This window comes from Flavobacterium sp., assembly GCF_027484205.1.
GTDB lineage: Bacteria > Bacteroidota > Bacteroidia > Flavobacteriales > Flavobacteriaceae > Flavobacterium.
The window spans coordinates 115,343-173,013 of sequence record NZ_JAIXUB010000009.1 but is presented as its reverse complement, the minus strand read 5'-3'; the positions used below and the strand labels follow the sequence as shown (position 1 = coordinate 173,013).

General features: G+C 30.9%; 53 protein-coding genes (2 of these 53 running past the window's edge). 38 read left to right on the top strand and 15 right to left on the bottom strand.

The window, feature by feature from the left end; genetic code table 11:
- The 5 genes from Q0049_RS03380 to fbp all read right to left on the bottom strand — a co-directional run.
- Nucleotides 1-881: the 5' portion of a HAMP domain-containing sensor histidine kinase gene (locus Q0049_RS03380; protein ID WP_298116574.1), read on the bottom strand. Its footprint begins 211 nt before the window's first position; 881 of the gene's 1,092 nt are visible here — the first part of the coding sequence; the start codon lies at nucleotides 879-881; its stop codon lies beyond the left edge, outside the window.
- On the bottom strand, nucleotides 874-1,368 hold the full coding sequence (locus Q0049_RS03375; protein ID WP_298116572.1) for a Rab family GTPase: 495 nt from the start codon (nucleotides 1,366-1,368) through the stop codon (nucleotides 874-876). Before Q0049_RS03375 ends, Q0049_RS03380 begins: the two co-directional genes overlap by 8 nt.
- Nucleotides 1,361-2,152 (bottom strand): cell envelope biogenesis protein OmpA, encoded by a 792-nt coding sequence (locus Q0049_RS03370; protein ID WP_298116571.1) that lies wholly within the window; start codon nucleotides 2,150-2,152, stop codon nucleotides 1,361-1,363. The genes Q0049_RS03375 and Q0049_RS03370 overlap by 8 nt, the downstream gene beginning before the upstream one ends.
- A 9-nt stretch (nucleotides 2,153-2,161) precedes the next feature.
- Nucleotides 2,162-2,524 carry a fructose 1,6-bisphosphatase gene (locus tag Q0049_RS03365; protein WP_298116569.1) on the bottom strand — a complete coding sequence of 121 codons (363 nt, stop codon included), beginning with the start codon at nucleotides 2,522-2,524 and terminating at the stop codon, nucleotides 2,162-2,164.
- Nucleotides 2,525-2,622: 98 nt separating this feature from the next.
- Nucleotides 2,623-3,633: a class 1 fructose-bisphosphatase gene (gene fbp, locus Q0049_RS03360; RefSeq protein ID WP_298116566.1), complete on the bottom strand. Its 1,011-nt coding sequence runs from the start codon at nucleotides 3,631-3,633 to the stop codon at nucleotides 2,623-2,625.
- A gap of 135 nt (nucleotides 3,634-3,768) precedes the next feature.
- On the opposite strand from fbp, the gene Q0049_RS03355 reads away from it, so the two are divergent.
- The 13 genes from Q0049_RS03355 (at nucleotide 3,769) to Q0049_RS03295 (ending at nucleotide 20,975) form a co-directional block, all read left to right on the top strand.
- Entirely contained in the window at nucleotides 3,769-4,629 is an 861-nt protein-coding gene (locus tag Q0049_RS03355) for a M48 family metalloprotease (RefSeq protein ID WP_298116564.1), read from the top strand.
- 238 nt (nucleotides 4,630-4,867) lie between these two features.
- Nucleotides 4,868-5,341: a GNAT family N-acetyltransferase gene (locus tag Q0049_RS03350; protein WP_298116562.1), complete on the top strand. Its 474-nt coding sequence runs from the start codon at nucleotides 4,868-4,870 to the stop codon at nucleotides 5,339-5,341.
- 89 nt (nucleotides 5,342-5,430) lie between these two features.
- Nucleotides 5,431-6,684: an aspartate kinase gene (locus Q0049_RS03345; protein WP_298116560.1), complete on the top strand. Its 1,254-nt coding sequence runs from the start codon at nucleotides 5,431-5,433 to the stop codon at nucleotides 6,682-6,684.
- Nucleotides 6,685-6,725: 41 nt separating this feature from the next.
- Nucleotides 6,726-6,935 carry an addiction module protein gene (locus Q0049_RS03340; RefSeq protein WP_298116558.1) on the top strand — a complete coding sequence of 70 codons (210 nt, stop codon included), beginning with the start codon at nucleotides 6,726-6,728 and terminating at the stop codon, nucleotides 6,933-6,935.
- Entirely contained in the window at nucleotides 6,932-7,231 is a 300-nt protein-coding gene (locus Q0049_RS03335; RefSeq protein WP_298116556.1) for a type II toxin-antitoxin system RelE/ParE family toxin, read from the top strand. Before Q0049_RS03340 ends, Q0049_RS03335 begins: the two co-directional genes overlap by 4 nt.
- Before the next feature lie 63 nt (nucleotides 7,232-7,294).
- Entirely contained in the window at nucleotides 7,295-10,696 is a 3,402-nt protein-coding gene (locus Q0049_RS03330) for a hypothetical protein (protein WP_298116554.1), read from the top strand.
- Between the two features lie 100 nt (nucleotides 10,697-10,796).
- Nucleotides 10,797-11,453, top strand: coding sequence for a hypothetical protein (locus tag Q0049_RS03325; RefSeq protein WP_298116552.1), 657 nt, complete (start codon nucleotides 10,797-10,799; stop codon nucleotides 11,451-11,453).
- A 340-nt stretch (nucleotides 11,454-11,793) separates the two neighbouring features.
- The gene (locus Q0049_RS03320) at nucleotides 11,794-12,771 is read left to right on the top strand and encodes a ribonucleotide-diphosphate reductase subunit beta (protein ID WP_298116550.1); all 978 of its coding nucleotides are present in this window, start codon (nucleotides 11,794-11,796) and stop codon (nucleotides 12,769-12,771) included.
- Nucleotides 12,772-12,969: 198 nt separating this feature from the next.
- A complete protein-coding gene (locus tag Q0049_RS03315) occupies nucleotides 12,970-15,420 on the top strand; it encodes a ribonucleoside-diphosphate reductase subunit alpha (RefSeq protein ID WP_298116548.1) in 2,451 nt (816 codons plus the stop codon).
- A gap of 97 nt (nucleotides 15,421-15,517) precedes the next feature.
- The gene (locus Q0049_RS03310; protein ID WP_298116546.1) at nucleotides 15,518-15,739 is read left to right on the top strand and encodes a hypothetical protein; all 222 of its coding nucleotides are present in this window, start codon (nucleotides 15,518-15,520) and stop codon (nucleotides 15,737-15,739) included.
- 5 nt (nucleotides 15,740-15,744) lie between these two features.
- Nucleotides 15,745-16,194, top strand: coding sequence for a GNAT family N-acetyltransferase (locus tag Q0049_RS03305; RefSeq protein WP_298116544.1), 450 nt, complete (start codon nucleotides 15,745-15,747; stop codon nucleotides 16,192-16,194).
- Nucleotides 16,195-16,283: 89 nt separating this feature from the next.
- Nucleotides 16,284-17,639 (top strand): deoxyguanosinetriphosphate triphosphohydrolase, encoded by a 1,356-nt coding sequence (locus Q0049_RS03300; protein ID WP_298116618.1) that lies wholly within the window; start codon nucleotides 16,284-16,286, stop codon nucleotides 17,637-17,639.
- Nucleotides 17,640-17,705: 66 nt separating this feature from the next.
- The gene (locus Q0049_RS03295) at nucleotides 17,706-20,975 is read left to right on the top strand and encodes a PA domain-containing protein (RefSeq protein WP_298116542.1); all 3,270 of its coding nucleotides are present in this window, start codon (nucleotides 17,706-17,708) and stop codon (nucleotides 20,973-20,975) included.
- Between the two features lie 82 nt (nucleotides 20,976-21,057).
- Here the strand turns inward: Q0049_RS03295 and Q0049_RS03290 are convergent, their stop codons facing one another.
- Entirely contained in the window at nucleotides 21,058-22,050 is a 993-nt protein-coding gene (locus Q0049_RS03290) for a TlpA disulfide reductase family protein (protein ID WP_298116540.1), read from the bottom strand.
- Nucleotides 22,051-22,223: 173 nt separating this feature from the next.
- Here Q0049_RS03290 and aspS point away from each other — a divergent pair, with 173 nt between their 5' ends.
- From aspS to thiL, 17 genes are all read left to right on the top strand, one after another.
- A complete protein-coding gene (gene aspS / locus Q0049_RS03285; RefSeq protein WP_298116539.1) occupies nucleotides 22,224-23,975 on the top strand; it encodes an aspartate--tRNA ligase in 1,752 nt (583 codons plus the stop codon).
- Nucleotides 23,976-24,194: 219 nt separating this feature from the next.
- Nucleotides 24,195-24,395, top strand: coding sequence for a cold-shock protein (locus Q0049_RS03280; protein WP_298116537.1), 201 nt, complete (start codon nucleotides 24,195-24,197; stop codon nucleotides 24,393-24,395).
- A gap of 204 nt (nucleotides 24,396-24,599) precedes the next feature.
- The gene (locus tag Q0049_RS03275) at nucleotides 24,600-24,965 is read left to right on the top strand and encodes an NADH-quinone oxidoreductase subunit A (protein WP_298116616.1); all 366 of its coding nucleotides are present in this window, start codon (nucleotides 24,600-24,602) and stop codon (nucleotides 24,963-24,965) included.
- Between the two features lie 58 nt (nucleotides 24,966-25,023).
- Nucleotides 25,024-25,569 (top strand): NADH-quinone oxidoreductase subunit B, encoded by a 546-nt coding sequence (locus Q0049_RS03270; RefSeq protein ID WP_298116535.1) that lies wholly within the window; start codon nucleotides 25,024-25,026, stop codon nucleotides 25,567-25,569.
- Between the two features lies 1 nt (nucleotide 25,570).
- Nucleotides 25,571-26,086 (top strand): NADH-quinone oxidoreductase subunit C, encoded by a 516-nt coding sequence (locus tag Q0049_RS03265; RefSeq protein WP_298116520.1) that lies wholly within the window; start codon nucleotides 25,571-25,573, stop codon nucleotides 26,084-26,086.
- Between the two features lie 137 nt (nucleotides 26,087-26,223).
- Nucleotides 26,224-27,459 (top strand): NADH dehydrogenase (quinone) subunit D, encoded by a 1,236-nt coding sequence (nuoD, locus tag Q0049_RS03260; protein WP_298116518.1) that lies wholly within the window; start codon nucleotides 26,224-26,226, stop codon nucleotides 27,457-27,459.
- Nucleotides 27,460-27,538: 79 nt separating this feature from the next.
- Complete coding sequence (locus Q0049_RS03255) at nucleotides 27,539-28,069, top strand: NAD(P)H-dependent oxidoreductase subunit E (protein ID WP_298116516.1); 531 nt, start codon at nucleotides 27,539-27,541, stop codon at nucleotides 28,067-28,069.
- A gap of 4 nt (nucleotides 28,070-28,073) precedes the next feature.
- On the top strand, nucleotides 28,074-29,441 hold the full coding sequence (nuoF, locus tag Q0049_RS03250; protein WP_298116514.1) for an NADH-quinone oxidoreductase subunit NuoF: 1,368 nt from the start codon (nucleotides 28,074-28,076) through the stop codon (nucleotides 29,439-29,441).
- A 37-nt stretch (nucleotides 29,442-29,478) separates the two neighbouring features.
- Nucleotides 29,479-30,507: a 2Fe-2S iron-sulfur cluster-binding protein gene (locus Q0049_RS03245; protein ID WP_298116511.1), complete on the top strand. Its 1,029-nt coding sequence runs from the start codon at nucleotides 29,479-29,481 to the stop codon at nucleotides 30,505-30,507.
- Nucleotides 30,508-30,509: 2 nt separating this feature from the next.
- Nucleotides 30,510-31,541 (top strand): NADH-quinone oxidoreductase subunit NuoH, encoded by a 1,032-nt coding sequence (gene nuoH / locus Q0049_RS03240; RefSeq protein WP_298116509.1) that lies wholly within the window; start codon nucleotides 30,510-30,512, stop codon nucleotides 31,539-31,541.
- An 11-nt stretch (nucleotides 31,542-31,552) separates the two neighbouring features.
- Nucleotides 31,553-32,098: an NADH-quinone oxidoreductase subunit I gene (locus Q0049_RS03235; protein ID WP_298116507.1), complete on the top strand. Its 546-nt coding sequence runs from the start codon at nucleotides 31,553-31,555 to the stop codon at nucleotides 32,096-32,098.
- Between the two features lie 2 nt (nucleotides 32,099-32,100).
- Entirely contained in the window at nucleotides 32,101-32,607 is a 507-nt protein-coding gene (locus Q0049_RS03230) for an NADH-quinone oxidoreductase subunit J (RefSeq protein WP_298116505.1), read from the top strand.
- Nucleotide 32,608: 1 nt separating this feature from the next.
- Nucleotides 32,609-32,929 carry an NADH-quinone oxidoreductase subunit NuoK gene (nuoK, locus tag Q0049_RS03225; protein WP_298116503.1) on the top strand — a complete coding sequence of 107 codons (321 nt, stop codon included), beginning with the start codon at nucleotides 32,609-32,611 and terminating at the stop codon, nucleotides 32,927-32,929.
- Nucleotides 32,930-32,935: 6 nt separating this feature from the next.
- Nucleotides 32,936-34,822 carry an NADH-quinone oxidoreductase subunit L gene (gene nuoL / locus Q0049_RS03220; RefSeq protein ID WP_298116501.1) on the top strand — a complete coding sequence of 629 codons (1,887 nt, stop codon included), beginning with the start codon at nucleotides 32,936-32,938 and terminating at the stop codon, nucleotides 34,820-34,822.
- On the top strand, nucleotides 34,822-36,258 hold the full coding sequence (locus Q0049_RS03215) for a NuoM family protein (RefSeq protein ID WP_298116499.1): 1,437 nt from the start codon (nucleotides 34,822-34,824) through the stop codon (nucleotides 36,256-36,258). Before nuoL ends, Q0049_RS03215 begins: the two co-directional genes overlap by 1 nt.
- A gap of 14 nt (nucleotides 36,259-36,272) precedes the next feature.
- A complete protein-coding gene (locus Q0049_RS03210) occupies nucleotides 36,273-37,652 on the top strand; it encodes an NADH-quinone oxidoreductase subunit N (RefSeq protein WP_298116497.1) in 1,380 nt (459 codons plus the stop codon).
- A 119-nt stretch (nucleotides 37,653-37,771) separates the two neighbouring features.
- Nucleotides 37,772-38,818: a thiamine-phosphate kinase gene (gene thiL, locus Q0049_RS03205; protein WP_298116496.1), complete on the top strand. Its 1,047-nt coding sequence runs from the start codon at nucleotides 37,772-37,774 to the stop codon at nucleotides 38,816-38,818.
- Nucleotides 38,819-38,872: 54 nt separating this feature from the next.
- On the opposite strand, the gene Q0049_RS03200 is transcribed toward thiL, so the two are convergent.
- From Q0049_RS03200 to Q0049_RS03185, 4 genes are all read right to left on the bottom strand, one after another.
- Nucleotides 38,873-39,547: a response regulator gene (locus Q0049_RS03200; RefSeq protein ID WP_298116494.1), complete on the bottom strand. Its 675-nt coding sequence runs from the start codon at nucleotides 39,545-39,547 to the stop codon at nucleotides 38,873-38,875.
- 5 nt (nucleotides 39,548-39,552) lie between these two features.
- Nucleotides 39,553-41,589: a tetratricopeptide repeat-containing sensor histidine kinase gene (locus tag Q0049_RS03195; protein WP_298116492.1), complete on the bottom strand. Its 2,037-nt coding sequence runs from the start codon at nucleotides 41,587-41,589 to the stop codon at nucleotides 39,553-39,555.
- An 86-nt stretch (nucleotides 41,590-41,675) separates the two neighbouring features.
- Nucleotides 41,676-41,936 (bottom strand): hypothetical protein, encoded by a 261-nt coding sequence (locus Q0049_RS03190; protein ID WP_298116490.1) that lies wholly within the window; start codon nucleotides 41,934-41,936, stop codon nucleotides 41,676-41,678.
- 348 nt (nucleotides 41,937-42,284) lie between these two features.
- Nucleotides 42,285-43,322, bottom strand: a complete 1,038-nt coding sequence (locus Q0049_RS03185; protein WP_298116488.1) for a LytTR family DNA-binding domain-containing protein — start codon at nucleotides 43,320-43,322, stop codon at nucleotides 42,285-42,287.
- Between the two features lie 691 nt (nucleotides 43,323-44,013).
- On the opposite strand from Q0049_RS03185, the gene Q0049_RS03180 reads away from it, so the two are divergent.
- Together Q0049_RS03180 and Q0049_RS03175 are read left to right on the top strand one after the other, a co-directional pair.
- Nucleotides 44,014-44,331, top strand: coding sequence for a helix-turn-helix transcriptional regulator (locus tag Q0049_RS03180; protein WP_298116486.1), 318 nt, complete (start codon nucleotides 44,014-44,016; stop codon nucleotides 44,329-44,331).
- A gap of 61 nt (nucleotides 44,332-44,392) precedes the next feature.
- Nucleotides 44,393-44,947: a DUF3575 domain-containing protein gene (locus Q0049_RS03175; RefSeq protein WP_298116484.1), complete on the top strand. Its 555-nt coding sequence runs from the start codon at nucleotides 44,393-44,395 to the stop codon at nucleotides 44,945-44,947.
- Between the two features lie 69 nt (nucleotides 44,948-45,016).
- On the opposite strand, the gene Q0049_RS03170 is transcribed toward Q0049_RS03175, so the two are convergent.
- A complete protein-coding gene (locus tag Q0049_RS03170) occupies nucleotides 45,017-46,561 on the bottom strand; it encodes a glycine--tRNA ligase (RefSeq protein ID WP_298116482.1) in 1,545 nt (514 codons plus the stop codon).
- 96 nt (nucleotides 46,562-46,657) lie between these two features.
- Here Q0049_RS03170 and Q0049_RS03165 point away from each other — a divergent pair, with 96 nt between their 5' ends.
- Both Q0049_RS03165 and Q0049_RS03160 read left to right on the top strand, forming a co-directional pair.
- Nucleotides 46,658-47,341, top strand: a complete 684-nt coding sequence (locus Q0049_RS03165) for a ComF family protein (RefSeq protein ID WP_298116480.1) — start codon at nucleotides 46,658-46,660, stop codon at nucleotides 47,339-47,341.
- A 77-nt stretch (nucleotides 47,342-47,418) separates the two neighbouring features.
- Nucleotides 47,419-49,017, top strand: a complete 1,599-nt coding sequence (locus tag Q0049_RS03160) for an Ig-like domain-containing protein (protein WP_298116478.1) — start codon at nucleotides 47,419-47,421, stop codon at nucleotides 49,015-49,017.
- A gap of 8 nt (nucleotides 49,018-49,025) precedes the next feature.
- On the opposite strand, the gene Q0049_RS03155 is transcribed toward Q0049_RS03160, so the two are convergent.
- Together Q0049_RS03155 and Q0049_RS03150 are read right to left on the bottom strand one after the other, a co-directional pair.
- Nucleotides 49,026-49,787: an amidohydrolase gene (locus tag Q0049_RS03155; protein WP_298116476.1), complete on the bottom strand. Its 762-nt coding sequence runs from the start codon at nucleotides 49,785-49,787 to the stop codon at nucleotides 49,026-49,028.
- A 58-nt stretch (nucleotides 49,788-49,845) separates the two neighbouring features.
- Nucleotides 49,846-52,722, bottom strand: a complete 2,877-nt coding sequence (locus tag Q0049_RS03150; RefSeq protein ID WP_298116474.1) for a GH92 family glycosyl hydrolase — start codon at nucleotides 52,720-52,722, stop codon at nucleotides 49,846-49,848.
- Nucleotides 52,723-52,881: 159 nt separating this feature from the next.
- Between Q0049_RS03150 and Q0049_RS03145 the strand changes: the two genes are divergently transcribed.
- The 4 genes from Q0049_RS03145 (at nucleotide 52,882) to Q0049_RS03130 (ending at nucleotide 56,392) form a co-directional block, all read left to right on the top strand.
- A complete protein-coding gene (locus tag Q0049_RS03145) occupies nucleotides 52,882-53,730 on the top strand; it encodes a hypothetical protein (protein WP_298116472.1) in 849 nt (282 codons plus the stop codon).
- An 8-nt stretch (nucleotides 53,731-53,738) separates the two neighbouring features.
- Nucleotides 53,739-54,335, top strand: coding sequence for a hypothetical protein (locus Q0049_RS03140; RefSeq protein ID WP_298116470.1), 597 nt, complete (start codon nucleotides 53,739-53,741; stop codon nucleotides 54,333-54,335).
- A gap of 66 nt (nucleotides 54,336-54,401) precedes the next feature.
- Nucleotides 54,402-55,766 (top strand): sensor histidine kinase, encoded by a 1,365-nt coding sequence (locus tag Q0049_RS03135; protein ID WP_298116468.1) that lies wholly within the window; start codon nucleotides 54,402-54,404, stop codon nucleotides 55,764-55,766.
- On the top strand, nucleotides 55,763-56,392 hold the full coding sequence (locus Q0049_RS03130) for a response regulator transcription factor (protein WP_298116466.1): 630 nt from the start codon (nucleotides 55,763-55,765) through the stop codon (nucleotides 56,390-56,392). Before Q0049_RS03135 ends, Q0049_RS03130 begins: the two co-directional genes overlap by 4 nt.
- Nucleotides 56,393-56,453: 61 nt before the next feature.
- Here Q0049_RS03130 and Q0049_RS03125 read toward each other — a convergent pair whose 3' ends face one another.
- Complete coding sequence (locus tag Q0049_RS03125) at nucleotides 56,454-57,215, bottom strand: succinate dehydrogenase/fumarate reductase iron-sulfur subunit (RefSeq protein ID WP_298116464.1); 762 nt, start codon at nucleotides 57,213-57,215, stop codon at nucleotides 56,454-56,456.
- A 7-nt stretch (nucleotides 57,216-57,222) separates the two neighbouring features.
- A protein-coding gene (locus Q0049_RS03120) for a fumarate reductase/succinate dehydrogenase flavoprotein subunit (protein WP_298116462.1) crosses the window boundary here: on the bottom strand, nucleotides 57,223-57,671 show its 3' end. Its footprint extends 1,561 nt past the window's final position; 449 of the gene's 2,010 nt are visible here — the last part of the coding sequence; its start codon lies beyond the right edge, outside the window — the gene reads right to left on this strand; the stop codon is at nucleotides 57,223-57,225.

The window sequence follows — 57,671 nt, the reverse complement described above, 5'->3', positions numbered from 1 at the left end:
TCTTTTACAATAAATTTTAGTGCAATAAAGGTTTCGCCAAAACTCTCTACACTAATTTCAAAAGTGATAGTTCCTTTTTTTGTAAACTTTATGGAGTTATCTAAAAGGTTAATTAGAATTTGATTTAATCGAATTTTGTCACCTATTAATTGATCAGTAATTTTATCTTGAATGTTAACTTTAAATTCTATATTTTTTTCTTCAACTTTGGGTTTAATGATTGATAACAAATTAGTTAATCCTTCACTTAAAGAAAATTTTTCTTTGACAATATTCATTTGTCCAGATTCAATTTTTGATAAATCTAACAAATCTTGAACTAAATGATGAATATGAGTCGTGGTGTCTTTTAATGTTTTAACATAATCTAATTGATCATCAGTAAGATTTGTTTTTTCTAAAAAGTTTAAGAAAAACTTCAAACCCCAAATTGGTGTTTTCAAATCGTGACTTACATTTGCCAAGAATTTATTTTTAAAATTTTTCTCCGATTCTAACTGTTGGTTTTTCAATTCTGAAAGATGAAAACTCAAAACCGATTCGTTTTTTTCTTGAGCTATGCTTTGAAAATTATTGTAATGCTCTGTAAAATCTATTAAAATCAAAAAAGGATTTTCATTACTTGAACCTGAATTAAAAATAACATCAACTGTTTTTTTTATATTATTTACATCAATATGAATGCAGCTAAATGTAAACTCATTGTATTCTAAATCGATAAGAGAAATAATGGTTTCAAAGAAAGGATGAAAATTTGAAATAGAAGTTTTTTTTGGAACATTGAATAATAAATCATCCGATTTTATGACCGTTCCTTGCTTATTTAAAACTACAACTTGAGTTTTATTATAAAGGTATTTATTTCTGATTTTTTCAAACATCTTTCACCATTTTTAGTCCAATTGTTTGAAAAATAGTTTCAACTTCAATACCTTCCTTAGCACTTGCAAAATAATCAATTGAGATGTTTTTTTGTTCTAATATGTTTTTAAAATCTTCAATATCAATTAAATCTAACTTATTTGAAACAGAAACAATTTTAGTTGTAGGATATGTTGTTTTTAAAAAATCAATCTCTTCATTAAATCGTTCGTAGGTTTGTGAACGCGTTGGATCAATAACATAAATAAATCCTGATGTTCCTAAAAGATAAGACGAACGCACTTTTTGAATATCATCTTTTCCTTCAATATCCCAAATTACTAAAGTTAAATTTAGCTCTTCAATTTTAATTTCTTTTTTAAGAATATGAACACCAATAGTAACAATATAATTGTCTGAAAAAGTATTTTGAACAAATCGTCTCATCAAAGAAGATTTTCCAACACCAAAATGTCCAACTAAAACAACTTTTTTAGAACTATTCATTAATAAATTCGGTTAATTTTAAAGTAATTTGTTCTTTGTCGATGGCATCTGTTTTAATATGAGAAGCAATGTCGAACAATTTATTTTCTAATTTGTTTTTGAAAGAAGTATCAAATCCACCAGAAATAACTACGGCAAAATAATAAGAAGTAAAATTTTGAATATGAATCTCAAACAATTCATACTGAATTAGTTCAAGACTTTGTTGGTCTTTTTTAAAGGCATCTTCGACGAAACTTTTAATGGCAGTTAACATTCCTGCAATCATGTCTTCATCGATACTTTCTTGCTTTGATGCACTAGAAATAATCAAACCTGAACCTTTTTCGATAACAAAAACTTGCTCAACAGAAGTTTGGTTCATTTCGCTCAAAATAATTTCTTTTTCAGAAACTCCTGTAAAAATGGCTTTAACTTTTCGTTGCCACGTTTTAATTGAGAAAGTGGTTTGAACCTGACTATTGATAGAATCTGAGAGAGCTTTTATTTCTTGCTGAATGTATTTTTTAATCATTTTACCTATAATAGGAAACAATGCTTCAACAACTTTATCTTGCGATTTAGTCAAAGCGTCAGCAATAACTGGACCTAATTTTGTTGGAATTTCTTCTACAAAAGTGTCTATTTTCTTATCAATAATTGGATTAACTTTTTCTGAAAGTTTTTCGTGAGTATTGACAGTATCTTCAAGAGAATCTAATTTTTGTAAAATATTTTGCGCAAAATCTCTGTCCTCACTAAGAAGAAGTTCTTTGAGCTTAATTAATTTCTCTGAATCTGTCATAATAATGAATTAGTCCTTCATTATCTTTTCGCCCATAGAAACTAAAAGTGTTCCAAGTAGGTTTCTATCAACTTTTTTGTGGTTCAATTCGTCCGTTTTATCATTCATACTGTTTTCTAAATCAGTAATTCTAATATTTAAATCGGTAGCTAAATTATCGATAGTGCTGTTCAACTCTTTACGAGTTTCTGCAATGAAGTCTTCTAATTCCTCTTTTCTTTTTTCAATGTGATTTTTAATCGCCTGAAATTCCTGATCAATTTGCTGAATATTTTCACCAAAAATCAGGTTTTTGATAGCTTCCAATCTTTGAGCAGATTCTAATGGATTTACTGCTGGAGCTTCTGTTTCTTTTGATTGATTTTTAGACATATAAGTAAAGTAGTTTTTGTTGAAAAATGTCTACAAATTTAGTTAATTTCTTTTAACTACGCTACTTTTCACAACCTTAATGCCTTGTAGAATTACTTCTACAAGATAGATTGCTTCATAAATTCTTCGGCTTTGCTAACCATGTTATAGCTTCCACAAAAAAACGGAACACGTTGGTGTAATTCTGTAGGTTGAATTTCCATAATTCTTCTATAACCATCAATAGCTCTTCCGCCAGCTTGCTCAGCAATAAAAGCCATTGGGTTACATTCATACAACAATCTAAGTTTACCATTTGGAGCTTTAGAACTCGTAGGATAAATATATATTCCGCCTTTAATCATATTTCTATGCATATCAGAAACTAGACTTCCTATATATCTTGAAGTATATGGTCTGTCTCCTTCTTCAAGCTGACAATACTTGATATAATCCTTTACTCCTTGCGGAAAATGAACATAATTTCCTTCATTGATGGAATAAATAGTTCCATCTTTTGGATACTGCATATTAGGATGTGAAAGATAAAAAGTTCCGATGGCTGGATTTAAAGTAAAACCATTTACACCATGACCAGTTGTATAAACGAGCATGGTTGAAGTTCCATAAATCACATATCCTGCGGCTACTTGTTGTGTTCCTGGTTGTAAAAAATCTTCACTCGTTACTGGTGTTCCAACAGGTGTTTTTCTTCTAAAAACAGAAAAAATTGTTCCTACAGAAACATTAACATCAATATTTGAAGAACCATCCAATGGATCCATTAAAACCACATATTTATTACTATGAGAATTATCTGAACCTGCAACAGTAATGAAATCATCATTTTCTTCCGATGCAATTCCACACACAATTTCACGATTGATTAAGGTTTGGATAAAAACTTCGTTAGCATAAACATCTAATTTTTGTTGGTCTTCACCCTGAACGTTCTGTTCACCTGCTGCTCCAACAATATCAACCAATCCTGCTTTATTTACTTTGTAATTAACTACTTTAGCAGCTAATCGAATGGAATTAATAATTCGTGACAATTCACCCGAAGAATACTGAAAAGCATTTTGATTTTCAATAATAAATTCACCTAAAGTTTTGTTGCGTTCTTCCATTACGAAATCGTTGTAGTTATTTCTGCAAATATCGTATTTTTTATCAAATTTCAAATCAATATCACGAATTAATACTACATATTTATTATCAAACTTATTTTATCTTTGCTCTTCAATTTATTAAATAATTATACAATGAAAATCAAATCATTTTTTGCAATAGTACTTTTAGTTTTTTTAAATTTTTCTAAAGTAAATGCTCAAATAAATTTAGGCGACAAAGCTCTTGGTGCATTACAAACAGGAATTGCAGGTTTTACATTTTCTAATGAGGATGCTGCAAAATTATCTAAAGAAGCAGTAAGAAAAATGGATTCTACTAATGTAGTTGCTGGTCCAAAAGACGGTTACACTTTAAGATTGAATAGAATTTTCGGGAAACACGCAACAGAAAACGGATTGACTTTAAATTATAAAGTATATCTAACAAAAGATGTAAATGCCTTTGCAACTGCCGATGGAAGTGTTCGTGTTTATTCGGGCTTAATGGACATAATGGATGACAATCAATTACTTGCAGTTATTGGTCACGAAATTGGGCATGTTGCTAATGAAGACACTAAAGACGCCATGAAAGCTGCATATAAAAAAGCAGCATTAATTGGTGCTGTTTCGTCACAATCAGATAAAATTGCTAAACTAACAGACAGTCAATTAGGGCAAATTGGAAATGCAATGTTAGATAGCAAACACAGCAGAAAGCAAGAATCTGAAGCTGATTTATTTTCTTATGATTTTATGAAAAAACATGGTTATGATGTAAACGCAGTTGAGTCAGCTTTTAATTTATTAGCAACGCAAAGCGGAGGAACTTCTGCAGATTTTTTAACACAAATGATGAGTTCGCATCCTGACCCAAAAGAGAGAGCGGAAAAAGCTAAAGCCAGAGCAGAAAAAGATGGTTTATATAAAGCGTATGTTCAAAAAGCAATTAATAATAAAGCTGTTGCAACAAAAACTACAACTAAGAAAAAAGTAGTTAAGAAGAAGAAATAGTATTAAAGTTAACTATTCACAGAACTCTTTTTTTTATAGTTTATTTTAAAACAATTGTCACATTGAGCTTGTCGAAATGCTCATTAAGAAGTCTTCGACAAGCTCAATGTGACAATTTGGTTCTAATTGGCTTTAATTTTAAATTCCATATTCTAGTATTGTTTGATATTATTATATTGATTCGAGCATTTGCGAACTGGCGAAGCAATTTGTATTTTTGGGCAATAAAGTTTTTAAAATGATAATTAGAAAAGGAACTTCAACTGACATGCCTTCAGTGTTAGAATTGATAAAAGAATTGGCCGTTTTTGAAAAAGAACCTAATGCCGTTGTAATTTCTGTTGATGATTTAATTCGCGATGGTTTTGCAGAAAACCCTTTGTTTCATACATTTGTAGCAGAAGTCGATGGTCAAATTATCGGAATTGCGCTTTATTATTACAGATATTCTACTTGGAAAGGCAAAACAATTCACCTCGAAGATTTAATCGTAAAAGAAGACAAACGCGGAACTGGAGCAGGATTTGCGCTTTATAGTGAAATCATAGCCCAAGGAAAACGAGATAATGTGAGAAGAATTGAATGGAATGTTTTAGATTGGAACACACCTGCCATTGAATTTTACAAAAAAAGTGGCGCAAAAATTCTTGATGATTGGCGTGTGGTTCAAATGGATGAAAACGGAATTAATGAGTTTTTAAAAAACAAATAAATATCAAAATTCAAGTTTCAAAAATTGAATTTAATAAGTTGTGATTTGTTTGATTTTTATTAATTGATATTTATTATTTATACATAATTATGAGAATATTTAAATTTGGTGGAGCATCAGTGAAAGATGCCAATGGTGTAAAAAATGTTTTTGATGTTTTACAAAAAGTAGGTCATGAAGATGTGTTAATTGTAATTTCTGCTATGGGAAAAACAACTAATGCATTGGAAATAGTAATCAAAAATTATTTTGAAAAGTCTAACGAATTTCATGCTTCATTGCAAGAAGTTAGAAAATACCATAATCAAATATTATTAGATTTATTCGACGATGAAGAACATGATGTTTTTTTTGCAGTAAATAGTCATTTTGCCGATTTAGAATATTTTTTAAGAAGCAACAAATCTCCAAATTACAACTTTGTATACGACCAAGTAATTAGTTTTGGTGAGATAGTTTCAACTACAATTGTTAGTTATTATTTCAATGAAAATGGATTGAAAAATAATTGGATTGATGTTAGAAATTTCATTAAAACAGATGCTACTTACCGCGATGCTAATGTAGATTGGGAACAAACACAAAAATTAATTTCTAAAGGTGTAAAGAAAAAAGCATTAAATATCACACAAGGATTTTTAGGTTCTGACGAAAACAATTTTACCACAACATTAGGACGTGAAGGTTCTGATTATACCGCAGCCATTTTTGCTTATTGCTTGAGTGCAGAAAGTGTTACTATTTGGAAAGACGTTCCTGGTGTTTTAAATGCTGATCCAAGATATTTTGAAAATGCAATATTATTAAATCAAATTTCCTATCGTGAAGCAATCGAATTAGCCTTTTATGGTGCTTCTGTCATTCACCCAAAAACGTTACAACCTTTACAGAAAAAAGAAATTCCACTTTTTGTAAAATCATTTATAAATCCTTTATTACCTGGAACTTCGGTTTCTAAAGGTGCTGATTTAGAACCAAAAGCTTCGTGTTTTATTGTAAAGAAAAATCAATTATTAATTTCTCTTTCTTCTATAGATTTCTCTTTCATCATGGAAGAAAACATCAGTGAAATTTTTGCTCTTTTACACAAATTCAAAATCAAAGTAAGTCTGATTCAAAACACAGCCATCAGTTTTTCTATTTGTATTGAAGATAAATTTGGAAATTTCAACGAATTAAAAACCATTTTATCAAAGAAATTCAAAGTCTCTTATAACGAAGATGTTTCTCTTTACACCATTCGTCACTTCTCTAGAGAAGCAGCAGAAATGGTAGAAAAAGACAAAACTGTTTTAGTAAAACAAATTTCTAGAGAAACCATGCAGATTGTTACTAAGGAGTAAAATTTGTTTCAAGTTTTTTATTAATTTTATAAAAAAAAATCATGAAAATAAAAGATTTAAAAAAATACTCAACAGCAGAAAAAATTTTTTTAGCAGAACAATTATGGGACAGCATTGCAAAAAAAGAAATTGAACTTTCTGATGAAATAAAAAATGAGTTAGATAATAGACTTCATATTATTGAAGAAGGTAAAACTGAATATTATTCCTGGAATGAAGTAAAAAATCATCTGAAGGAAGTCAGAAAATGAAACAAATTCAATTCACAAAGGAAGCCCTTTTTGACATAGAAGAAATCATACTTTGGTATGAAGAACAAAGAGAAGGTCTTTCATTCGATTTTGAATTATGTCTAGAAGTAGGTATAAATGAAATACAAAGAACTCCATCTGCTTTTCAGAAAAGATACAAACAAGTAAAAATTAGATTCATTAACAGATTCCCTTTTGGCATTCATTATATAGTAAACAACGAAATCATAACCATCGTTGCAGTTTTTCATACTTCACGTTCGCCATCTAATTGGCTAAAAAGAAATAAATCTTAAATTCTAATCCTAAATCTTTCCAATAATAAATACTACTTTTGACATTTATGAGTTATCTTATTTATGTTGAAAAATAGTTTTTTATGGATGTTGTTGTTCTGTTTTTCTGGCATTTTTGCTCAGGAAATAGAAACGCCCTATAAAAACAAAAAAATAGCATTTTCTAAAGATACCATTGCTATTGATAACGTTAGCATCAATAAATCGTTTTTTAAAATTATTGATAATCAAGGAATTGAAATCGATTCTTCCGCTTATAAAGTAGATTTCCAAAACTCAAAATTGATTTTCAAAGACAATTATTTTTCTCAAGATTCATTAACCATTCGTTATTTAAAATTCCCTGAATTTCTTACCAAAACCTATTCTGTTTATGACGAAAAACGAGTAATTTCCAACGAAGCTGGAAATTTGTACTCCATAAAAAGAGACAATCTAAAAACATTCAAACCTTTTGACGGATTAAACACTTCTGGAAGTATAACTCGTGGAATTACCGTTGGAAACAATCAAAACTCAACCGTAAATTCTAATCTTGATTTACAAATTACTGGTAAAATTTCCAATAAAGTTTCACTTCGTGCTTCTATTCAAGACAGCAATATTCCTTTGCAAGATGGTGGTTATTCGCAAACTTTAGACGAATTTGACCAAATATTCATCGAATTATTTTCAGATAAATGGAACATTCGTGCTGGAGATTTATTCCTTGAAAACAGACAGTCAAAATTTTTGAATTTCAATAAAAAAGTACAAGGATTATCTTCAAAATTTACTTTTGGAACACCTAAAAATAAAACTGAAGTCTTTGCCTCTGGAGCAGTTGTTCGTGGTCAATATGCTAAAAGCAGTTTTACAGGACAAGAAGGAAATCAAGGTCCATACAAACTTCGTGGAAATAATGGCGAGCTGTATGTATTAGTAATTTCGGGTTCAGAACGTGTTTTTGTAAATGGAATTCTATTAAAAAGAGGTGAGAGTAATGACTACATAATTGATTATAATGCAGGTGAAATCATCTTTACTTCCTTATTTCCTATCACTTCCGAAATGCGAATTATTATCGAATACCAATATTCTGATAGAAATTTTACCCGATTTGTAACTTATGGTGGCGCAAATCATCAAACCGAAAAATGGTCTATAGGTGGATTTTTATATTCTGAAAATGATGTAAAAAATCAACCATTGCAACAAAATTTGTCTAACGAACAAGTTGAAGTTCTAAAAAATGCTGGAGATGATTCTAATTTAATGACTGCGCCATCTGCTTATGAAGATTCGTATTCTGAAAATAAAGTTTTGTATGAAAAAGTCACTATTGATGGTCTTGAAGTTTTTCAATATTCAAATGATGAAAATGATACCTTATATAATGTTCGGTTTTCGTTAGTTGGAAATAACTTTGGAAATTATGTTTTAGTAAATAACAATGCCGTTGGAAAAATTTATGAATATGTTGCTCCAGTTGCTGGAATTCCACAAGGAAATTACGAACCAATAACACGATTAATTGCACCAACAAAAATTCAAATTGCCACAATTTTAGGAAGCTATAATCCAAATGAGAAAACCGCAATTGATTTTGAACTTGGAGTTAGCAATAACGATTTGAATCTTTATTCTACCATTGACGACAATAATAACAAAGGAATTGCAACAAAAATCAACGGAAAACAACGTCTATTTTCAGGAAAATTTAATTTGGATGCATTTGCAAATTATCAATTGGTGCAACAAAATTTCAAAACTATCGAACGATTATTCAACATAGAATTCAATCGTGATTGGAATTTAACTACTATTTCTGGCAATCAAAGTTTATTAGTTTCTGGTTTGGATTTTGATTTTAAAACCAAAGGATTTGCCAAATATCAACTAGAAAAACTCGATTTTACTGATAACTTTTCAGGAACACGACACATTGTTCAAGGAAGTTTCAAACACAAAAATTTAGTAGTTCAACAAAATTCCAGTTTCATGAAAAGCTCTGGAACTATTTCAAACACTGACTTTATCCGAAATCAAACGAGAGCAAAACTACATTTTAAAAAGAACTGGATTGGCGGAAGTTTCAATTTAGAAGATAATCAGGAGAAATTAACTGCTACAAATCAATTCACCTCTTTAAGTCAACGTTTTTCAGAATATGGTGCGTTTATTGGTCGTGGTGATAGCACAAAAGTGTATGCAGAAATTGGTTATTTAAACAGAAAAAATGACAGTTTGCAATTTGGAATACTACAACGGGTAAATACATCTGATTCCTATTATTTGAAATCAAAATTGATTCAAAACAAAAAAACGAATTTATCGCTTTTTGTAAATTATAGAAGATTAAAATATACCGATGCAACGATTCCAACTGAACCTTCATTGAATTCTAGATTACTTTATAATGATAATTTTTTCTATCAGTTAATTCAAACCACTGTTGCATACGAAACTGCTTCAGGAACCATTGCACAACAAGAATTCACTTATTTAGAAGTTAATCCTGGACAAGGAGTTTACATGTGGAATGATTACAACAACAACGGAATCCAAGAACTGCAAGAGTTTGAAATAGCTGCTTTTCCTGATCAAGCCAAGTATGTTCGTGTGTTTCTTCCTAATCAAGTATTTATAAAAACACATCAAAATAAATTTTCACAATCGCTGACTTTAAGTCCATCAAAATGGATAAATGAAAAAGGTTTTAAAAAGCTGCTTTCCTATTTCTACAATCAAACATCCTTTGCATTAGACAGAAAGATTCAACGAGATGCAGATAACTTTAATCTAAATCCGTTTTCAACCAGCGAAGATAATTTGTTGGGATTGAACACTAATTTCAGAAACAGTTTGTTTTACAATCGAGGCAAACAACGTCATTCATTGACATACACTTATTTGAATGGCCGAGTAAAAACGTTGTTGTCTATTGGCTCTCAAGAAAACACTTCGCAATCTAATCAGTTACAATATGCACATTTGGTGAAAAAAAGTTGGCTATTTAATTTGGATTCATCCATTTCAAATTCCGAAAGTATCTCCGATAATTATGCCACAAGAAATTTTGAATTGAATTCTTACACTGTAGAACCTAAAATATCCTATTTATTTTCGAATAACAAAAGTTTGTCACTTTTTTATGAATACAAAAATAAGGAGAACATGATAAATTTACTAGAATCTTTAAAACAGCAACGCTTCGGAATTTCTTTTAATTATTCAAGTAATAACAAGTTTACAGCAAATGGAGAATTATCACTTTATAATAATGAGTTTATTGGAAATGCTCTCTCACCAGTTGCGTTTCAAATGTTAGAAGGCTTGCAACCCGGAAAAAACAGTACTTGGCGATTGCTTTTACAAAAAAATCTAACCCAATATCTTGATATCAACATCAACTATCAAGGTCGAAAATCCAATACATCTAGTACGATTCACACTGGAAATGTTCAGTTACGTGCTTTTTTTTAGTGTAAACATAGTTCTACATCAAAAAAATAATATTGGAATAATTGTTGTTTAAAATTAATTAGTTAATTTTAAACTTTAATAACCTAATTTAAAAATCACAATGAAGAAACTAATTTTATTATGCTTAGTGTTTGTATTCTCAAACGCGACTTTTGCACAAGATGTAAAAGAAAAAGCATCAAAAACTAAAGCTAAAACAGAAAAAGCAGTAAAAGCTAAAAAAGAAAAAGCTGATAAATTAAAAGAAGAGAAAGCTAAAGCAAAAAAAGATGCTGAGAAAGCAGCTAAAAAAACAGAAAAAGACGCAAAAGCTAAAACTTCAAAAGCTAAAAAAGAAGTAGAAGAAAAAGCGATTAAAACTTCTAAAGATGCAAAAGCTAAAGCTTCTAAAGCTAAAAAAGAAACAGAGGAAAAAGCATCTAAACTAAAAAAAGACGGAACTCCAGATAAACGTTTTAAAGATGCTGAAGCAAAAGGTAAAGAGGCGAAAGCTTCTGCAACAGGAAAAGCAAAAGCTACAGAAGGAAAAGTAAAAGCAACTGCAAATAAAACAGAGGCAAAAGTTAAAAAAACAGCTGCCGAAGAAAAAGAAGATATGAAAGAAACTGCGGCTTCTAAAACTGCAGAGAAAAAAGTAGCTGATAAAGTAACTGGAAAATATAAAGGTAAAAAAGTATTTACTGGACCAAGAGGTGGAAAATATTACATCAATAAAAACGGAAACAAAACCTATATTGATGCTGAGCAAGAAGAATAAAAATTTCTTTGTCTAAAATTTTTAAAAATCCAACTTTCAAACAACAGAAAGTTGGATTTTTTGTTTAATTTTTATACCTAATTTCCCTCTCAAAATCATTACGAAAACTTATCGTAAAATCTCATAAATCCCTTATTTTTAGGGATTTTTTGATTTTTTATCATTTATAACTTACTGTTAAACAATAATTTACACAAATTACCCAAAGTGGCTTAATTCTTACGCATTGTTAAAAACTAAAGCCGATTGTGAATAAGTTTGACTTTCTTTTTCATTTAAAATTGACAATCTTTGTAACAGTTGAAAAAAGTTAAAAAAACCTTAACAAAAACCCTTAATTATGTCTTTCGTAGAACCAATTCTTCAAGAAAATAAAGATCGCTTTGTAATTTTCCCAATCAAGCATCAAGATATTTGGGAATGGTATAAAAAACAAGAAGCTTGCATTTGGACAGCAGAAGAAATTGACTTACATACCGATTTAAATGATTGGAATAACAAGTTGAACGCTGATGAGAAATACTTCATCAAACATATTCTTGCCTTTTTCGCAGCATCTGATGGAATTGTGAACGAAAATCTTGCAGAAAACTTTGTAAGCGAAGTACAATATCCAGAAGCAAAATTTTTCTACGGATTTCAATTAATGATGGAAAATATTCACAGCGAAACCTATTCGTTGTTGATAGATACGTATGTAAAAGACGAAGCTGAAAAATATGAACTTTTTCATGCTATAGAAACGTTTCCTGCCATTAAAGAAAAAGCAGAATGGGCTTTGAAATGGATAGAATCTGATTCTTTTGCAGAAAGATTGATCGCTTTTGCAGCCGTAGAAGGAATTTTCTTCTCAGGTTCTTTTTGTTCGATTTTTTGGTTGAAAAAACGTGGTTTAATGCCTGGTTTAACTTTTTCAAACGAATTAATTTCTCGTGATGAAGGAATGCATTGTGATTTTGCGGTGCATTTACATACGAACCACATCGTAAATAAAGTTCCAAAAGAAAGAATCACAGAAATTTTAACTGACGCTTTAAACATCGAAAGAAAATTCATTACCGAATCACTTCCTGTAAGTTTAATTGGAATGAATGCTACTTTGATGACACAATATTTAGAATTTGTTACTGATAGATTATTAGTAGAATTAGGATGTGATAGAGTTTATAATTCTTCAAACCCATTCGATTTTATGGACATGATTTCACTTCAAGGAAAAACTAATTTCTTTGAAAAACGTGTGGCAGAATACCAAAAAGCAGGTGTTATGAATTCTGATTCTGAAGCAAGCAAAATTAGTTTCGACGCTGATTTTTAATTATAAGTCACAAAAAAACTGCCGTAAAGACACAAAGGCACAAAGAAAAATCAATGATTTGTAGAGTCTATGATTATATTCTTTATTAAAAACTAAAAAAACTTTGTGACTTAGTGTCTTCATGGCAAAAAACAAAAAAAAGATTACAAATAACCCGAAATAGCGAAGGGATTTTCTATTTCACAAAACTTAAAACTTATGTACGTAGTAAAAAGAGACGGCCACAAAGAGCCGGTAATGTTTGACAAAATCACCGATAGAATTAAGAAACTATGCTATGGTTTAAACGACAGAGTAGACGCTGTAAAAGTAGCCATGCGCGTAATTGAAGGATTGTATGATGGAGTAACTACGTCAGAATTAGATAATCTTGCAGCAGAAACAGCAGCGTCAATGACGATTTCGCATCCTGATTATGCTCAATTAGCAGCAAGAATCGCCATTTCAAATTTACATAAAAACACTAACAAATCATTCTCAGAGACGATGAATGAAATGTACCATTATGTAAACCCAAGAACCAATCAAGAAGCTCCTTTGCTTTCGGAAGAAGTTCACAATGTAATTCAAGAAAATGCAGAATTTTTAAATTCTCACATTATATATAACCGTGATTTTAACTACGATTACTTTGGTTTTAAAACCTTAGAGCGTTCGTATTTGTTAAAAATCAATGGTAAAATTGTTGAAAGACCTCAACACATGTTGATGCGTGTTTCGGTTGGAATTCACTTAAACGATCTTGAATCTGTAATTGAAACTTACGATTTAATGTCTAAAAAATTCTTTACACACGCAACGCCAACATTGTTCAACGCAGGAACTCCAAAACCACAAATGTCATCTTGTTTCTTACTAACTATGAAAGATGATAGTATTGATGGAATCTATGATACGTTAAAACAAACGGCAAAAATTTCGCAATCAGCAGGCGGAATTGGATTAGCAATTCACAACGTTCGTGCAACTGGTTCATATATTCGTGGTACAAACGGAACTTCAAACGGAATCGTTCCGATGTTGAGAGTTTTTAATGATACTGCTCGTTATGTAGATCAAGGTGGTGGAAAACGTAAAGGAAGTTTTGCAATTTACCTAGAAACTTGGCATGCTGATATTTTCGAATTCCTTGATTTGAAAAAAAATACAGGAAAAGAAGAAATGCGTGCTAGAGATTTATTCTTTGCTATGTGGACTTCTGATTTGTTCATGAAACGTGTTGAAGCTGATTCAACTTGGACTTTAATGTGTCCAAACGAATGTCCAGGATTAGATGATGTTTATGGCGATGAATTTGAAGCATTATATACTTCGTATGAAGCACAAGGAAAAGGAAGAAAAACAGTAAAAGCACGTGAACTTTGGGAAAAAATCCTAGAATCACAAATTGAAACTGGAACACCATATATGTTGTACAAAGATGCAGCGAACAGAAAATCAAACCAAAAGAATTTGGGAACTATCCGTTCGTCTAACTTGTGTACTGAAATCATGGAATACACTTCTGCAGACGAAATTGCAGTTTGTAACTTGGCTTCTATCTCGTTACCAATGTTTGTTGAAAATGGAAAATTCAACCACGAATTACTTTTCAATGTAACTAAACGTGTAACTAGAAATTTAAATAAAGTTATCGACAGAAATTACTATCCAGTAATAGAAGCTGAAAACTCAAATATGCGCCATCGTCCTGTTGGTCTAGGTGTTCAAGGTTTAGCAGATGCTTTTATCATGTTGAGAATGCCTTTTACAAGTGACGAAGCGAAACAATTGAATCAGGAAATTTTTGAAACTTTATATTTCGCAGCTGTTACTGCTTCTATGGAAATGGCTAAAGAAGAAGGACCATATTCTTCTTATGAAGGTTCACCGATTTCTAAAGGTGAATTCCAACATAATTTATGGAATATTAAAGACGAAGAACTATCTGGAAGATGGGATTGGGCAAGTTTAAGAAAAGAAGTTTTAGCAAATGGTGTAAGAAACTCATTGTTAGTAGCGCCAATGCCAACGGCTTCAACATCTCAAATTCTTGGAAATAACGAAGCTTTTGAACCTTACACTTCTAATATTTATACAAGAAGAGTACTTTCGGGAGAATTTATTGTAGTTAACAAACACTTACTAAACGATTTAGTTGAAAGAGGATTGTGGAACGAAACCTTGAAGCAAGAAATTATGCGTCATAATGGTTCAGTTCAAAATATTGAATCAGTACCCCAAGATTTGAAAGAACTTTACAAAACCGTTTGGGAAATGTCAATGAAAGACATCATCGATATGAGTCGTCAAAGAGGTTACTTTATTGACCAATCGCAATCGTTGAACTTGTTTATGCAAGATGCAAATTATGCTAAATTGACTTCGATGCATTTCTACGCATGGAAATCAGGTTTAAAAACTGGAATGTATTATTTAAGAACAAAAGCTGCAGTTGATGCCATCAAGTTTACATTAAATAATGATAAAAAAGCAGAACCAATTGAAGTTCAAGAACAACCTGCAGCAGAAATGAAATCTATAACAGAGCCATTACAACCAATTGCGGTTCTAAACGAACCGGTAGAAATGACTGCCGAAGAATACAGAGCAATGATTGAAATGGCTAAAAATGCTGGTCCAGAAGATTGCGAAATGTGTGGTTCATAATAAGAAAGTAGAATAAAGAGAAAAGAATATAGAAACAGCTATCAATTAAGATGGCTGTTTTGTTTTTTAATTATCTTTGAAATCAAATAAAAATACAATGTCAAAAGAAAAAGGAGTTTATACAGGAATTATAGAAAAAGACGAAAACGGAAACTATTTCTGTGGCGAATATTTATTAGACTATCAAATGGTTACTAAAGATTTTAAATTGGGCGACGAAATCAATATCAAATCGGTTATTGCTAATCCAAGTGATAAAAGTTACAATCAATATCCAAAGAAATCGCGTCATTTCTTTTTGGCAAATGATAAAAAATAATTACAATGCTTACCTTCAAAAGAACAACTTCTGATAATCCCGATTTTGAAAAACTTGTAGTTCAATTAGATACTTATTTGACAATTCTCGATGGTGAAGATCATGCCTTTTATTCTCAATTTAATAAATCAAGTTTGTTAAAAAACGCTTTGATTGTGTATGAAAATGAAAATCCAGTTGCAATTGGTGCTTACAAAGAATATGATGCTGAAACGGCAGAAATGAAACGAATGTTTACATTACCTGAACATCGTGGAAAAGGAATTGCAACCAAAGTATTATCAGAATTAGAATCTTGGGCAAAAGAAGAAAATTATAAAACTGCTTTATTGGAAACTGGTTTCATGCAAAAAGACGCCATTTATCTATATCAAAAATTAGGCTATAAAATCATTGAAAACTTTGGGCAATATCAAGGAGTTGAAAATAGCATTTGCATGAAAAAAAATATCTAAAATCAATTAATACTCCACTGTCAGTCTGAGCTTGTCGAAGACTTAAGACGCACTTCGACAGGCTCAGTGTGACAAAAAATAAAACTATGATGAACTGGGAACAACTTTTATCTTTAAAACGTCAAGGTGACAAAGGAAAGCGACTACGAATAGAGCAAGACGACACACGTTTAGGCTTTGAAGTTGATTATGATAGAATCATTTTTTCTTCTGCTTTTAGAAGTTTGCAAGATAAAACGCAAGTAGTTCCGTTATCAAAAACCGATTTCGTTCATACACGATTAACGCATAGTTTAGAAGTTTCGGTAGTTGGGCGTTCTATAGGACGATTAGTAGGAAAAAAAATCATTGAAAAATATCCATATCTACAAGAAATTCATGGTTATCAAGCAAATGATTTTGGAGCTATTGTAGCCGCAGCATCCTTGGCACATGATATTGGAAATCCACCTTTCGGTCATTCTGGTGAAAAAGCAATTGGTGAATATTTTTCTATAGGAAAAGGACAAAAATTTAAAGAGCAACTTACCGATAAAGAATGGCAGGATTTAATAGATTTTGAAGGAAATGCCAACGGATTCTCAGTTTTAACAAGTTCACGACCTGGAATAGAAGGAAGCATCCGCTTGACTTATGCGGTTTTAGGTGCTTTTATGAAATATCCGAAAGAAAGTTTACCCAAAAAACCAACTTCGAATATTGCTGATAAAAAATATGGTTTCTTTCAAACTGACAAAGAGTTTTTCAAAGAAGTAGCCGATGAATTAGGATTAATTCCAAATAAATCGGGAAATGATATTGGTTACCAAAGACATCCTCTCGCCTATTTGGTTGAAGCTGCTGATGACATTTGCTACACTATAATTGATTTTGAAGACGGAATAAATCTCGGATTAGTATCGGAAGATTTTGCCTTAGAATATTTAATCAAATTGGTGAAAGATTCTATTGATACAACTAAATACAATTCACTTACAACTAAAGAAGACAGGATAAGTTATTTACGCGCTTTAGCCATTGGAAATCTAATTAACGATGCCGTACGTATATTTATAGAAAATGAAGAAGCCATTTTGAAAGGAGAATTTCCTTATGCTTTAACTGATAAAAGTAAATACAAAGCACAAATTGACGATATTATTAAGTTGAGTGTAAAGAATATTTATCAAAGTCGTGAAGTAATTGAGAAAGAACTTTCTGGTTATCAAATGATAAATAATTTGTTAGACAAATTTATAACGGCTTACAACAATAATTATGAAGGAAAAGCGACCAATTATGATAAGCTACTATTAAAGATTTTACCTGAAAAGAATCATCCCGACGCCTCAGGAGATAAAGAAACTTTATACGAACGATTGTTACATATTTGTCATTTTATTTCGATGCTTACTGATGGAAAGGCTCTCATTTACAACAAAATAATTTCAAATAACAATTGTTAAATTTTATATTTTTTATAAAAAATTACATAATTTAGCAAGCTAAACCATCTTTATAAAAAAATTACAATGAAAAAACACTTACTTTTAAGTCTACTTTTGTCGATTTTTTTGGTTTCAGGCTATTCACAAACGAATAACCAAAATGATACTAAAAAAATTACTAACAAGTCAAAAAAACATGCTGTAAAAGCTGCTAAACCTGACAAAAGAACAAAAGAATTAAGAAAAAAGCATGCATATTTTCTAAAAAACAGTCCTTTTAAAGAAACTTTAAAACTTAAAAAGACTGAAAGAAAAGCGCTGGGTATTCCTCCAAAGAAATACTATGAAATGGAATGGGAATTAACCATGAATCCTGAAACAGGAAGACCAACTCCAGAAAACTTATTAGTTGTTAAATCGCAGTTAGAAGAAATAAGACAACAAGCCCTTCTTCACAGAACACCAGGAGATGCTTTAGATAATGCTTGGGTTGAAAGAGGTCCAACAAATGTTGGAGGAAGAACAAGAGCTGTTATGTTTGACCCAAACGATCCTACTAATGAAACAGTTTTTGCTGGTTCTGTTAGTGGTGGTTTATATAAAAACACAAATATTTCAAATGCAAATTCAACTTGGACAAGAGTCAATACTCCTGATAATTTAGCAGTTTCATGCATTACTTATGATCCAAACAATACAAATATATTTTACGTAGGAACTGGTGAGTCTTATGTTCAAGGAGATGTTAACGGAAACGGGTTATGGAAATCTACTGATGCAGGCGCAACATGGACAAAAGTTTTAGGAGGAATTTCCGGGCCAACAACTTTTCAATCTGCTTCAAATATTACAATAAACACACCTTCAGGTGTTGCAGGAAATTATGTTTGTTACCCTACAAATCCTGCTAATTTTGGTTCAGCTATTACAACTACCATTACTGCAGATATTGTTTTAGTAAATGATGGAACAGCACCAACTTCTGACGCTTGTGAAACTATTGTAAACAATGTTTCTGGAAAAATAGCACTAATCAGAAGAGGTGATTGTACATTCGTAATAAAAGTAAAAGCAGCTCAGGATGCAGGAGCAATTGGAGTAATTATGATGAACAATATTACTGGTCAACCAATACCAATGGGAGGAACAGACACAACAATTACTATTCCATCTGTAATGATTTCTAAAGAAGATGGTGATTTATTAGAAGCTGCTTTATCATCTGGAACTATGACAGGTGCTTTAAACCCAACAGGTACAGGTTTTACAGGTAACTTAGTTCCTGGTATCCAACACATAAACGATGTAAAAGTTAGAAATAATGGTGGTGTTTCTGAAGTTTATGTTGCCGCTGCAGAATCTTATTATTCTGAGTCAAATGCACTAACCTTTTTAGGTGGTCCAGCATATGGCCTATACAAATCTACAAATGGAGGTTCTACTTGGAATGAAGTAAGTATGCCTTTAACTGATGGAGGAAGAAAACATTGTCCAAATAATATTGAATTTGGTTCAGATAATAAAATATGGGTTTCAACAAAAAGCACATATATTTATGGAGAAGGCGGAGGAAAAGTATTTTCTTCTACTGATGGAGTAAATTTTGTTCAAAACTATGCAGTTACAAATGGAAGAAGAACTGAAATTGCAGTTTCTAAGACAACTCCTGGAAAAGTTTATGTTTTAGCAGAACTTTCACAAGCAAGTGCTACAGTACCAAATGTTGAAACAACAATTGTGAAAACCACAAATGCTTTTGCATCAAGTTCAACAATGACGTTACCTGTTGATGCTGATCCTGCTTCAAGATTTACCAGTTATGGATTTACAGGTCAACAAGCATTTTTTGATTTATTTATAGAACTTGACCCAACTAATGATGAAACTCTATATGTTGGTGGTATAGATTTATTTAAATCAACAAATGGAGCAACCTCATGGTCGCAAATTAGTCACTGGACTGGAGGTTATGGCTATCAATATACACATTCTGATCAACATGCTGTTGCTTTTGGAAATGGAGCAACAAATAAATTACTTTTTGGAAATGATGGTGGTGTTTATTATTCTGGTAATTCAGGAACTACTATTTCATCAAGAAATAAAGGATTTAATGCAACTCAATTTTATAGTGTTGGAGTAGCTCCAACAACAAACGGAATGTCTGGTGATAATTTTGTGGCCGGAGCACAAGATAATGGATCTCAAATGTTTCTTGGCGCAACACCTGGATTAAACGAAAGTAGCCAAGTTCAAGGTGGTGATGGAGCTTACAGTTTTATGGATACCGATGGAACTGACAGATATAGAATTACAAATTACGTTTACAACAACAGCATTAATCTATATAATTATGCTAATAGCCAAACAAGAGTTATCAATTCAGAATCTACAGAAAATGGTGCTTTTATTGCTCCAATGGCTTTAGATTCTAATATGGATATTTTATATTCTGATTATACAAATACGAGTGGAACAACTCCGCTTTATCAAATCAGAAGATATGCTAGAGTAAAAGGTCCTTTAAGTGTGGTAAAAACAACATTAACCAATGCTTTATTGACAAGTTCTCCAACAGCATTTACAGTTTCTAAATTTGGAACTCCAACAACTTCAAGTACTCTTTTAGTTGGAACAAGAAATGCAAAACTTTTAAAGATAACTAATGCAAATGCAACTCCAACATGGACTGACATTACAGGTCCAGCATTTGTTGGAAGTGTTTCAGATGTAGAATATGGTACAACAGAAAATGAAATTTTTGTAACAATGCACAATTATAATGTAGTTAGCATTTGGTATACAAATGATGGTGGAGTAACATGGCAAAATAAAGAAGGTAATTTACCTGATATTCCTGTAAAAGCTGTTGTAAAAAATCCTTTAAATGCTAATGAGGTTATTGTTGGAACAGAATTAGGTGTTTGGTTTACGAATACTTTTAACACTGCTTCTCCAACTTGGAATCAATCTTTTAACGGAATGAGTAATGTTAAAGTTACTGACCTTGACTTAAGAAATGATAATGTGGTTTTTGCATCAACTTATGGTAGAGGCGTTTTTTCTGGAGCATTTACAAGTTCTACTCTATCTAACAATGATATTGTTAAATCTAACGGTATTAAAGTGTATCCAAACCCATCAAATGGCTCAATCAATTTAAACATTAATGACTTTACTGGCAAAATCAATATCCAATTATTTGATATTAAAGGTCAGGTTGTTTATTCTGATTACAATGTTGATTTTAGCTTTGAAAAGACAATTAACTTTAATAAGCTATCAACAGGACTTTATATTTTAAAAGTATCAAGTGATAATTTAAATTATACAGAGAAAATAATTATTGAATAATTTTCTTTACTATTTTATCCAAATAAAAAAGGGTTTGTCATTAATTTGACAAACCCTTTTTCTTGTTAAACTATATTGATAATTACTTTAATAAGCTATCTAATTGTTCTACTAATTTTGAATCTGAAGGTCTTTTTGCATTTGCATCAATTGTATTTCCATTTGGATCTATTAAAATAAATCTAGGAATAGAATTAATTCCATAAGCAGTAATAAAATCTGAAGCCCAATTTTTATCTGCAAATAATTGAACACCTCCTAATTTTTTGTCATCCACAAATTTTTTCCATTTTTCATAATCCTTTTGCTCATCAACTGAAATACTTAAAAAAGCAATTTTTTTATCATTATATTTTTCTTCAATTTTTTGTAAATGTGGAATCTCAGCTCTACAAGGAGCACACCAAGTTGCCCAAACATCGATGTAAACATATTTACCTCTAAAATTTTCTAATTTTTCTCTACCGCCAGCGTGATTTTCATAATCAAAAGAAGGTGATGGTTTGCCTGTTATTTCTCTCGTCTTTTGAGCTTGAGCATAATCCATTTGCATACCAAAAAACTCTTGAGTCATCGATTTTTTAATTTGTGTTTTAAAAGTATCATCAAAATTACCTTTCTCTAATTTTTCAAAATCATTCTTCTTTTTAGCATCAAAAGCTTGATAAAATTCGTCTTTACTCTTCTTAAAATTTTCTTCTAAAAAAACTTCATTATTAATAGTTTGTTGAGCTAAAAAATTATTTTCTCCAGAGCCTTTTCCTTCAAAAACAATCGATTCGTCAAATTGCTTTGCATCCATTTTTAATTTCAAATCAAAACCATCTTTTAAAAATAGTTGAGCATATTCAACACCATCAAACATTACGTAGAAACCATCTTTTACATCGAACTTATCAGAAAACTGCCCGTTTTTATCAACCGCAATTTCTTTAATGGTTTTATTCATATTATCTTTAATATAAATAACATCACCATTTCTATTGGAAATATTTGCCTGAAAACTAACTTTTCCTTGAGCAAAACCAAGATTTAAAGTCAAAACAACAATCAAAATGCCTAAAACTTTTTTCATATAAATACATTTTTTAAAAATTAAGTAATATCAAATATACTTCTTTTAGCAATTGAGTAATAAATATTAACAAAAAATTCAATACTATTTTACACCATTTAATTAATATTTGTTTTTTACTTTTGCACCCGAGACTGAAGGTCGAATTGTAAGTAATAAAAATTTTATTCCAAATGTATAGAAGTCATAATTGTGGCGAATTAAACGCCTCACATATTAATCAAGAAGTTACACTTGCTGGTTGGGTTCAAAAATCAAGAGATAAAGGATTCATGAATTGGGTTGATTTGCGCGACCGTTATGGAATAACTCAATTGTTATTTGACGAAAGTCGTTCAGAAAAATCAGTTTTTGAATTGGCTAAAACTCTTGGAAGAGAATTTGTAGTTCAAGTAAAAGGAACTGTTATTGAGCGTGAAGCTAAAAACAAAAATATCCCAACAGGTGAAATTGAAATTCTTGTAAAAGAAATGACAATTCTAAATGCTGCTTTAACTCCTCCATTCACTATTGAAGATGAAACCGATGGTGGTGAAGATATCAGAATGAAATACCGTTACTTAGATATCAGAAGAAATCCTGTAAAAAACAGTTTATTGTTCCGTCACAAAGTAGCACAAGCAGTAAGAAATTATCTTTCTAATTTAGATTTCTGTGAAGTAGAAACTCCATATTTGATAAAATCAACACCAGAAGGCGCAAGAGATTTTGTTGTTCCAAGTAGAATGAACGAAGGTCAATTTTATGCCTTACCACAATCGCCACAAACTTTTAAACAACTTTTGATGGTTGGCGGAATGGATAAATATTTTCAAATCGTAAAATGTTTCCGCGACGAGGATTTACGTGCCGATAGACAACCGGAATTTACTCAAATCGATTGTGAAATGGCATTTGTAGAACAAGAAGATATTTTAAATGTTTTTGAAGGATTAACACGTCATTTGCTAAAAGAAATAAAAGGTATTGAAGTAGAAAAATTCCCTCGAATTACCTACGATTACGCAATGAAGACCTACGGAAATGATAAACCAGATATACGTTTTGATATGAAATTTGGTGAGTTAAATGAAGTGGCTCAACATAAAGATTTCCCAGTTTTCAATGCCGCAGAATTAGTTGTTGGAATTGCTGCTCCAAATTGTGCCGCTTATACTCGTAAAGAAATTGATGCCTTAATTGACTGGGTTAAACGTCCACAAATCGGTGCATCAGGAATGGTTTATGTAAAATGTGAAGCGGATGGAACGTACAAATCATCAGTAGATAAATTTTACGATCAAGAAGATTTGAAAAAATGGGTAGAAATTACAGGAGCAAAAACTGGAGACATGATTTTTGTACTTTCTGGTCCGGCTGATAAAACTCGTGCACAACTTTCTGCATTGAGAATGGAATTAGCAACAAGATTAGGATTAAGAAATCCAGCAGAATTCGCTCCATTATGGGTTGTAGATTTCCCATTATTAGAGTTAGACGAAGAATCTGGAAGATGGCATGCCATGCACCATCCGTTTACTTCTCCAAAACCAGAAGACATGGAGTTGTTAGCTACAAATCCAGGTAAAGTTCGCGCTAATGCTTATGATATGGTGTTGAACGGAAACGAAATTGGTGGTGGTTCAATCAGAATTCACGATAAAGCTACCCAACAATTAATGTTCAAATATTTAGGATTTACTGAAGAAGAAGCTCGAAATCAATTTGGATTCTTGATGGATGCATTCCAGTTTGGAGCGCCACCACATGGAGGTTTAGCGTTTGGTTTAGACCGATTAGTAGCTATTCTTGGTGGTCAAGAAACAATTCGTGATTTTATTGCATTCCCAAAAAATAATTCGGGAAGAGATGTTATGATTGACGCGCCATCTGTAATTGATGACTTACAATTGAATGAATTACATATAAAAGTTGATTTGAAGTAAAAACTATCAAATTCTCAAATATTCTAAAAGCAACTATTTAAAAATTTATAAATAGTTGCTTTTTTTATTGCAAAATTTAGACTATTTCAAATATTACACTGAAAATCATTTAATTATAATTTTAAATTTTTGTAAATTTTTTAAACTTTTATTTAATTTTTGTTTGCTATGTCATAAATAAGTATATCTTTGACCATTATTAATTTTTTACATTACAAAATGCGCACAGGTACAGTTAAATTTTTCAATGAATCAAAAGGTTACGGATTCATTACAGATGATGAAAATGGAAAAGACATTTTCGTTCACGCTACAGGTATTAAAGCTGAAAACTTAAACGAAGGAGACAAAGTTTCTTACGAAGAAGAAGAAGGAAGAAAAGGTAAAGTAGCTGCTCAAGTAGTAGTTATCGAAGACTAATATATATTATTTTTTGATTGCCTTAATGGTCTAAACGCTCTGAAAATTTCAGAGCGTTTTTTTTATGATTAAAAATATTATTTAGAACAGGTTTAAATAAACGATTTTAACGCATAAATAACAAACGTTTATGTAATGATTTTTGAGAATTAAATAATGCAATGTATATTTGTAGCTATTTTACAAATACTAACTTTTAGAGACATGCAATCTACTCAAATTGATTATTTACCAATCTTAATGCAAGCTGGTCTAGCAATAGGATTTGTTGTTGCAACTATAATTGGTTCTAGTTTTCTTGGACCAAAAAGACATTCTAAAAACAAAGATAAAAACTTCGAGTGTGGGATTGAATCTGTAGGAAATGCTCGTATTCCATTTTCTGTAAAATACTTTCTTGTAGCAATTCTTTTTGTACTTTTTGATGTAGAGGTTATTTTCTTATATCCTTGGGCAGTAAATTTTAAAGATCTTGGAATAGATGGAATGATCAAAATGGTTATTTTCATGTTGCTACTTTTAGTTGGTTTCTTCTACATAATTAAGAAGAAAGCATTAGAATGGGAATAGATTAATTATAGCTAACGAAAGCGAATAATTGAAATAATTTTAAATTACGAATTATAAAATGAGTGATTCTAAAACAAAAATGGTTGCTCCGCCAGAAGGAGTAACAGGTGAAGGTTTCTTCGCTACTAAATTAAACGATGTTGTTGGGTTAGCAAGAGCTAATTCTCTTTGGCCATTGCCTTTCGCGACTTCTTGTTGTGGAATTGAATTTATGGCAACCATGGCATCGCATTATGATTTAGCACGTTTTGGTTCAGAAAGAGTAAGTTTTTCTCCTCGTCAAGCGGATATGCTAATGGTAATGGGTACAATTTCTAAAAAAATGGCACCTATTTTACGTCAAGTTTACGAACAAATGTCTGAACCTCGTTGGGTAATTTCTGTTGGTGCTTGTGCCTGTTCAGGTGGCGTTTTTGATACGTATTCTGTTTTACAAGGAATTGATAAAGTAATTCCAGTTGACGTTTACGTTCCAGGTTGCCCGCCAAGACCAGAACAAATTGTTGATGGCGTAATGCAATTACAAGAATTAGTAAAGAATGAATCTGTTCGCAGAAGAAATTCTCCAGAATATAAAGAATTATTAGCTTCTTACAACCTATAATATGGCTTTAGAAACGGCATACATACAAGAAAAACTAACTCAAAAATTTGGCAATAATGTGTTGAATTTTGAAATGAGTAAGGATATTTTTTCTTTTGAAGCAGCTCCAAATTTAATTCGTGAAGTAATCCGATTCTTAAAAGAGGAAGAAAGTTTAAATTTTCATTTTTTAACCGATTTAGCAGGAATTCACTTTCCTGATAATGATGAAAACCACCAATTTTCAGTGGTTTATCAATTGCATAATTGGGTTGAAAATGTGAGAATTAGAGTTAAAACTTTCCTTACTGAAAATCCAGAAACAGATACTATCTCAGATTTATTTCTTTGTGCCAATTGGATGGAAAGAGAAGCATGGGATTTTTATGGAATTAATTTCAAAGGACATCCTCAATTGAAAAGAATTCTAAACATGATTGAAATGGTTTCGCATCCTATGAGAAAAGAATTCCCAATGGAAGATGGAGGAAGAACCGATAAAGACGATAGATTTTTTGGAAGAACAGCGCAAAATTAATTGAAATTAAAAATTATGAATTACAATTTTTTGTAACTCTAATTTATAGTTTGAAAGTAGTATATAAAAAATAAGATTGCCATTTACCTATTGAAATAATTTTTAATTCGTAATTCGTAATTCGTAATTGATTGAAAATGTCAGACTTATTATTACCACCAGAGCATCGATATGCTAAAATTATAGAAGAAACTCGCAACGAAGATGGTAGCGAGCTTTCAATACTAAATCTTGGACCTACACATCCAGCAACTCATGGTATTTTTCAAAATATCTTGCTTATGGATGGTGAAAAAATTCTAGATGCAGAGCCAACTATTGGATACATTCATCGTGCCTTTGAAAAAATCGCAGAAAATCGTCCATTTTACCAAATAAATGTGTTGACTGATAGAATGAATTATTGTTCTTCACCAATCAACAACATGGCTTGGTGGATGACTGTTGAAAAATTATTAGACATTGAAGTTCCTAAACGTGCACAATATTTAAGAGTTATAGTTATGGAGTTGGCTCGTATTGCCGACCATCTAATTTGCAACTCAATCCTTGGTGTTGATACAGGTGCTTATACTGGATTCCTCTATGTATTCCAATTTAGAGAGAAAATCTACGAAATATATGAAGAAATTTGTGGAGCACGTCTAACAACAAATATGGGAAGAATTGGAGGTTTTGAAAGAGAATGGTCTGAAGTTGCTTTCAAAAAACTAGATACTTTCCTTACAGACTTTCCAGTTGCTTGGAAAGAATTTGAAAATTTATTTGAAAGAAACAGAATTTTTATTGATAGAACCGTTAATGTTGGCCCTATTACTGCTGAAAAAGCAATGCAATATGGTATGACAGGTCCAAATTTACGTGCAGCAGGTATTGACTATGATGTAAGAAAAGCGGCACCATATTCGTCATACGAAGATTTTGAATTTGATATTCCAGTTGGGAAATCAGGCGATACTTATGATAGATTTTGTGTTAGAAATGCTGAAGTTTGGGAAAGTTTAAGAATCATCAAACAAGCTTTAGCTAAATTACCTGAAGGTCCAATCCATGCTGATGTTCCCGATTATTACTTACCTCCAAAAGAAGACGTTTATCACAATATGGAATCGTTAATTTATCATTTCAAAATTGTGATGGGTGAAGTTCCAGTTCCTGTAGCTGAGATTTACCATGCTGTTGAAGGTGGAAATGGCGAATTAGGATTTTATTTAATAACTGATGGAAGCAGAACACCTTACAGATTAAAAATGAGAAGACCTTGCTACATTTATTATCAAGCTTATACCGAAATGATTAAAGGCGGCATGTTATCTGATGCTATTGTAATTTTGTCAAGTTTAAATGTAATTGCAGGCGAATTAGACGCATAAAAAGTAAGATTGCAGAATGCAGGTTTTAGATTACAGATTGAAATATCTAAAATCTAAAATTTAATATCTAAAATTAGAAATGGAAAGATCACATATAAAACAAGAGATAAACATAACTGAATCGTTGATGAATAGAATCAATGAATTAATCAGTCATTATCCTGAAGGCAAACAAAAATCGGCTTTATTACCTGTTTTGCATGAAGTTCAAGATGCACACGATAATTGGTTGAGTATTGAATTACAAAACAAAGTTGCCGAAATCCTTGGTATTCTGCCAATTGAAGTATATGAAGTAGTAACATTTTATACAATGTTCAACCAAAGACCAATTGGAAAATACATGTTTGAATTCTGTCAAACTTCACCATGTTGTCAAAACGGTGTGGAAGATTTGATGGATTACACCTGTTCTAAATTAGGTGTAAAAGTTGGCGAACCAACACCAGACATGATGTTTGAAGTTCGTGGCGTAGAATGTCTAGGTGCTTGTGGATATGCTCCAATGATGCAATTGGGTGATTTCTATCAAGAGCATTTGACAAAAGAAAAAATCGATCAGTTAATGACTGATTGCAAAGACGGAAAAATCACTTTACACGATAAATAATATCATGGGAAGAAAAATATTATTAGACAAAATCAACGTTCCAGGAATTAAAACTTATGAAGTATATCGTCGTGAAGGCGGATATGCGTCGGTAGAAAAAGCCTTGAAAAAAATGACGCCAGATGAAGTGGTTGAAGAAGTAAAAACTTCAGGACTTCGTGGTCGTGGTGGTGCAGGATTTCCAGCCGGAATGAAATGGAGTTTTATCGATAAAAAATCGGGAAATCCAAGACATTTAGTTTGTAATGCTGACGAATCTGAACCTGGAACTTTTAAAGACCGTTATCTAATGGAGTACATTCCTCATTTATTAATTGAAGGAATGATTACCTCAAGTTACGCTCTTGGTGCAAACTTATCTTACATCTATATTCGTGGAGAATATATGTGGGTTTACAAAATTTTAGAAAGAGCCATCGCCGAAGCAAAAGCTGCTGGTTGGTTGGGTAAAAATATATTAGGTTCTGGTTACGATTTAGAACTTTTTGTTCAAATTGGTGGCGGAGCTTACATTTGCGGTGAGGAAACTGCTTTAATTGAAAGCTTGGAAGGAAATCGTGGAAATCCTAGATTGAAACCACCATTTCCAGCTGTTAAAGGACTTTGGCAAAATCCAACTGTAGTAAATAACGTTGAAACCATTTCTGCTGTGCCTTGGATTATCAATAATTCAGGTACTGATTATGCAGCAATTGGAATTGGTCGTTCAACTGGAACAAAATTAATTTCGGCATCTGGAAATATTAAAAATCAAGGTGTTTACGAAATTGAACTTGGACTATCCGTTTACGAATTCATGAATTCTGATGAATATTGTGGTGGAATGCAAACCGATAGACCATTAAAAGCATTAGTTCCAGGAGGAAGTTCGGTGCCAATTTTACCAGCAAATTTAATTTACAAAACGGCTGCAGGTGAAGATAGGTTGATGACTTATGAAAGTTTGTCTGATGGTGGATTTGCAACAGGTTCAATGTTAGGTTCTGGCGGATTCATTGTTTATGACGATAGAGCTTGTATTGTTCGCAATACTTGGAATTTTTCAAGATTTTATCACCATGAATCTTGCGGACAATGTACACCATGCCGTGAAGGAACAGGTTGGTTAGAAAAAGTATTATGGAGAATCGAAAACGGTCAAGGTCGTGAAGAAGACATTGAATTGTTATGGAGCATTCAATCTAAAATAGAAGGAAATACGATTTGTCCACTAGGTGATGCGGCTTCATGGCCAGTTGCTGCGGCAATTCGTCACTTCAGAGATGAGTTTGAATACCACATTCGTTTTCCTGAGAAAGTAAAAAATAGAGATCACTTTGTGGCTGAACCATTTGAAAAAGTGAAACATTTAGTAGCAAAACAAGAAGTTTAATAAGAACAAAAATACTCCGTAGGAGTTATATATTGGTATGAAAGTAACCATTGACGGTCAAGAAATTGAAGTAGAAGCAGGAACAACAATCCTTCAAGCTGCTCGTATGATTGGTGGAGAATCAGTTCCGCCAGCCATGTGTTATTATTCTAAACTAAAAGGAACAGGCGGAAAATGTCGTTGTTGTTTAGTTGACGTTACAAAAGGTAGTGAGGCTGACCCAAGACCAATGCCAAAACTGGTAGCATCATGTGTTACAGGTTGTCAAGACGGAATGGAAGTAGCAAGCAAATCTTCTGAAAGAGTAACAGAAGCTAGAAAAGCAGTAACCGAGTTTCTTCTTATAAATCACCCATTGGATTGTCCAGTTTGTGATCAAGCAGGTGAATGTGATTTGCAAAATTTATCTTTCGAACACGGAAAATCAGAAACCCGTTTTATCGAAGAAAAAAGAACTTTCGAACCAGAAAACATTGGCCCATACATTCAACTTCACATGAATCGTTGTATTGTTTGTCAAAGATGTGTTGAAGTTGCTGATCAATTGACCGATAAAAGAGTTCACGGAGTTCTAAATCGTGGAGATCATTCTCAAATTTCAACCTGCATTTCAACTGCAATCGACAATGAATTTTCAGGAAACATGATTGACGTATGTCCAGTTGGTGCTTTAACTGATAAAACATTCCGATTCAAATCTAGAGTTTGGTTCAACAAACCATTTAATGCTCACAGAGAATGTACTACTCCAGGATGTTGTGGAAAAACAACATTATGGATGTTTGGAAACGAAATTCAAAGAGTTACAGCAAGAAAAGATATTTATCACGAAGTAGAAGAATTTATCTGTAACACATGTCGTTTTGACAAAAAAGAAGTTTCTGATTGGATTATTGAAGGACCAAGAAAATTCGAAAAAGATTCGGTTATCAATCAAAATAATTACACCCGCAAAATGGATAAAGTTGTGATTGAAACTGAAAAAGGAATTTTAGAAGGTAGAGAAATTGACAGAAAAAAGATAAGTATGGCTCAAATTCCATTAGATAACAATAAAAAAGCTTAAAAATGGATAGTGCATTTATCATAGAAAAAAGTGTTTTTATAGTAGCTGTTTTCGCAATTACTATGTTGATGGCAATGTATTCTACTTGGGCTGAAAGAAAAGTTGCAGCTTATCTTCAAGATAGAGTTGGTCCAAATCGTGCTGGTTGGGGTGGTTTATTACAACCTCTTGCTGACGGTATGAAATTATTTGCTAAAGAGGAATTTGAACCAAATACTCCTAATAAATTTTTATTCTTTGTTGGTCCAGCGATTGCAATGAGTACCGCATTAATGACTAGTGCAGTTATTCCTTGGGGTGACAAATTAGAAATTTTTGGAAGAACTGTTGTTTTACAAGCTACCGATATAGATGTCTCTTTATTATATATTTTTGGAGTAGTTTCTGTTGGTGTTTATGGAATTATGATTGGAGGTTGGGCTTCAAATAATAAATATTCATTAATGAGTGCTATTCGTGCAGGTTCACAAATGGTTTCGTATGAAATTGCGATGGGACTTTCAATGATTGCTTTATTAATGATGACAGGAACATTGAGTTTAAAAGAAATATCAATGCAACAAGCCGGAATGAATTGGAATGTTTTCTACCAACCAGTAGGATTTTTAATATTCTTAATTTGTGCTTTTGCAGAAACAAATAGAACTCCTTTCGACTTAGCAGAATGTGAATCCGAATTAATTGGAGGTTATCATACAGAATATTCATCAATGAAAATGGGATTCTATTTATTTGCTGAATATGCAAATATGTTTATTTCATCAACCATTTTAGCAGTTCTCTATTTTGGAGGTTATAACTATCCAGGAATGAGTTGGGCAATTGAAAATTGGGGTGTTAATATTGGAAATATCATCGGTATATTTGCATTATTTGCAAAATTATGTTTCTTCATCTTTTTCTTTATGTGGATCAGATGGACAATACCAAGATTTAGATACGATCAATTGATGCATTTAGGTTGGAAAATTCTAATTCCTCTTTCAATCGTCAATATTATTATAACAGGAATTTGCATTTTAGCTTTTAATTAAGAAAAGAAATTATGTCAACATCAATACAAAGTATATCGCTATCAGGTAAGAAAAAAGAAGTTTCTAATAAGGAAATGACTTTTCTTGAAAGAATGTATCTAATAGCAATTTTTAAAGGATTATGGATAACTATCAAGCACTTCTTCAAAAAGAAAGCAACTATTCATTATCCAGAACAAGTACGTGAGTTTAGCCCAGTTTATAGAGGAAAACACATGTTGAAACGTGATGAACAAGGAAGAGAAAATTGTACAGCATGTGGTTTGTGTGCGCTATCATGTCCAGCAGAAGCAATTACCATGAAAGCTGAAGAGCGTAAAAAAGGAGAAGAACATCTTTACAGAGAAGAAAAATATGCATCTATTTATGAAATAAATATGTTGCGTTGTATTTTCTGCGGTTTATGTGAAGAAGCTTGTCCAAAAGATGCCATCTATTTAACTATTTCAAAAGAATTAGTTCCAGCACAATACGACAGAGAAGATTTTATCTTCGGCAAAGATAAATTAGTAATGCCGCTAGAAATGGCTTTAGCAAATACTAAAAAACTGAATTAATTATGTCTCCAATACTAATAACATTTTACGTTTTAGCAGCTATAACATTGGCAACAGCTTTTTTGACCATTTATAGTAAAAACCCAATTCATAGTGCCATTTATTTAGTACTTTGTTTCTTTTCGATAGCAGGACATTATTTCTTATTTAATGCTCAGTTTTTAGCCATAGTACATATCATCGTCTATTCTGGAGCCATTATGATTCTATTCTTATTTACCATCATGTTGATGAATTTGAATAAAGAAGATGAAGTTCACAAACCAAGAATTACAAGACTTGGAGCAATTGTTGTTTTTTGTTTATTAAGTGCTGTTTTAATAGCCGTATTTGTAAATTCGAAAACAATTGTAGGTGATTATGATACCACAGGAGAAGATTTTCAATCAATTAAAAAGTTAGGTAAAGTCTTGCTTAACGAATATATGGTGCCATTCGAGTTTGCTTCAATACTTCTTTTAGTAGCTATGATTGGAACAGTATTAATATCTAAAAAAGAAAAAAAATAAGATGAATAATATTTTAGATCATATAGGTATAGAAAATTATATTTTTCTTTCTGTCCTTCTTTTCTGCATTGGAGTTTTCGGTGTTTTATACAGAAGAAATGCTATCATTGTTTTTATGTCAATTGAAATCATGCTGAATGCAGTAAACCTTTTGTTTGTTGCTTTTTCAACTTATCACCAAGATGCTGAAGGACAAGTATTCGTTTTCTTTTCAATGGCAGTTGCAGCAGCAGAAGTTGCAGTTGGTTTAGCCATTCTAGTTTCTATTTTCAGAAATTTAGGTTCAATTGATATTGCTAATTTAAAAAACTTAAAAGGATAATCCCTAATGGAGAAGAATTTAGTTTTACTATTGTTATTAACCCCATTTGTAGGGTTTCTATTTAATGTTTTCTTTGGAAAAAAAGCAGGAAAAAACATTTCAGGTATTGTGGGTACACTTGCAGTAACGGTATCTTTCGTAATAAGTGTTTATTTTTTCATGCAAATAAACGAAGTTGCTGAGCCAATTAAATTATTTGATTGGATGTCAGTAAGTAACTTCAAAATTGATTTTGGTGTTTTGTTAGACCGATTATCTATTTTGTGGTTATTATTTGTAACAGGAATTGGATCATTAATTCACTTGTATTCTATAAGTTATATGCATGATGATGAAAATATGCATAAGTTTTTTGCTTATTTGAATTTGTTCATCTTTTTCATGATAACGCTAGTTGTTGGAAGTAACTTATTAGTTATGTTCATTGGTTGGGAAGGTGTTGGACTTTGCTCCTATTTACTTATTGGATTTTGGTATAAAAATCAAGATTATAATGATGCTGCAAAAAAAGCTTTCATTATGAACAGAATTGGAGATTTAGGTTTCTTAATTGGAATTTTTATTCTTGCCTCATTATTTTCTACTGCAGATTTTACTGAATTAAAAGAATTAATTCTTGGCGGAACTCAAAATGGAAACGTTTTTTGGTTAAGTGCAGCTACTTTGTGTTTATTCATTGGTGCAACAGGAAAATCGGCGCAATTACCACTTTATACATGGTTACCAGATGCCATGGCAGGTCCAACTCCAGTTTCGGCATTAATTCATGCTGCTACAATGGTTACTGCTGGGATTTTTATGATAACAAGAATGAATTTTTTATTCGATTTAACACCTTTCATTTCTAATATTATTGCAATTATTGGAGCTGTTACTGCTTTAGTTGCTGCATCAATTGGATTAGTTCAAAACGACATTAAAAAAGTTCTTGCCTACTCAACTGTTTCGCAACTAGGTTTAATGTTTTTAGCTTTAGGACTTGGCGCATACAATGTTGCCGTTTTTCACGTAATTACACATGCGTTCTTTAAAGCTTGTTTGTTCCTAGGTTCTGGTTCTGTTATTCATGCTATGCATCATGAACAAGACATGAGAAAAATGGGAGGTTTAAGAAAAATAATGCCAATAACATTTGCAACAATGTTAATTGCAACTTTAGCTATTTCCGGAATTCCACCATTTTCAGGATTCTTCTCTAAAGATGAAATATTAATGACTGCTTTTCACTTCAATAAACCTCTTTGGGTTATTGCTTCAATTGCTTCAATAATGACAGCATTTTATATGTTCCGATTGATTTATCTAACCTTTTTTAAAGATTTTAGAGGAACTGAAGAACAAAAACATCATTTACACGAAAGCCCATCATTGTTGACATTCCCATTAATTGTATTAGGAATTTTATCTATAGTTGGTGGATTAATTAGCTTACCAGGTAATAGTTGGTTGAATCATTATTTGGAGCCAATTTTAGCCAACAAACATGAAGAACATCATTTTGGAACCACAGAATACTCTTTAATGGCAATTGCTGTTGTTGGAGGTTTAATAGGAATTGGTTTAGCTTATTCAAAATATATCAAACAAGCATTTGTTCCAAAATCTGACAATGAAATAACAGGTTTTTCAAAAACTTTGTATAATAAATATTATGTTGATGAATTTTACATTTTTTTAATTGTAAAACCATTAAACGGATTATCTAATTTCTTTAGAGAAACACTTGAACCAGCATTAGGTAAATTAGTTTACGGTTTTGGTTCAGTAGCAAATGGAATTGGAAAACAAGGTAAAAAAGTTCAATCAGGAAGTATTGGATTATATTTATTTGCCTTTGTAATTGGTGTTTGTGCCATAATTATTTATTTATTTTTAGCTCAAAAAATTGCATAATGAATGTAACTACTCTATTAATATTGCTTTTAGTTGGAGCAATTGCAACTTACTTATCAGGAAACAAACTTGCCTCTAAAGTTGCTTTGCTATTTAGTTTAGCAACATTTGGATTTTCAGTTTATCTTTTGAATCAATATTATAATGGTTCAGATATTGGATTTTTAGGAAATTGGATGCAAAATCCAACTATTTATCTTGCTTTTAAAGCCGATGGACTTTCATTGGCTATGGTCTTACTTACTACATCTCTAACACCGTTGATTATTTTTTCGTCATTTGGAAATTCATACTCCAACTCTAAAAGTTTTTATGCTTTAGTTTTGTTTATGGCTTTTGCAATGACCGGAACTTTCTTAGCAGTTGACGGGTTACTATATTATGTATTTTGGGAACTTTCATTAATTCCAATTTATTTTATAGCATTAATTTGGGGTAATGGTGATGCTGAAGAACGCAAGAAAGCGGTTGTAAAGTTCTTTATTTATACACTAGCAGGTTCTTTATTTATGTTAGCTGCTTTTGCCTATTTATATCAAAAATCAGGAAACTTTCTTCTTGGAAACTTCAATCAATTATCTCTTTCTGAAACAGAACAGTTTTGGATATTCTTTGCTTTCTTTTTAGCATATGCAATCAAAATTCCAATAATTCCTTTTCATACTTGGCAAGCAAAAGTCTATCAAAAAGCACCAACTGTTGGGACAATGCTTCTATCGGGAATCATGCTTAAAATGGGATTATACAGTGTTATCCGTTGGCAAATTCCAATTGCTCCATTAGCGGCTAAAACGTACATGCCAATTCTTTTAGGATTAAGTATTGCTGGTGTAATTTATGGTTCGATTGTAGCTTTACGCCAAAAAGATTTAAAGAAACTGCTTGCTTATTCATCACTTGCACACGTTGGATTGATTGCTGCAGGTTGTTATACATTAACTCTTGACGGATTAAATGGTGCTGTTTATCAAATGATTGCTCACGGATTTGTGATAGTTGGTTTGTTCTTCGCAGCAGAAATTATCAACAGACGATTTGAGACTAGAAAAATTAGTGAAATGGGCGGAATTCGTTCACAATCTCCTAAATTCACTTCACTATTTATGATTTTAGTTTTAGCATCGGTTGCTTTACCTGGAACTTTTAACTTTGTTGGTGAGTTTACCGTTTTATACAGTTTGTCTCAAGTAAATTATTGGTTTGCTATTCTTGGCGGAACAACAATTATTCTTGGTGCTTACTATATGTTGAAAATGTTTCAAAATGTTATGTTAGGAGAAACTAATACAAAAGTTTTTGCTGATGTTACTATTAACGAGTCAATTACATTAGTAATAATAATAGGATTTTTATTATTCTTCGGATTGTATCCAAAACCAATTAGTGATTTGGTTACACCAGCAATAAAAGAAATTTTAATTTATATAAACAGATAAATTTAGACCTACCAATGCAAACAATAATAGCAATAGCAGCACTCGGTGTTTTTTCGCTTATAGCTGAAATCTTTAATATAAGAAAAGCGCTTGTTCCTGTAACAATTGTTGGTTTATTAGCCATTCTTGGACTTACACTAAATCTTTGGTCAATTGATCCTTCTTTCAACGATCAATTCACATCAATGGTTATAGCTGATAAATTTTCAACTGCTTTTTCCTCTTTATTTATCGTATTAACAATATTTTTAATTGCTTTAAGTAGCGATGTTTATAAAGAACATCAAGGTCAAATTTCAGATTTTATTTCAATTAAAATTTTCTTGCTTTCTGGTGCAGTTGCAATGGTTTCATTTGTAAATTTAGCCATGTTCTTTCTAGGTATTGAAGTCTTATCAATTGCTTTATATATTCTTGCAGCCAGTAAAAGATTAGATATTAAGAGTAATGAAGCAGGAATGAAATACTTCTTGATGGGTTCTTTTGCCTCAGGAATTATACTGTTTGGAATTTGTCTAATATATGGAGCAACTGGCTATTTTGACATTAGAGAAATTTATGAACTATCTCAAGGTGCAGGATTACCAATTTGGTTTCCAATAGGAATTACATTAATGATTATAGGAATGTTATTCAAAATCGCAGCTGTTCCTTTTCATTTTTGGGCACCAGATGTTTATGAAGGTTCACCCGCATTAACAACCGCTCTAATGAGCAGTTTAGCTAAAGTTGTAGCAATGGCAACACTTTACAAACTTTTAAGCGGATTGACTGTTGGATTGACTTATAATTTTGAAATTATTATCGTAATCATTTCTATAGCTTCGATGACTGTAGGAAATATTATGGCTTTACGTCAGAAAAATGTAAAAAGAATGTTAGCCTTTTCAGGAATTTCTCATGCAGGATTTATGTTAATGGCTTTATTAAGTTTATCCACAGCTGCATCAACACTATTGTATTATACATCTGCATATGCTTTAGCCGGAATGGCAGCTTTTGCTGTAATTATTTATGTTACAAAAGATAAGGATAATGAAGACATTATAAACTTTAATGGACTTGGGAAAAGCAATCCATTACTTGCCGGAATTCTGACTGCTTCTTTATTATCAATGGCAGGAATTCCAATATTTTCAGGATTTTTTGCCAAGTTAATGTTGTTTACACAAACCATTAAAGCAGAATATTTAATAGTAGTGATTGCTGGTGTAATTAATTCAATTATAAGTGTAGGATATTATTTCAAATTAATAATAGCAATGTACACCGAAGAAACTACTGAAGAGAAACAATCTACTCCATTTGTATACTATGCAGTTGCAGTTGTATCAATAACATTAAATATTATTATCGGTTTATATCCATCATTAGTCACTAATTTATTGAAATAAATAATTATTAATTCAATTCATAAAAACCATCAAAAAATATTTTTGATGGTTTTTTAATTTATAAAACATAGTTAAGCAAGATATCTACTTTGTACCTTTGCATTTTAAAATTTAAAAAGATGATAGAAGATAAAAATCCGCAACGCACCTCATTATCACAACTTGGAGAATTTGGTTTGATAGAACATTTAACCAAAAACTTTGATGTTAAACAACAATCAACAATAAAAAGTATTGGAGATGATGCTGCTGTTTTAGATTTTAGAGATAAAAAAATTGTGGTTTCAACAGATTTATTGATTGAAGGTGTGCATTTTGATTTGTCATACATGCCTTTACGTCATTTAGGATATAAAGCTGTTGTAGTAAATGTATCGGATATTTGTGCTATGAACGCCAAACCAACTCAGATTACAGTTTCTGTAGCAGTATCAAATAGATTTCCACTTGAAGCACTTGAAGAATTATTTGATGGAATAACGTTAGCGTCAAAATTCTATAATATTGATGTAATTGGTGGTGATACAACCTCATCACAAAAAGGGTTAATAATTTCTATAACCGCATTAGGCGAAGCAAACGAAAATGAGATTGTGTATAGAAATGGTGCTAAACAAGGTAATTTATTAGTTGTATCAGGCGATTTAGGTTCTGCATATATGGGTTTACAAGTTCTTGAAAGGGAAAAGCAAGTATTTCAAGTAAATCCAAATAACCAACCTGATTTAGATGCATACACTTATTTAATTGAAAGACAACTTCGTCCTGAAGCTCGTCATGACATAAAAGATTTATTGGCAAAACTTGATGTAAAACCTACATCGATGATTGACATTTCCGATGGTTTATCTTCAGAAATTATTCATATTTGTAAACAAAGTGCTGTTGGTTGTAATTTATATGAAGAAAAAATTCCTGTTGATCCGCAATTTATAAATGTTTGCGAGGAATTCAATATCGATTCGACTACAGTTGCAATAAATGGTGGTGAAGACTATGAACTCTTATTTACTATTGCCATGGAAGACTTTGATAAAATTAAAGCGAATCCAAACTTCACGGTAATTGGTCATATGGTTCAAGAAAGCGAAGGAATTCATTTAATTACAAGAGCAAATACTAAAATTCCTTTGAAAGCTCGTGGTTGGAATGCTTTATCAGAATAAAAAAATGCCCCAAATAGTATCTAACTCTTTGGGGCATTTTTTTTATAACATTATTTATTTTAACATCATTCCATTCTCTTTAGCTTCATTAATTAGCTCATCATTTTTACATCCTTTCTTGCCTATCAATTCTTTCATGTTTTCAATTCTATTTCTAACAGAACTTGATGAAAGTGGTATATAAAGAGCAACGTCATCTGCCTTAATTCCTTTACTTAAAAAGTGTAAAATTTGTCTATCAAACACATCAACATAGACTTTCTCTTTTTGCAAATTATTTAAGAACTTAATCACTGATTCGCTATAATACCTTTCATCTTTTAAAATTGTATCAATAGCTAAAAGCATATTATCAAAAGTTAAATCATTTTTTATTACAAGTCCAATAGGATTTATTTCTTCAATTATTTTTTCAACTTTCAAACGCTCCGAATGCATCGTTAAAAGAACAATTTTACAATCTGGAGAAATTTCTTTTAGGATTTTTGCTAAATCTTCACCTGTTTGAATATTCTTTTCTTCATAAACAGGCATACTAATATCTAAAAAAGCAATATCAAATTTTTGATTATTTTGATTAAGTATTGTTTCATAACCTGACTTACAATCACTTGCTTTGGTTATCGTAAATTCATATTTTTTGTTTGGAAATCTTGTAATGACATTTTGATATCCTTGAATGATAAAAGGATGGTCATCAACAATCAAAACATTAATATTTTGGGGCATATTAACTATATTTTAATGGTTTTACTATCGACTGGAAAGGTAATAATTATTTTTGAACCCACACCAACTTCAGACTTAATATCTATAAATCCATTACATTGTTGTGTTCGTTCAACAATATTTTTTGTCCCAATTCCTTTCTTTTTCTTGTCTGTTGTATCATAACCAATACCATCATCTTCAATATCAAAAAGAAGATTTTCTTTCTTGTCAGTTCTAAAATGTATTGAAATATTTTTAGCTTGAGCGTGTTTATTAATATTTTGTAATGCCTCTTGTAGAATTCGGTATAAATTAATTTTTATGATATTAGAAACCTTATCCCATTGAATATCATCAGCAATAATCATTTTTATTTTGGCAGTATTTACTTTGGCTTGTTCTTCAACCAATCGATTTAAAATGGCAACAAAATTATTGATTAGAACTAAATTTTCACGACTCAATTCATGCGATATCTCTCTTAAATCTTGTTCAATAATTTGAAGCTCATTTAGGTATTCTAATCGTTGTTGTTTTGCATCTGCATCATCAAAACTATTCAAGCCATCAAGATTAAGACGTAAGCCAAAAAGTCTTCCTAAAACACCATCGTGAAGTTCCTTAGATAATCGTTTTTTCTCTAAATCTCTTCCTTCTTCAAGCTGATTTTGATGCGAAATAATTAAACGATAAATTTCTTCGTTAGCTTTTTGATGTGCTTGTTTTAAAGCTAATTCTCGCTCTTTAGAACGTTGCACTCTCATATAATATAAGAAACCTACAAATAGTATTGTACCAAAAAGAAAGTTTAAAACATCACGATTTCTTTCTTCTAGAACTAAATTTTGTTTCTTAAGTTCGTCTGTTTCTAATTGAATTCGAGCAAGACGATCTTTCGAATTTCTCTCTACAATTTGAAGACTATCAGTAATTCTTACATAATCCTCAGAATATTTAGAAGAATTTTCTTTATCAACAATAGATGCCTGTTTAAGTGCAGCAATTGAATAATAAGGTAGCTTAGATATTTTAGCAGTTTCTATAGCATTAAATGAATATTTTTTTGCTTTAATTATATCATTTATCTTATAAAAATATTCAGACAAATGAATATAAGTCAATATTTTATAACTTGAATAATTTAAGCTATCTCTTATTTTAAGGGATTCGAAAAATAATTTTTCAATATTTTTATAATCATTTTTTTTTAGTTTGGAATAAGCAAGATTATCAATTACACTAGAATACAATAATGGACTTTCCTCTTTTAATCTCTTTTCTGATATTGCTTTTTTAAAGTAAAAAATAGCCTTTTCATAATTTTTTAAATCTAAATATACCAACCCTATGTTATTGTAACAATTAGCAGTTTGATGTTCAGAAGTTTCTAATTTTGCATTTGTTACAATCTCCAAAGCATCTTTGTAATATAAAATTGCTCTATCATACTCTTTTAGTTCACTAGAAACTGTTCCTAAAGAATTTAAAGCTGCATAAATACGTTGATTATCATCAGTTTTTTTTAGAATATTATATGCTTTTGTTAAAGAAATATCAGCTCCGAAAAAATCATTTAACTCAAGTTGAACAATTCCTTTTTTAAGTAGTACTATTGAATAGTTGTTATAATCTTTTATATTTTTGAAGAAAAATTCTGATTTGTTGTAGAAATAAAATGAACTATCCAGTACCTCTTTTTTATAGTAATAATTACCTTGATATCTCATAGCTTTAGCTATGTAATTAGTGTCATTAGCAGACTTGGAAATCTCCAGTAGTTCTCTAGAAATTTTGTTATACTTTTCCCACTGATTTAAAAAAAAATAATTATCAATTACTAAATCCATGCTTTTTCTTTTAAAAGCTGAATTTTCTATATTCATTAATAATTCTAAAGCTTTGTCATTGTATATTAACTGTTCCTTTTCGGAATATTTGTTATTTGAAGTATTCTTAAGAAAAAAATCGATTTTTTCTACAGTTTGATTATCTGCATAGTTATTGTGTTTTTTACACCCTAAAATTGAAATAAAAAATAAAAAAAGAAATATTTTTTTCAAAATGAAATTTTTGATTTAAACAAAACTACAAAATAAAAAAAGCTATCACAAATGTGATAGCTTTTTTTTATGTAGAGTTTTAAATATTAATTTCCTGTACCAACTTGTCCTCTCCCTCCAATTTCAAAGTTTCCTGTACCAACTTGTCCTCTTCCTCCTATTTCAAAGTTTCCAGTTCCAACTTGTCCTCTTCCACCGATTTCAAAGTTTCCTGTACCAACTTGTCCTCTTCCTCCAATTTCATAATTACCTGTTCCAACTTGTCCTCTTCCTCCAATTGGATTTGTGAAAGACGTTAATAATAACATTAATGATAATAATCCGAATACTGTAGTAAATTTTTTCATAATCTGGGGTTTTATGTTTTTTGTTAAATTTTCTTTTTGTTTTTTCATTTTTGTGACTCGTTAGCCATTTATTTGTGTTTCCACGTCGTAAAATTACTACAGCAATACATTTCGATAAATACTCATTTTACTGTATAATGTAGATTGCATCCATTTGATAGTGAATGAACATCAAATTTGGGTGAATGAATGGTTTTGAAAAACAGGTATTTTTACGGGGTAAAAAATGAGGTGATAACAATTAAATAACTGATAATCAATTATTTATGAAAATAAATGACATTTAATCGAAATATTTTACCAATAATCGATAGTTAGATTAGAAAATTATAGCAATAAATTTTTGGATTATATCTCAATATAATTACCAGAAGCAATTGTGGATATTATTGCATCAATGTTCTCTTTATAAGATTTAGAGAAAGGAAGCTTAGTTGTGGTGTTTTTAATATGGCAAACAGCATTTCCTGTATGAATTCTAGAAACATATTCTATATTAAGTATATAACTATTATGAATTCTAACAAATGGATATTTTAAAACACCTTCAAAATGTTTTAAAGTTTTAAATGCTGTAATCATTTCACCTGTATTCAAGTGAATATCGGTTGAATTATTGTCCGCTTGTAAATAACAAATGTCTTTTGCGTCAATATAACGATAATCTCCATAAGATTTCACACATATTATTAATGGTTTCTCTTTCTGGTTATCTGATTGGATAAAAGTTACTTCATTATTTTCAATTGCTCTAACAGTTTCTGAAAGAGTTTCGTTATCTAATTCAGTAATAACTTCTTTTGATTCATTTTCTTGTTCAACTTCATCTTCAATATCTTGATTAACAACATTTATAACCTCAGGAATATCTACAATTGTATTAATTTCTTGGAAAATCTCATTGATATTTTCAGAATTTGAAGTTGTATTAGGCGCAAGAGTTGATTGACTAACTAAAGTATTATTGGGATTAATATGACTTGTCTTAACTGTAGAATGATTAACACCAATTTCTTTCTCCAATCGAAAGATAGATTTACGTAACTCTTTTATTTCTATAGGAAATAGTAAATAATCAAAAACGCCATACTTAAAAGCTTGTAATGATAGCGCATCGTTTTTAGTAGTAACAAAAACTTTTGGTACTACGGATAAATAGCGGTGCAATTCATTTATTATATGCAATGAAAGGTTTGATTCTTTGTCAGAAGGATCAATTTCAAGGAAAATAAAACTTGGATTATGTTCTAGAATACAATCAATAGCGTCATCGTAGTTAGTTGCAGACGCTAAAAAGGTAAGGTTTTGAAAACTATCAGCTATTTGCTTAGTTTTCAAAACATTATTATAATCATCGTCAATAATTACGTACGTAAAATTATTCAATTGCTCTACTTTTTGGGGTAAAGCATTAGGTTATAGAGTTCATACAAACTCGAAAGGTTAAATATATAATAGTTTGGGACTATTTTGTTTTAAATCACACTTTTAAAACTTTACTAAAATAATGCTTTTCTACATAATGTTATCAAATCATTAATTTGACTTTTAAACAAAAGCAGCATTTTAGGTTAAAGGAAAAATTAGTCGATAAACAGCAATTTTAATAAAGTCTTTTCTTACTTTTTTGAAAAAAATTAAAATCTTAATAATTTATATTTATATATAGGAATAATTAAATATAAAAAAGTGTTATAAAATATTTAATATCAATTATTTAACAATATTGCTTGAAATAAATAAAACATCATAATTAATAAATAAATCGATTTTATAATTGGAAAATTTCTCACAAAATAAATCAAGAAAAAGAACTTTTAATCAAAAAAAAATTTGAGAATGTTATCAACAATAAAAAATTTACTCTGAAACATTTAAAAGAAAAAAAATTAATGAAAAAACTAAGGTTTCAATAAAATCTAATACAATCAATTTAAATAAAACCTCAAATGAATAATCTGCATTGAATAAACTTTAGTATTTTTGAAATCAATATACATTATTGAAATTTAGAAATAATTATAAAAAAGATTATTGATTGCACATAAATTTAAAATAAAAATCTATACATAGCGATATGGGAATTACAAAAACATTTGGTTTTGCCTTTAAAATCAATGAAATGGCAGATATATTAAAAGCTTTAGGAAATCCGGCAAGATTGAAAGTTATTCAGTTTTTAATGGACAACCCAACCTCATGTTGTGGTGATATTCTTGAAGTGCTTCCATTAGCACAATCTACAGTTTCAAAACATCTTTCTGAATTGAAACGAGTAAAATTGATTCAAGGAAAAAACAAAGGAAACAACATTTACTATTCACTAAATATCAAAACTTGGGAAAAAGTAAAGGATTTTGTTCTAAGTGAAATTAATTTACCTAAACAAGATTAAATCTAAATTGATGCTAATACTCTTTTGAACAAAAATTTCTATTAGATTTGAACAAAAAAACATGAAAAAAATAATTATTCTTTTAGCTTTAACATTAATTAGTGCACACGGATTTTGTCAAGAGAAAATCGAAACATCAGATTTTAAAAAAAATGAAATCAAATTAAATGCATTGTATTTAATTTTAGGAGCTTTTGAAGGCACTTATGAACGTGCTATTAATGAAGAGTCAAGTATTGGTGCTTCTTTAACTTTTCTTATTGATAAAGAAGAAGCAGATATTAATACCGCATTTGCTTTTTCACCTTATTATCGTTTCTATTTTGGTAAAAAACCTGTTTCAGGATTCTATATGGAAGGATTTTCAATATATGAAAGTGTAAACAGAGATAATTATTATTATGACAGCGAAGGATTTGGTAGTAATGTAGAAGAAAAAGTAAAAGCTTTCGCATTAGGAATAGGTTTAGGTGGAAAATGGTATACCAAAAGAAACGTAATGTTTGAAATTGGCGGCGGAATTGGTAGAAACCTATCTATTTCTTCAAATATTCCTGATACGGATTATTCTAGAATAACAGGAAAATTTTCAATTGGAGTAGGATATCGATTTTAAAAAAGCATCACAAAAGCAAAAATCCCATTTTGAATTTCAAAATGGGATTTTTTTTATACTTATAAATTTCTAAACTGTTTTCATCAACCAATTTCTCATTGAAACTTCTTCGTTAATAATTCCTCTTAGGTCAGAAATCGCAACTCTATCTTGCTTCATTGAATCTCTGTGACGAATCGTAACTGTTTTATCTTCTAATGTTTGATGATCAACTGTGATACAAAATGGTGTTCCAAGCGCATCTTGACGTCTGTAACGTCTTCCAACGGCGTCTTTTTCATCATAAGCCACGTTGAAATCCCATTTTAAATCGTCTATTATACTTTGAGCCACTTCTGGCAAGCCATCTTTTTTAACTAATGGTAAAACTGCCGCTTTTGTTGGAGCTAAAACACTTGGCAAACTCAAAACAGTTCTCGTTGAACCATCTTCAAGAGTTTCTTCTTTTAATGATGTTGCAAAAACTGCTAAAAACATTCTGTCTAATCCAACCGAAGTTTCAACTACATAAGGAACGTAATTAGAATTTGTTTCATTATCAAAATACTGTAATTTTTTACCAGAAAATTGTTCGTGTGCCTTCAAATCAAAATCAGTTCTTGAGTGAATTCCTTCCAATTCTTTAAATCCAAATGGGAAATTAAATTCGATGTCAGCAGCAGCATTGGCATAATGCGCTAATTTTTCATGATCATGGAAACGGTAGTTTTGCTTGCCTAAACCAAGAGACAAATGCCAATTTAAACGCGTTGTTTTCCAATATTCGTACCATTTCATTTCTTCGCCTGGTTTTACAAAAAATTGCATTTCCATTTGTTCAAATTCACGCATACGGAAAATAAATTGTCTGGCAACAATCTCATTTCTAAAAGCTTTACCCGTTTGAGCAATTCCAAAAGGAATCTTCATTCTACCAGTTTTTTGAACATTCAAGAAATTAACAAAAATTCCTTGCGCTGTTTCTGGACGAAGGTACAAATCCATTGCATTTTCAGCAGATGCACCTAATTTTGTGCCAAACATTAAGTTAAACTGCTTTACATCAGTCCAATTTCTCGAACCTGTTTCAGGATCAGCAATTTCTAATTCTTCAATCAAGGCTTTTACATCTTCTAAATCGCCATTTCCTAGAGATTTACCCATACGTTCTAGAATTTCTCTTTCTTTTGAAAGATATTCCATCACACGAGGATTTGTCGTTTTATATTGTTCTTCATCAAAAGCTTCGCCAAAACGTTCGCGTGCTTTTTCGATTTCCTTCTTTGCTTTCAGGTTTAATTTTTCGGCATAATCCTCAATTAAAACGTCAGCTCTGTATCTTTTTTTAGAATCTTTGTTGTCAATTAATGGATCGTTAAAAGCATCAACGTGACCAGAAGCCTTCCAAGTTGTTGGATGCATCAAAATCGCAGCGTCAAGTCCAACAATGTTTTCATGCATTTGCACCATTGCTTTCCACCAATATTCGCGGATGTTTTTCTTTAATTCAACACCATTTTGTGCGTAGTCGTAAACTGCACTTAAACCATCATAAATTTCGCTTGACGGAAAAATAAATCCGTACTCTTTTGCATGCGAAACTACATTTTTAAATAAATCTTCTTGTTTTGCCATAATGGTGCAAAAATATAAAAGTGAAATTAAAATTTAATATAAATAGCCAATGAATCGTTGATTTTTATATTTTTATAAAATTATTAGCCAAAATTCATGATTAAAAGTATTATAAATCTCTTTTTCCCTAAAGCTTGCGCAGGTTGTAATTCGTTTTTATTGAAAGATGAAATCGTTATTTGTACTTCTTGCCGACACGAAATTCCGTTGACAAATCATCATTTGAACAAAAACAATGAAGCATTTAGTAAATTTTATGGCAGAATTTCATTAGAACATGCCTCGTGCTTGGTTTATTATCACAAAAAAGGAATTGTTCAAGAAATGATTCACAAATTAAAATATAAAGGTCATCAAGAAATTGGTGAAGCGATTGGAAATTGGTATTCTGAAGAAATAAAAAATGTTCAAGAATTGAAAGATGTTGATTTTATTATTCCTGTTCCTTTACACAAAAAACGATTAAAATCAAGAGGTTATAATCAAGTAACTGCCTTTGGAGAGACTATTTCAAAACAATTGAATGTTGATTATGAAAAGTCCGTTTTGAAAAGAAATATTTTTTCCAAATCGCAAATTTCAAAATCCATTATCGGAAGAAGTGAAGTTGTCGAAAATATTTTTGGTGTAGATTTTTCAGAAAAACATCACAATAAGCATTTTCTTCTAGTTGATGATGTGCTTACAACTGGCTCAACATTAGAAGCTTGTGGAAAAGAGCTATTAAAAATTCCTGGAGCACGATTGAGTGTTGTTTGCATGGCGTATTCGCATAGCTAATTTTAGTTAATTATAAATAAAAACATTTCGTTTCCAATAAATATAATTGTTATTTTGCGGTAAGAAAACTTGAATTGATGTTAAAATTTTATTCTAAATACATTTTAATCCTTTTAGCCATAACAGTTGTTAGTTGTGCAAAAAGAGGTACAATAACTGGCGGAGCAAAAGACACTTTGGCACCAATATTATTGAATAGCTCGCCTAAAAACGGTACGGTTAATTTTAAAGGCAACGAAATTAAACTCTACTTTGACGAATATGTGAAGCTAAAAAACGTTGGAAAACAACTTATTGTTTCGCCTCCAATGTCAAAACCACCAGAAGTTTTGCCGTATAACGCAAGTAAATACATAACTATCAAATTAAAAGATACTTTATTACCAAATACTACCTACAGTTTTAATTTTGGACAAAGTATTCAAGACAATAATGAAGGAAATGTTTTGCCTCAGTTCAAATATGTAATTTCAACTGGAACTTATATTGATTCGCTAGAATTGAAAGCAACTTTTAAAGATGCACTTGAAAAAAAAGCCACAAATTTTGTTTCGTTTATGTTGTATGAAGTGAATGAAAAATATAATGATTCAACTATTTACAAAGAAACTCCAAGATATATTACTAATTCACTAGATAGTTTAAAAGCGGTAAAACTTGAAAATATTAAAGAAGGAAAATATCGATTAATTGCCTTGAAAGATGCCAATAATAACAACAAATTTGATCCTGCAAAAGACCAAATTGGATTTATTAAAGATTATGTTTCAATTCCAAATGATACAGTATTTCAATTAGAATTATTTAAAGAAGTTGCAAAATTTAAAGCACTAAAACCTTCTCAAGCATCTGGAAATAGAGCAACAATTGGATATGAAGGAAATCCAAAAGATGTGAAATTTGAAATAAAAAAAGGCGAAGAAAGTATTCCGTTTAAAATTTCGCAATTGCCTAAGAAAGATTCATTACAAATTTGGTTTAAACCAATGAAAAATGACTCCATAAATATTGCTGTTTCAAAAGATAAATTTAATGAAACGTTCAAATTGAAACTGAAAGATCAAAAAAAAGACAGTTTGAATTTCAAACCAGAAAAAGCAGGAAATTTACCTTTTAGAGAGAAATTCACTATTAATTCGAGTATTCCTTTAGAAAAATTTGATACTTCTAAGATTAAATTGATTAACAAAGATTCGGCAGTTGTTGCTTTTACAACTTCTTATGATGAAATGAAACAACAACTCGTTTTTGATTTTGAAAAACAGCCACTTGAAAAATACACAATGACAATTTTGCCTGGCGGTATGACTGATTTTTATGAAAAAACTAACGATACTTTAAATTTTAAGTTTTCAACATTAGATGTTTCTGAGTATGGGAATTTAAGAGTAAAGCTTGAAAATGTAAAACGTTTCCCCATTATTGTTGAATTGACCGATAAAGATGGAAAAGTGTTAGCAAGCGATTATTCTGAAAAAAACACCACCTTAGACTTCAACCTACTTGAACCAAATAAATTTACGCTACGTGTGATTTATGACGACAATAAAGATAAAATTTGGAATCCCGGAAGTTACTTAGAACAACGTCAAAGCGAAGAAGTTATTTATTTTCCAAGCGAAATTGATGTCAGGGCAAATTGGGATGTGGAACAAGCAGTTGATGTTGGCAAATAATTACGAGCTTAAAGTTTAAAGTTATCTCTATCATTCAAGAAATTCAGTTTCTTTCTTGTTTCTAGCATTTCTTTTTTATTTAATTCAACGAATAGAATTCCCTCTTTTTCAGTTGGTTCTTGAATATAATTCCCAAGATAATCAACAACTTGTGAATGACCAATATATTCGTGATTGTTATTGTCAGTTCCAACTCTGTTAACACCAATTGCATAACACATGTTTTCCACAGCTCGAGCTTTTAGCAAAATATCCCAAGCGTTAGTTCGCGGCTTTGGCCAATTAGCAACATAAATAAGTACGTCATAATCTTCAATATTTCTTGAAAAAACAGGAAAACGTAAATCGTAACAAATTAGCGGACAGATTTTGAAACCTTTATATTCTGCAATTAATTTTTTTGTTCCTGAAGTATAAACTTTGTCTTCTCCTGCAAGAGAAAATAAATGTCTTTTGTCATACGACTGAATTTCGCCCGATGGAAAAACAAAAACCAATCGGTTGTAATAATTGCCATTTTCTTCAATTACTAAACTTCCTGTAATAGCACAATTTTTATTTTTAGCAGTTTTTTTTAACCACGAAATAGTTGCTCCATCCATGCTTTCAGCAACATTTTGTGGATTCATTGTAAAACCTGAAGTAAACATTTCGGGCAAAACAATTAAATCGACATATTGCGAAATAGTATTAATGTTATCTTGAAGTAAAGCTACGTTTTCATTGGGGTTTTCCCAAGATAATTCGGTTTGTATTAAGGCTATTTTCATGGTTATTGGAACGCTAATGAAACGGATTCACTTTGTGAAAACACAGATTCTCGCGAATTTATTTAATTGTTATCTCATCTATAAAAATAAATGCATCACCATTATATGGAAAACCTAAATGCCATTCTGGAAGTTTTCCATAATTGTAAGCTTTTACTTTTATGTATCGAGCATTGATTGATTTTGATGCTTTAAAACTAAAATCTTTAATTGTGTTTTCATCTTTTCTTGGATCAACATCATTTGCTACAGAAGTAATCAATGTAAAATTGATATTGTCAGATGAACTATAATATTCTACTTTGGTTGGCATTAAAATCCATGAACGTTGGTCTTGTAGAAAAGTTGAACTGAAGCTAGAAACTTCTTTTACATTTTGCAAATCAACAATGGCTTCAAAATCTTGAGTTTGATATCCTTGCCAATCTCCTTTTCTCCAATTGGTGGAACCATTAATTCCATCCAATAAACCTTCCTTTCCTCCAGCATGATATTGCGGATTGTAAGTAGATTTTATGTCGATGGTGTAATTATTTGGTTTTTTGAAGAAGGTTGCGGAAATAGTGTCGCTTTTCCTCTTATCATTACACAAACAATATGCTGAAACTAATGAAGTTTTGTTGATAATAAAAGGTTTTACATAAGGTAGAAACGTCAAATCATCTCTACTATCCTTTTCATCAACAACATAATAAATAATACAGTTTTTATTCAATTGTGCTATTTCAATCGTCATTTTGTCTTTAAACGATTTACTTTCTGCTTGAATTACAGGAACAGGAATAATATCATTTTTATCTTCTCTATTATAAATAGTTTGTGAATAGTCAAATTGAGCATAGGTTGAACTTCTACTTTGAATCAATTGTTCTCTTAATTTATCAGCAAGTAAAAAAATTCTATTGGATACTCCATTTACTTTATCTTTTTTATAATCTACAAGAAAACTACCATTTTCGTTTTTAATCTTAATTTCATTAAACAATGGTTCTATACTTTCCCATTTTTCTGTACCTGGCGTAACCGCATAAATTCCCATCGAACTCAGAACATACCAAGCGCTCATTTGTCCACAATCTTCGTTTCCTATTAATCCATCTGGTGCATTTTTATAAAAATTATTTAAAATATAATGTACTTTTTCGGTGGTTTTTTCTGGTTTTCCAATGTAGTTGTACAAATACGCCATGTGATGACTTGGTTCGTTTCCGTGTGCATATTGCCCAATTAATCCGGTAACATCTACTTGTTCTCTTCCTGTAGTTTTACTCTCACTATTGAACATTTCGTCGAGTTTGGCTTCAAATTTATCTTTTCCGCCATACGCTTCTATCATTCCTGGAATATCTTGTGGTACAAAAAACGAATATTGCCATGAATTACCTTCGGTAAAATTATTATTGATTTCTCTTGGGTCGAAGGGTTTGTCCCAACCTCCATTTTTCTTTGGTCGCATAAAACCTGTTTCCCAATCGAAAACATTCTTCCAACTTTGAGAACGCTTCATGAAATATTCGTAATCTTCTTTCTTATTTAAAATCTGAGCCATTTGAGCAATGCACCAATCGTCGTAAGCATATTCTAAAGTTTTAGAAACGCTTTCGTGTTCGTCATCCATCGAAATAAAACCTTGTCTTTTATAAGCATCCAATCCTAAATGATCTAACATCGCCGAATGTTTTGCTGCTGCAAATGCTTTTTCGTAGTCAAAACCTGTTATTCCTTTTACCATGGCATCTGCCATAACCGAAACCGAATGATAACCAATCATACAATCGGTTTCATTAGATGCCAATTCCCAAACTGGCAATCGTCCGCCTTGCTCGTATTGTTTTAGAAACGTATTTATGAAATCGGCGGTGCGTTTCTTTTCGATTAAAGTATATAATGGATGTGCTGCTCGAAAAGTATCCCAAAGCGAGAATACCGAATAATAATCAAATCCTTCTGCTTGATGAACTTTATTATCTCTACCGCGGTATTTTCCATCAATATCTTGCGCAATATTGGGTTGAACCATCGTATGATATAAAGCCGTGTAGAAAATAGCTAACTTCTCTTCGTCTGTTTCTTTTATTTCAATTTTAGATAATTGCTTGTCCCAAAGTTCTTCAGATTCATTTATAACTTTATTGAAATCCCAATCTTTAATTTCAGAACTATTTAACTTTGCTCCATCATAACTTGTTGGCGAAAGCGATACTTTAACTGAAATTTTTTCTCCTTTTTTAACTTGTGTGGAAAAAGCAATTTTTAGAATCGTTCCTGAGTAAAAGTCTTTCCTGTTTTCTTGGTTAGCTTCTGCCTTAGAAACTTGCATCGGTTTATCAAACTCAATACGAGCGTAAACGTATTGATCTTTTGCCCAAGCTTCACTTCTTCTTAGAACTTCGATGGTTTTATTGTCAATAATTTTTATATCGCCATATAGCAATTTATCTCTATGGTTTAAATCTATAATTATATTGGCTTGACCTTTATTATTAAAGACATATTGATGAAATCCCACACGAGTTGAAGTGGTTAAATTGACGTCTATATTATGTTTGTCTAACTTAACTGAATAAAATCCTGAAGTTGCTTTTTCGTTTGAATGAGTGAATTTAGAACCATATTCTTTTGGGTCAAAATTTGGTTCGCCCATTGTTGGCATTAACATAATATCGCCATAATCCGTGCAACCTGTTCCGTTTAAATGTGTATGAGAAAATCCATAAATTACTGAATCATCATAGTGATAACCAGAACATCCATCCCAACTTCCATCAATTCTAGTATCAGGCGAAAGTTGCACCATACCAAAAGGAACTGTCGCTCCAGGATAAGTATGTCCATGTCCACCAGTTCCAATCATTGGGTTGACGTATTTGTGATAATTCTGTCCGAGAGAAAATAGTGTATTAAATAAAATTAAAAGTGAAAAAGTTTTTTTCATTGTGTAGTTTGTTTGTTTTTCAAAGATAAATAAAAAAACACATTTTGTTAGGATAACAACATCAGGGAAAACCACTAATTATAACAAACAGCATTTACCCTTAATTTTATTTTTTTAACCCTAAGTAACTTGCACAAGTCAAACATTAACAAAAAAATTATGTGTATATCAAAAATTAAAACCGTTTCATTGTGCTTTTTACTATTGTTTTTGACCGCTTGTAATCAATCGAATTCTCAAAATCAAAAAGTTAAACCAAAGGGCAATCCAAAAAAAACTTCAACAGTGGCATCAATTTTTACTGGTAACTATATTGCGTCATACGAAAATGCTTCTATTTCGGCAGAATTAACAGAAAATCAAAATGTAGTAAAAGGATTTTTTTATATGGATGGTGTTAAAAATGAACTCATTGCAATAAGTACTAGAAACACAATGAAGGGAAAACTAAAAGATAAAAGTAAAAACATTTATTATGATTTTGAAGCAATATTAAATGACAATGATCTTACTTTTTCAATTACATTTCCTGAATTAGATAATAGAGTTGTTGATTTATTACTTAAAAAACAAGGAATAACCATCGATAATGGAAACTCTAATCTAACGACAACTCAAGATGCAGAAGTGTACAATTCTAAATCTAGTGCTCAATTAAATTCGAGAGAGAAAGATAGAAGATTAATTGGAACTTGGCGATATACAGAGGTTTTGAGTAGTGGTTATGGCGATAACTACGGTTCACTTGCAACAGATTATTTTATCCAATTTAAACCAAATGGCGAATGTTTATCATGGACAGGAAGTAGTGCAGGTGGAACTAGTGATGTTACTTATGAAAGCGGAGGAAATGGCAATGTCACTAAAGAAGGTTGGTATACTGAAGGTAAAAATGTAGTTTTTTATGATCTAAATACTAATGAAGAAGTAAGTATTCCTTTTTTAGCTGATGAAAACAGATTTCTTTTAAAAGGAGGAAGCACAAAAATATATGAACGTGTAAATTAATAAATCTTATGAAAACAAAACAATCAAAAATGATGATTAAAAATTCAGTAAAACTTTTAGTAGTAATTTTTTTAATGGCTTCTTGTAGTAAAGACGATGATGGTCCAAAATTTCAAGAAGAAAATTTTTTAGCAAGTTATTTATCGCAAACTGGTTTTGACCAAAAAACAAACCTATTTGTAAATTCAGGAAGTTTTGAATTTGGTTTGTTCTTTTCGCCAAAAGTAAAGGGAAAAATCACTTCATTAAAAGTAAAATTGCCGGATGTAAATAGTAGTCTAAAAGTTACCCTTTGGGATATAGAAACATCGACAGTGATTAGAACAGAAATTGTAAATGTAGCTACAATAAATACCGACTTTACATTTGATATTAATGACATTCCTTTAGAAAAAGATAAAGAATATGCCATCACCATGAACACAAACGATTGGTATGATAGAAAGAAAAATGATGGTTCAATAGTAACTTATCCAATTATTTCGGGTAATATTGAATTAAAATCATATAAATTTATTTCTGGAACATCACAAACGTTACCTACAAGTTCACAAACAAATTATTATGCTGGAGATTTATCATTTAATTTTATTCAAACAAAATAATAATTTTTACTTTTATTAAAAATTCCGCTTTCAATTTATTTTGGAAGCGGAAAAAATATTTCCTAAATGATTGAATTTATATGGCATGCTGTTATTTCATATTTGATGCTCTTTTTAGTGTTAAGTATTTCATTGCATCTATATACAAAAGACAAAAGTTTTAAATATTATGCGTTTTATAATTTCACTCTTATCCTTTATGTTTTAACCAAAAAAGAATGGATTTATTACTATTTTGTTGACACTATTTTAAGTCAATTCTTTGCAAAGGAAGATGCAGTTAGTTTCGCAAAGTTTAATAATTGGTATATTCAGGTTGTTTTTTATAATTTCTATTTTATTTTTTCAATCTATTTTCTTGATCTTAATAAATTTATAAAAACTATTACTGACCGAATTATAAAATTTTTGACAATTATACTTGTGTTTTTTTCGGTACTTTTTTTCATCACATTTCGAAATAATAAATTTGAACTATTTTTCGAATCTTTTCAATTTTTGTATTTACCCATAGTGCTAATTTTATTTTTCTATTTACTTCCAAAAACATTAAAACACTCGGGAAAACACAAATATTTTTATTTAACAGGTTTATGCTTTTACATCATTTTTGCACTTATTGGTTTCTATTTAAGTGTGTATACAAAAAACAATGGAAACATTATTAAATATTTTTTAACGGGTATTTTAATAGAGAATTTCTGTTTTGTTCTTGGTTTAGCATACAAAATTAAGCTTGTAAATGAAGAAAATCAAAAATCTAAAGCAGCCATAGCATTTGAAAAACAAAACCAAGAAATTTCAAAACTTGAAGCCTTAATCGATGGTGAAGAAAAAGAAAGACAAAGAATTGCTCAAGAACTTCACGATGGTTTAAATGGTGATTTATCTGCAATTAAATATAGATTATCAACTCTTGAAGATTCAGGTTTAAGTAATATTGCAAGAGAAGATATAATCAAAGTAATCAATATGGTTGATGAATCTTGTGCACAAGTTAGAAGTATTTCACACAATTTGATGCCTTCGTCTATCTTAGATTATGGATTAATTGAAACCGTTAAAGAGTATTGCTTTAAGATGAATTCGACCGATGATTTTAAGATAGATTTTCAATTCTTTGGAAATTATATAGCACTTTCAAAGAAAACAGAAACGGTAATTTATCGTATTGTTCAGGAATTAGTTGTAAATATTTTAAAACATGCTAAAGCAACAGAAGCAATAATACAATTCAATTATAGAGATGATGAACTTTTTATAACGGTAGAAGATAATGGAATAGGTTTTAATGAAAATACAATTTCTAAAGGAATAGGTCATAAAAATATACAAACCCGTATTGATTTTCTTAACGCACAACTAGATGTTGATAGTTCATCATCAGGAACATCGTATACTATTTCTATTGATTTAAATAAAACAAAATGATTAAAATTGCCATTACAGACGACCATACAATAGTGATTGAAGGCATTAAAAACATGCTAAAATCTGACAAACAAATTGAAGTATTACAATCCTTTGAAAATTTAAAAGATACTTTCGAAAACTTAAATGATTCTATTGAAGTTTTACTTTTGGATATAAATTTACCTGATGGAAATGGGATTGTTGCCTGTAAAGAACTTTTAGAAACACGAAAAGATTTAAAAATTATTGCGTTAACCAATTTTGAAGACAGTATTTTCATAAAGCAAATTTTAAAAAATGGTGCTATGGGTTATTTACTCAAAAACACTAGTAAAACCGAACTTACCGAAGCTATAAAAGAGGTTAATAAGGGAAATCGATACTTGCCTAAAAATATTAATGATATTCTATTAAACGACTCTATAGGGATTTTCAATTCTAATTATTTTGTGCCCAAATTAACTAGTAGAGAAAAAGAAATTTTAGCCTTAATAATTAAAGAGTACACTACAGATGAAATTGCTAATGAACTTTTTCTGAGTAATAAAACAGTTGAATCGCATCGAAGTAATTTAATGCAAAAATTGGGCGTGAAAAACTCTGCAGGATTAGTTAGAGTTGCATTTGAAAAAGGATTGGTTTAAACCAAAAAAAAACGCATCCAAATTAATGAATGCGTTTTAGATTATTTTAAAAAGTAATGAATTACTTAACCGATGCTTTTAAAAACTCACGGTTCATGCGAGCAATGTTCTCAAGAGAAATTCCTTTTGGACATTCTACTTCACATGCTCCAGTATTGGTACAATTACCGAAACCTTCTTCATCCATTTGACGAACCATATTTAACACACGATTTGTAGCTTCTACTTTACCTTGTGGTAATAAAGCATATTGCGACACTTTTGCACCTACGAATAGCATTGCAGAACCATTTTTACAAGTTGCAACACAAGCGCCACAACCAATGCATGCTGCAGCCATAAATGCTTTATCTGCATCATCTTTTGGAACAGGAATTGAATTAGCATCGATAGTATTTCCCGAAGTATTTACAGATACGAATCCACCAGCTTGTTGAATTCTATCGAAAGCACTCCTATCAACAACTAAATCTTTAATTACTGGAAATGCTCTACTTCTCCATGGTTCAACATAAATTGTATCACCATCTTTGAACATTCTCATGTGCAATTGACAAGTTGTAATACCAGTATCTGGACCATGTGCACGACCATTGATATACAAAGAACACATACCGCAAATTCCTTCACGACAATCATGATCGAATGCAATTGGCTCAATATTGTCATTAATTAATTGCTCGTTCAATTGGTCTAACATTTCCAAAAACGAACTTGCTGTAGAAACATCATTCAATTTGTATGTTTCTAAATTCCCTTTAGCTTTGGAGTTTTTCTGACGCCAAATTTTTAGGGTAATATTTATATTTTTTGCTGCGCTCATAACTCTATTATTTGTAATTTCTTGCGGCTATTTTAATAAACTCATATTTCAATTCTTCTTTGTGAAGCTCTTCTTTAGTAATATCATCACCTTTATATTCCCAAGCACCAACAAAAGAGAAGTTTTCATCATCACGAAGTGTTTCACCTTCAGCATCTTGATATTCTTCACGGAAATGTCCTCCACAAGATTCATTTCTTTGCAAAGCATCCATAGCCATTAATTGACCTAAATCAATAAAATCTGCAACACGCAATGCTTTTTCTAACTGAGGATTCAACTCATCAGCTTTTCCTGGAACATTTACATCTCTGTAGAATTCTTCCTTTAAAGCACTGATTTGTGCTATCGCTTCTTTTAAGCCAGCTTCGTTTCTACCCATACCAACTTTATTCCACATAATTAATCCTAAACGTTTGTGGAAATGATCCACTGATTTAGAACCTTTATTATTTA

What these genes read in the sequence shown, in the direction of transcription:
- Q0049_RS03375 (WP_298116572.1), bottom strand. Translation starts at nt 1,368, where the DNA reads ATGAATAGTTCTAAAAAAGTTGTTTTAGTTGGACATTTTGGTGTTGGA.
- Q0049_RS03370 (WP_298116571.1), bottom strand. Translation starts at nt 2,152, where the DNA reads ATGACAGATTCAGAGAAATTAATTAAGCTCAAAGAACTTCTTCTTAGT.
- Q0049_RS03365 (WP_298116569.1), bottom strand. Translation starts at nt 2,524, where the DNA reads ATGTCTAAAAATCAATCAAAAGAAACAGAAGCTCCAGCAGTAAATCCA.
- fbp (WP_298116566.1), bottom strand. Translation starts at nt 3,633, where the DNA reads ATGGAAGAACGCAACAAAACTTTAGGTGAATTTATTATTGAAAATCAA.
- Q0049_RS03355 (WP_298116564.1), top strand. Translation starts at nt 3,769, where the DNA reads ATGAAAATCAAATCATTTTTTGCAATAGTACTTTTAGTTTTTTTAAAT.
- Q0049_RS03350 (WP_298116562.1), top strand. Translation starts at nt 4,868, where the DNA reads ATGATAATTAGAAAAGGAACTTCAACTGACATGCCTTCAGTGTTAGAA.
- Q0049_RS03345 (WP_298116560.1), top strand. Translation starts at nt 5,431, where the DNA reads ATGAGAATATTTAAATTTGGTGGAGCATCAGTGAAAGATGCCAATGGT.
- Q0049_RS03340 (WP_298116558.1), top strand. Translation starts at nt 6,726, where the DNA reads ATGAAAATAAAAGATTTAAAAAAATACTCAACAGCAGAAAAAATTTTT.
- Q0049_RS03335 (WP_298116556.1), top strand. Translation starts at nt 6,932, where the DNA reads ATGAAACAAATTCAATTCACAAAGGAAGCCCTTTTTGACATAGAAGAA.
- Q0049_RS03330 (WP_298116554.1), top strand. Translation starts at nt 7,295, where the DNA reads ATGTTGAAAAATAGTTTTTTATGGATGTTGTTGTTCTGTTTTTCTGGC.
- Q0049_RS03325 (WP_298116552.1), top strand. Translation starts at nt 10,797, where the DNA reads ATGAAGAAACTAATTTTATTATGCTTAGTGTTTGTATTCTCAAACGCG.
- Q0049_RS03320 (WP_298116550.1), top strand. Translation starts at nt 11,794, where the DNA reads ATGTCTTTCGTAGAACCAATTCTTCAAGAAAATAAAGATCGCTTTGTA.
- Q0049_RS03315 (WP_298116548.1), top strand. Translation starts at nt 12,970, where the DNA reads ATGTACGTAGTAAAAAGAGACGGCCACAAAGAGCCGGTAATGTTTGAC.
- Q0049_RS03310 (WP_298116546.1), top strand. Translation starts at nt 15,518, where the DNA reads ATGTCAAAAGAAAAAGGAGTTTATACAGGAATTATAGAAAAAGACGAA.
- Q0049_RS03305 (WP_298116544.1), top strand. Translation starts at nt 15,745, where the DNA reads ATGCTTACCTTCAAAAGAACAACTTCTGATAATCCCGATTTTGAAAAA.
- Q0049_RS03300 (WP_298116618.1), top strand. Translation starts at nt 16,284, where the DNA reads ATGAACTGGGAACAACTTTTATCTTTAAAACGTCAAGGTGACAAAGGA.
- Q0049_RS03295 (WP_298116542.1), top strand. Translation starts at nt 17,706, where the DNA reads ATGAAAAAACACTTACTTTTAAGTCTACTTTTGTCGATTTTTTTGGTT.
- Q0049_RS03290 (WP_298116540.1), bottom strand. Translation starts at nt 22,050, where the DNA reads ATGAAAAAAGTTTTAGGCATTTTGATTGTTGTTTTGACTTTAAATCTT.
- aspS (WP_298116539.1), top strand. Translation starts at nt 22,224, where the DNA reads ATGTATAGAAGTCATAATTGTGGCGAATTAAACGCCTCACATATTAAT.
- Q0049_RS03280 (WP_298116537.1), top strand. Translation starts at nt 24,195, where the DNA reads ATGCGCACAGGTACAGTTAAATTTTTCAATGAATCAAAAGGTTACGGA.
- Q0049_RS03275 (WP_298116616.1), top strand. Translation starts at nt 24,600, where the DNA reads ATGCAATCTACTCAAATTGATTATTTACCAATCTTAATGCAAGCTGGT.
- Q0049_RS03270 (WP_298116535.1), top strand. Translation starts at nt 25,024, where the DNA reads ATGAGTGATTCTAAAACAAAAATGGTTGCTCCGCCAGAAGGAGTAACA.
- Q0049_RS03265 (WP_298116520.1), top strand. Translation starts at nt 25,571, where the DNA reads ATGGCTTTAGAAACGGCATACATACAAGAAAAACTAACTCAAAAATTT.
- nuoD (WP_298116518.1), top strand. Translation starts at nt 26,224, where the DNA reads ATGTCAGACTTATTATTACCACCAGAGCATCGATATGCTAAAATTATA.
- Q0049_RS03255 (WP_298116516.1), top strand. Translation starts at nt 27,539, where the DNA reads ATGGAAAGATCACATATAAAACAAGAGATAAACATAACTGAATCGTTG.
- nuoF (WP_298116514.1), top strand. Translation starts at nt 28,074, where the DNA reads ATGGGAAGAAAAATATTATTAGACAAAATCAACGTTCCAGGAATTAAA.
- Q0049_RS03245 (WP_298116511.1), top strand. Translation starts at nt 29,479, where the DNA reads ATGAAAGTAACCATTGACGGTCAAGAAATTGAAGTAGAAGCAGGAACA.
- nuoH (WP_298116509.1), top strand. Translation starts at nt 30,510, where the DNA reads ATGGATAGTGCATTTATCATAGAAAAAAGTGTTTTTATAGTAGCTGTT.
- Q0049_RS03235 (WP_298116507.1), top strand. Translation starts at nt 31,553, where the DNA reads ATGTCAACATCAATACAAAGTATATCGCTATCAGGTAAGAAAAAAGAA.
- Q0049_RS03230 (WP_298116505.1), top strand. Translation starts at nt 32,101, where the DNA reads ATGTCTCCAATACTAATAACATTTTACGTTTTAGCAGCTATAACATTG.
- nuoK (WP_298116503.1), top strand. Translation starts at nt 32,609, where the DNA reads ATGAATAATATTTTAGATCATATAGGTATAGAAAATTATATTTTTCTT.
- nuoL (WP_298116501.1), top strand. Translation starts at nt 32,936, where the DNA reads ATGGAGAAGAATTTAGTTTTACTATTGTTATTAACCCCATTTGTAGGG.
- Q0049_RS03215 (WP_298116499.1), top strand. Translation starts at nt 34,822, where the DNA reads ATGAATGTAACTACTCTATTAATATTGCTTTTAGTTGGAGCAATTGCA.
- Q0049_RS03210 (WP_298116497.1), top strand. Translation starts at nt 36,273, where the DNA reads ATGCAAACAATAATAGCAATAGCAGCACTCGGTGTTTTTTCGCTTATA.
- thiL (WP_298116496.1), top strand. Translation starts at nt 37,772, where the DNA reads ATGATAGAAGATAAAAATCCGCAACGCACCTCATTATCACAACTTGGA.
- Q0049_RS03200 (WP_298116494.1), bottom strand. Translation starts at nt 39,547, where the DNA reads ATGCCCCAAAATATTAATGTTTTGATTGTTGATGACCATCCTTTTATC.
- Q0049_RS03190 (WP_298116490.1), bottom strand. Translation starts at nt 41,936, where the DNA reads ATGAAAAAATTTACTACAGTATTCGGATTATTATCATTAATGTTATTA.
- Q0049_RS03180 (WP_298116486.1), top strand. Translation starts at nt 44,014, where the DNA reads ATGGGAATTACAAAAACATTTGGTTTTGCCTTTAAAATCAATGAAATG.
- Q0049_RS03175 (WP_298116484.1), top strand. Translation starts at nt 44,393, where the DNA reads ATGAAAAAAATAATTATTCTTTTAGCTTTAACATTAATTAGTGCACAC.
- Q0049_RS03170 (WP_298116482.1), bottom strand. Translation starts at nt 46,561, where the DNA reads ATGGCAAAACAAGAAGATTTATTTAAAAATGTAGTTTCGCATGCAAAA.
- Q0049_RS03165 (WP_298116480.1), top strand. Translation starts at nt 46,658, where the DNA reads ATGATTAAAAGTATTATAAATCTCTTTTTCCCTAAAGCTTGCGCAGGT.
- Q0049_RS03160 (WP_298116478.1), top strand. Translation starts at nt 47,419, where the DNA reads ATGTTAAAATTTTATTCTAAATACATTTTAATCCTTTTAGCCATAACA.
- Q0049_RS03155 (WP_298116476.1), bottom strand. Translation starts at nt 49,787, where the DNA reads ATGAAAATAGCCTTAATACAAACCGAATTATCTTGGGAAAACCCCAAT.
- Q0049_RS03150 (WP_298116474.1), bottom strand. Translation starts at nt 52,722, where the DNA reads ATGAAAAAAACTTTTTCACTTTTAATTTTATTTAATACACTATTTTCT.
- Q0049_RS03145 (WP_298116472.1), top strand. Translation starts at nt 52,882, where the DNA reads ATGTGTATATCAAAAATTAAAACCGTTTCATTGTGCTTTTTACTATTG.
- Q0049_RS03140 (WP_298116470.1), top strand. Translation starts at nt 53,739, where the DNA reads ATGAAAACAAAACAATCAAAAATGATGATTAAAAATTCAGTAAAACTT.
- Q0049_RS03135 (WP_298116468.1), top strand. Translation starts at nt 54,402, where the DNA reads ATGATTGAATTTATATGGCATGCTGTTATTTCATATTTGATGCTCTTT.
- Q0049_RS03130 (WP_298116466.1), top strand. Translation starts at nt 55,763, where the DNA reads ATGATTAAAATTGCCATTACAGACGACCATACAATAGTGATTGAAGGC.
- Q0049_RS03125 (WP_298116464.1), bottom strand. Translation starts at nt 57,215, where the DNA reads ATGAGCGCAGCAAAAAATATAAATATTACCCTAAAAATTTGGCGTCAG.